Origin of the sequence: Rhizobium sp. PDO1-076 (assembly GCF_000247475.1) — a bacterium.
Lineage (GTDB): Bacteria > Pseudomonadota > Alphaproteobacteria > Rhizobiales > Rhizobiaceae > Allorhizobium.
This window is the reverse complement of record NZ_AHZC01000099.1, coordinates 1-54,223: the sequence shown is the minus strand read 5'-3', so window position 1 is coordinate 54,223 and position 54,223 is coordinate 1. Positions and strand designations below refer to the sequence as shown.

The following is a 54,223-nucleotide window of genomic DNA, read 5'->3' as shown; positions in this document are numbered from 1 at the left end:
CAAGAATCGGCACGATCGAGGAGCTGCAGGCAAAGTTCCCTGCCTTCCTGAAGAGCGACGCGGCAACCGCTCCCTGGATCCCGGCCGTTACCCAGTAATCCTGGCTCGCAGGACCCAATCCGGACGCACCGCACCAACAGGCGCGTCCCATTCCATTTCGCATGAGGACGATGATGACGAGCCCCGACCTGCCCAAGCCGCAATATGCCCGCAACATGAAACTGATCGGCCACAGCGACATTGGCGGCCGGGGCGACGGGCTGCAACTGATGGTGCATCGCGGCCATGCCTATGTCGCGCATCCCTGGTCGCAAGGCTTTTCGATCATTGACGTGCGCGACCCGAAACATCCGCAGACCGTCAACTACGTCGCCGCGCCCGCAAACACCTGGAACATTCATCTCCAGACACATGACGACCTTCTGCTGGTCATCAACGCGCTTGATCTCTTCGCCGATGTCGAGACCTTCGCCGACGAGAAGACCTACTACACCCATTCCGTCGGCGAGACGGTCGCCGCGCGCAAGCGCGAACGGGCCTGGACAGCCGGCATGACGGTCTACGACGTCTCGTCGCCGGCAAGCCCGCGCAAGATCGGCCAGCTCGATATCGACGGCATCGGCTTCCACCGGCTCTGGTATGTCGGTGGCCGCTACGCCTATGCCTCGGCGCTGACGGAGGGATTCACCGACTATATCTTCGTGACCATCGATCTCATCGATCCGACGAAACCCGAAATCGTTGGCCGCTGGTGGCTGCCGGGCATGAACAAGGCGGCGGGTGAAGAACCGAGCTGGGGTACGGGGCGACGCTTTGCCCTGCATCATGCGCTTGTCCACGGCGACACCGCCTATGCCTGCTGGCGCGATGGCGGGCTGACACTTCTCGACATCAAGGATCATTCGGCGCCGAAGCTGATCAAGCATCACAACTGGTCGCCACCTTATGGCGGCGGCACGCATTCGCCATTGCCGCTTCCCGGCCGAGATCTGCTGGTGGTGGCCGACGAAGCTGTGCTCGACAACGAGGAAGACGGGCGCAAGCACACCTGGATCTTCGACATCCGCGTGCCGGAAAACCCGGTCAGCATCTCGACCTTCCCGATCCCCGCCGAGGCAGACTACGCCAACAAGGGTGGTCACTTCGGGCCGCACAATCTGCATGAAAATCGCCCCGGCTCCTTCGTGTCGGAAACGCTGATCTTCGCGACCTGGCAGAATGCCGGCATCCGCGCTTTCGACATATCCGACCCCTATCATCCGGTCGAAACCGGCGCGCTGGTGCCCGCCGATCCCGTCACCATGACCGACCGCAGAGCGGGCCGGCCGAAGGTGATCCAGTCGGCGGATGTTTTCGTCGATATCAAGGGCCTCATCTACGCCACCGACTACAATGCTGGCCTCGAAATCATCGAGTATGGTGGCTGATCCGGGCGCGACAAAGCCATCCACAAAGCGGGGAATCATGCCGAAACAGATCCTCTTCAATGCCTTCAGCATGAACTGCGTCGGCCACATAAATCATGGGCTGTGGACGCATCCCCGCGACCAATCGACCGAATTCAACACGCTGCGCTACTGGACCGATCTTGCCCGCACGCTGGAGCGGGGCCTGTTCGACGGGATCTTCCTCGCCGACATTCTCGGTGTCTACGATGTCTATGGCGGTTCGGTGGACCTGACCCTGCGCGAAAGCATCCAGCTGCCGGTCCACGATCCGATGATGCTGGTCTCGGCCATGTCCGCAGTTACCGAACATCTCGGCTTCGGCGTAACGGTGAATGCCAATGCCGAACCGCCCTACCTCTTCGCCCGCCGCATGTCGACGCTCGACCATCTGACGGGCGGACGCATGGGCTGGAACATCGTCACCGGCTATCTCGACAGCGCCGCGCGCGCCATCGGCAACAGCGCCATGACCGCACATGACGACCGTTACGACCAGGCGGAAGAAGCGCTCGAACTGCTCTACAAGCTCTGGGAAGGAAGTTGGGACGATGATGCCGTTCGGAAGGACAAGACGAACCGGGTCTATGCCGATCCCGCCAAGGTCCACGCGATCCATCATGCCGGCCGCTTTTACCGATCCGAAGGTTATCACCTTACGGCCCCCTCCCCGCAACGCACGCCGGTGCTCTACCAGGCCGGCACGTCGGAGCGCGGCCGCCGCTTTGCCGCACGCCATGCCGAATGCATCTTCATATCTGCGCCCGATGCGGCCACGGCTCGGAAAACCTCACGTTTGCTGCGGGCCGATGCCGTCGAGGCAGGTCGCAAGCCAGAGGACATCAAGATCTTTGTCGGCATTTCGATCGTACCTAGCGCGACCGAAGCGGAGGCGCAGGAGAAACACGTCGACTACTGCCGATATGCGAGCCCGGAAGCAGGTATGGCGCATTTCTCTGCCGGTTCCGGTATTGACCTCGCAAAACTCGATCTGGATGACCCGATCGTAAAAGACAGCGCACCCGGTAATGCGATCCAATCGGGTATCGAGGCCGCGCGCAAACGCGGGCTGACCAAGCGGCAATTGCTGGACGGCCTGGGGATTGGAGGTCGTTATCCGACCTTTGTCGGTACAGGGTCGCAGATCGCCGACAGTCTGGCACGCTTTGTTGAAGAGGGCGAGATCGACGGCTTCAACCTGACGCGGACAGTCGTTCCGGAAAGCTACGAGGATTTCGTGACTTTCGTCGTGCCCGAGCTACAGGCACGCGGGCTCTACAAGACGGCTTACAGTGGTAGCACGCTGCGTCACCAGCTTTTCGGGGCCGGTCCGCGGCTCTCAAGCCCTCATCCGGCCGCCGACGCACGTCGCCGGAAGATCCAGCTTCAGACTGACCCGCAATAGAATTCGCCCGGTCATCTGACCGGGCGTTTGATGTTCGAGCCTATGCGATCAAACGACGGCGTCGTGCGACGGCTTTTCCCAGAGATTGATGCCGCCCTCGACCGCGTAACGATCGATTTCTGCCAGTTCCTCCGCCGTAAAGTCGAGATTCTTCAAGGCTTCGACATTTTCGGCTACCTGCTTGGCGGAGCTGGCACCGATCAACGCCGAGGTGACGCGCGGGTCACGAAGCACCCAGGCGATGGCGAACTGGGCGAGCGACTGGCCGCGGCGATTGGCAATCTCGTTGAGCGCGCGGGCCCGCACGATATTCTCATCCTTCAGATGTTCCGACCGCAGGAAATCGCCGCCCGGACGGTTGACGCGGGCGTCCTCCGGAATGCCGTTCAGATATTTGTTGGTGAGCAGTCCCTGAGCCAGTGGGGTAAAGGCGATCACCCCTGCCCCCACCTCATCAGAGGCGGCGAACAGATCCTTCTCCGGCCAGCGGTTGAAGAGATTGTAGGCAGGCTGGTTGATCAGCAGCGGCACGTTGCGTTCCTTTAGCAGGGCTGCGATCTCGCGAGTCTTGTTGCCGGAATAGGAGGAAATCCCGACATAGAGCGCCTTCCCCTGCCTTACGGCCTGGGCCAGCGCATCAGCAGTTTCCTCGAGCGGTGTCTCGGCGTCGAAGCGATGCGAGTAGAAGACGTCGACATAGTCGATCGCAAGCCGCTTCAAGCTCTGGTCAAGACTGGAGAGCAGTGCCTTCTTCGAGCCGCCGCCGCGACCGTATGGACCCGGCCACATGTCCCAACCCGCCTTGGTCGAGATGATCAGTTCATCGCGATAGCCGGCAAAATCCTCTCGTAGGATACGGCCGAAATTGATTTCGGCGCTGCCGGCAGGCGGGCCGTAGTTGTTGGCGAGGTCGAAATGCGTGATGCCGACATCGAAAGCCTTAAACAGGATCGAGCGCTGGGTCTCGATCGGTGTGGTGTCACCAAAATTGTGCCAGAGGCCGAGGGAGATGGCCGGTAGCTTGAGGCCGCTTCGACCGACACGGCGAAACTTGGCATCGTCGTAGCGGTTTGGATCAGGGAGATAGGTCATTTCAAAGGTCCTATTGTCAAAGAAAAGGCCGGCACGTGACAGAGCCACGCACCGGCAAGTTGGCATGCCAGGGATCAGAGTGCGCCATGCCGGGGCGGCAGGGTACCGTTGAGATAGAAGTTGCCGATATGGTGATACTTCCAGCGCACCGGATCATGCAGTGAATGTGTCCTTGCATTGCGCCAGTAGCGATCGAGGCCATAGCTCTCCAGCGTCGATCGGGCACCGCCAAACTCGATGAGCTTGGTCGCCGCGAGCTGCGCGACTTCGGTTCCAAGCGCCTTCACTTCAGCGACCGCAATCGAGGCCTCGGCAACCGTCGTGGCATTGGGCTCAGCCGTGGCGCGATCAAGGATGCGCCCTGCACGGGCAAGCAGCGCATCGGCCGCATGAACCCGAATGGCGACATCACCGACGCCGTGAATCGTGTGCGGATCCTCGTAGCCGTGTTCGATGCTCAGCTCGAAGAACGGCCGCGCATGGGCGCGGACATAGGAGATCGTTTCGGCAAGCGCCCCACGCGCGATCCCGACCTGGACCGCCGCATGGATGATCTGCGCAAAGGGGCCCATCGGCGTCGGGGTCTCAAAGCTCTTGTCGTGATCGACGATCTGGAAGTGGGTCACCTCGATTTCGTCGAAAGTCACCGTGCCGCTGCCCGTCGACCGCTGGCCGAAGGACGACCAGTCATCGACGAAATCGAGGCCGGGCGTCGCTCGGTCGACGAAGACCAGATAGACCCGATCGCCGGGACCCTTGGCAACGGCAACGACGATGTGTGCAAACAGCGACCCGGTGGCGTAGAACTTCTGACCGCTGAGGTAGAGCTTCCCATCGCGCTCGGCAAAGTGCGTCTTATAGTCGACAGGCGTCTTCGTACCGATCTCGGTGAAGGCATTGCCGAGGCGATCACCGTCCAGAACGCGGCGGAAATAATGCCGCTTCTGTTCCTCAGTTCCGTTCAACCGCAGCGCCTCAACCATGTAGAAATGGTTCTGCGGGATCTGCCCGATCGAAGAATCCGCCGCCGAGATGATGGCGGTGACTTCGGCCAGCGTGACGGCCGAAACACCGGCCCCGCCATATTCCTTCGGGATGCTGATCGCCCAGAGACCGCTTTGCGAAAAGCGGTCGATCTCGCCGAGCGGCAGACGCCGCTCGCGGTCACGCTGGGCAGCACCGACGGCGAATTCCCGTGCCAGATCCTTGGCCACCTGGATGGCCTCGGCATCGTCGCGGATGACATGCGCAAGCGTCCTGCGCGGAGCGATATGCGGAGCCGGACGGCCGGCAGTGAGTGCTGCCTCCCGGTGCAGTTTGCGATCATTCGTGCTCATCGCGGGGCTCAATTCCAGGCATGACGCGGCGGGTGAACGCCATTCAGGTAATAATTGCCGACATGGTAGAACTTCCAGCGGACCGGATCATGCAGCGTATGAACGCGGGCATTGCGCCAGTGACGGTCGAGACCATGCTCGGCAAGCGTCGAGCGCGTTCCAGCAAGCTCGAACAGCTTATTGGTCGAGAGGATCGCGATTTCGGTGGTCAGTACCTTGGACTCGCCCGTCTTGATGGTCGCTTCGGATACCGTTTCCAGCGTCGGATTGGCGCGCGCCACGTCGATGCTGCGTCCGGCGATTTCCAGCAGGGCTTCGGCCGCATGCAGCTTGATCTTCAGGTCACCGATCTGGGCGATGGTGAAGAGGTCTTCACCGGCCGTCGCCTTGCCACTGTCGATCCAGGGACGGCTGAACTTGCTGACGAATTCGATCGTGTCGTCGATCGTTCCGCGCGCAATGCCGACATCGATCGCCGACTGAATGATCTGCGAAACCGGGCCGCCGACGGTCGGGTGATCGAAGGAGGTGACCTTCAAGGCACGGCCCTTCGGCACACGCACATTCTCGATCTTGACCGAACCGGAAGCGGTGGTCCGCTGACCGAAGCTCGACCAGTTGTTGGTGACCGTGAGGCCCGGCGCTTCGCGGTCGGCGAAAACCAGATAACCCTGCCCTGTCTCGTCGACACCGACAATCGGGACGATATGGGCAAGCAGCGCGCCGGTCGTGTAGAACTTCTCGCCGTTGACGATGACGTCATCGCCGTCATGCACGACCTTGGTTTCGAAATCGGCGACGGTCTTGCTCTTTGCCTCGGAGAAGGCGTTGCCGTAACGGATGCCTTCCAGCGCCCAGCCGAAGAACAGCTTCTTTTGCTCTTCCGTACCGTCAAGGTCCACAGTCGCAACGATCGCCAGATGGTTCTGAGTGATCTGGGCAATGGCCGGATCGGCGGCGGCAATCGTGGCGATTACCTTGGCCAGCGTCGCATAGGAGACCTCAGGGCCGCCATAGGCCTTGGGCACATTGATGCTCCAGAGGCCGCTCTGCGAGTATTCGTCAAGCTCGGCGATCGGCAGCAGACCCTCGCGGTCGCGGAGCGCCGCACCGGACTTGAAGCTCGCTGCCAGTTTCTCGGCGATCTCGATTGCCTCTTCGTCGGTCTTGATCACATGCGCCGGCTTGGCGGGGCGCGGTCGCGCCGTGAACGGGTCGGTGGAATTGACCCGCGGATGGACGCTGTAATCGATCTTGGTTTCGCTAATGTTTCCCATGGGAAAGCCCCTTGATGGTTGAGCCGTCGATCTCAGCTGGCATTGGCCAGCACGGTCGCCTGGTTGCGTTTGTAGGTTTCGATGTCGCGGTAACGATTGGCCGGATGCGCCTTGGGCAGATAGGGCCCCTCGCCGAACAGTTTTTCGCGCAGGGTGCCGGGCTTGTAGCCGGTCGGGTAGACGCCACGTTTCTGAAGCTCGGGCACGAGATAACCGACGATGTCCTCGAAGCTTTCGGGGGTGACGGCATAGGCAAGGTTGAAGCCGTCGACATCGGTCTCCTCGACCCAGGCCTGCAACTCATCCGCCACGGTCGAAGGCGAGCCGACAATCACGGGTCCCATGCCGCCGATGCCGCCCCATTCAGCGAGTTCCTTGATCGTCCAGCGCTTGTTCGGATCGCCTTCCGACAGGCTCTCGATCGCCGAATGGATGGCGTTGGTCTCCACCTTGCGGACGAGATCGTCGGGCGCGTAGTGGGAGAAGTCGACACCGGTCCAGCCGGACATGAAGACCAGCGAGCCGTCATAGGAAACGTAGTCGAGGTAGTCGCGGAACTTCGCACGCGCTTTATCGTCGGTCTCGTCAACGATCACCGTGAGGAGATTATAGATGCGGAATTTGGAGGCGTCGCGGCCAACGGCGGCTGCACGGGAGCGTACGTCACGGACATAGTTCTTTAGGATCGTCTTGGTCTGGGCTGCGACGAAAACGCATTCGGCGTGCTCGGCGGCAAACTGCTTGCCCGGACCCGAGGCCCCGGCTTGGTAGAGAACAGGTGTGCGTTGCGGCGACGGTTCGGTCAGCGCATAGCCCGGCACGTCGAAGAAGCGACCCTTATGGCCGATCTCATGCACCCTAGAGGGATCAGTGAAGATCCGTTTCTCGCGGTCGCGCAGCACAGCGCCCTCCTCCCAGGAACCTTCGAGCAGCTTATAGATGACCTCCAGATACTCATGAGCCACCTCGTAGCGGTTATCATGCGAGCGCAGACCGCCCTGCCCGATATTCTTCGCACCGCTCTCCAGATAGGAGGTGACGATGTTCCAGCCGACGCGGCCCTTCGTGAGGTGGTCAGCCGTCGCAAGGCGTCGGGCAAAGGGATAGGGATGCTCGAATGATATTGACGCCGTGATGCCGATACCCAGGTGCTCGGTAGCCAGCGCAATGGGCGCTGCAAGCTGGATCGGGTCATTGACCGGGATCTGCGCCGCCTGGTGAATGGCGTGGTAGTTGTTTGACTTGTAGACATCGTAGTAGCCGATCACATCGGCGATAAAGATGCCGTCAAAGATGCCTTTTTCCAGTGTCCGGGCGAGATCCTGCCAATAGTCGAGATCTTTGTATTTCCAAGACCTATCGCGTGGATGCGCCCATAGTCCGGGCGACTGATGGCCAACGCAATTCATGTCGAAAGCGTTGAAATGTATCTGCTTGCTCATTCCTATATCCCATCCGGATTTCAGGCTGCCATGGCATTAGCATCGCCAATCACATCCGAATGAACAGTTATTATATATTTTTTATAGACTGTTTGTTGGAAATTTTTTTCTGATGGTTGGGGCACTCCTGGGCTCGTGCACATCCAGAGTGAGGCTCAGCGTCCAGGTCCCCCACCATTGGAAAGAATTTATCGTCCGACACCGGATTTCGCAAAAATCTACTTTGTCTACCAACTTTATAGTCAATAAGCTATGCCCTTCAGATGCGGGAGCAGTGCAGCATGACGGCCATCAATCCGATTTTTGCCTCATCGGGTACATCGATCTTCGAAGCGATGTCACGACTGGCCACCGATACCGGAGCCATCAATCTCGGCCAAGGCTTTCCCGAAGGGTTTGAACCGCAGGAATTGATCGAGGCGGCTGTGATCGCGTTGCGGACGGGATCGCACCAATATCCACCCATGATGGGCCTTCCGGCTCTGCGACAAGCCGTTGCAGACAATGCGCGGCGGTTTCTGGGTCTATCGGTGGATTGGGAACGCGAGGTGCTGGTCACATCTGGTGCGACGGAAGCACTCGCCGACACGTTCCTTGCGCTCCTTCAGCCGGACGACGAGGTCATTCTCATTGAACCTGTCTACGACGCCTATGCGACCCTCATCCGTCGAGCCGGCGGACGTGTCGTACCCGTTCGCCTCGCTCCGCCCGACTGGGCGATCGATACCGAGCGTCTACGCGCGGCGATCACCGACCGCACCCGCCTCATTGTCGTCAACACGCCGATGAACCCGATCGGCAAGATTTTCACGCCCGAGGAGCGGCAACTGATTGCCGATATCGCCATCGAGCAAGACCTGGTGATCGTTGCGGACGAAGTCTACGAGCATCTCGTCTTTGACGACCGCCCGTTTCACTCGTTCTTCGCGCTGCCGTCCATCCGCGATCGCGTGGTCCGCATCGGCTCGGCAGGCAAGAGCTTTTCTCTGACAGGGTGGAAGGTCGGTTACGTGACGGCAGAGTCCCACCTGCTGCAGCCGATCGCCCGGGCGCACCAATATGTCACATTCACCACGCCCCCGGCACTGCAGTCTGCGGTCGCGGTTGGACTGAATCTGCCGGATGCTTATTTCCTAAATCTGCGCAAGGCGCTTGCCGGCCGCCGCGACGTGCTGGTCTCCGGGCTGCGTCAGGCGGGTTTCAACGTGGCGGATGTTCCAGCCACCTATTTCGCCGTCGCCGACATTTCCCCCCTCGACCGAAAGGCCGATGATCTCGCCTTTGCCCGGCATCTGACTCTTTCCTCCGGCGTCACGCCCGTACCGGTATCCTCGTTTTACGGCGCGCGCGACGTGACCTCCCATATCCGCTTCTGTTTCGCCAAAAGCGAATCCACGCTGAAGGAAGCCGTGGAGCGGCTGGCCCGCTGGCGCGCCGGCGAGGCGCTAGAGGTCGCGTCGTGAACCTGCACTCCCGGCGCTCCGATTGGAGCCTCGCCATTGCCGAACTCAAAGATCGGTACGGTGCAGATGCCCAAACGGGACAATCCGCGCTTTCGCTGCATGCCGGCGACGAAAGCCATCATGACAGGCAATCGCCCGGCGTGGTCGTCTATCCCGCAAGCACACAGGATGTAGCCGACATCGTACAGATCGCCATACGCTACGGCATACCGGTAACACCGTTCGGCGCCGGATCTGGGCTGGAAGGCGGTGCGGTTCCGGAAGTCGGCGCGATCTCGCTCGACACCAGCCGGCTGAACTCGATCATCGAGATCCGCCCAGACGACATGATCGCCCGGGTCGGCGCGGGCGTGCGCCGCCTGGATCTCAACAAGCACCTGCGCGACACCGGCCTCTTCTTTCCCGTCGACCCCGGTGCCAATGCCTCTATCGGTGGCATGGCGTCGACCGGTGCCAGCGGCACCAATGCCGTGCGCTATGGCGTGATGCGGGAAAACGTTCTCGGACTGACCGTCGTGACCGGCACCGGCGAGATCGTCAAAACAGGTACGCTTGCCCGTAAATCCTCCTCCGGCTACGACCTCACCCGTCTGTTCGTCGGCTCGGAAGGTACGCTCGGCATCGTCACCGAAGTGACGCTGCGCCTGCATCCCCTCCCCGATGCCAAGTCGGCCCATGCGAGCTTCGAAACACTGGCAGGCGCCGTCGAAGCAGTAACCGCGATCAAGAAGGCAGGCCTTGCCATCGGTCGCGTCGAACTCATCGATCAGCCGCTGGTCGAGGTAATCAACCGTCGTGGCGCGCTTTCGCTGCCGCCCCTGCCAGCTCTCTTCTTCGAATTTCACGGCTATGCGAGCGAAATCGAAGGCCTTGCCTCGACGATTGGCGGGCTGATCGAAGACTGCGGCGGCACGCCCCTGATCTGGGCAGAGACCCAAGCCGCGGCCAACCTGCTCTGGACCATCCGGCGCGACTGCCTCGCCTGGGCCAAGGCCGAACGCCCCGGTGCCCATTCCTGGCCGAGTGATGTCTGCGTGCCGATCTCGAAGCTGGCAGACGTGATCCTCGAAACGCGCAACGACGTCGCAACATCTGCCATCCCAGCCTACATCGTCGGCCATGTCGGCGACGGCAATTTCCACTGCGTCTTTATGCTGCGCGACGACGAGGAAGACGAGGTCGCCCTTTACGCCGACCGCATCGTACGCCGGGCGCTTGCAGTTGGCGGAACCGCCAGCGGCGAACACGGCGTCGGCCTCGGCAAGCGCGATTTCCAGCTTGAAGAACATGGGATCGAAGCGGTGCGCATGATGCACGCCATCAAGGCCACTCTCGACCCCCACAACATCCTCAACCCCGGCAAGGTCCTCCCGGACCTTTAAGGCTGAGACCCATCAAACGAAAAGGACAAACCTGCATGCGCCTGTCTTCTGTCTTCCTCAATGCCCTCGCGGCAACCTCGGTGCTGATCGCCAGCCATACGCTGGCACTGGCCGAAACGATCAAGTTCGGCGTCACCGCCGGTCCGCACGCGCAGATCGCCGAAGCCATCGTGCCGATTGCCAAGGCCAAGGGTCTCGACATCCAGATCGTCGAATTCTCCGACGGCGCCCTGATCGACCCTGCCACCAACGATGGCGACCTGGATGCCAATGGCTTCCAGCATACGCCCTATCTCGACCGCCAGAACGCCGATCGTGGCCTCAACCTCGTCGCCGTCGGCGGCAAAACTGTCCTCCTGCCAATGGCCGGCTATTCCCGCAAGTACAAGACCATCGCCGAACTGCCCGAAGGCGCCCAAGTCACGATCCCGAACGATCCGAGTAACCTCGGCCGCGCTCTGAAGCTTCTCGAAGCCGGTGGCCTGATCAAGCTCACGCCAGGTCTCACCTTCAACGCCACCGAACTCGACATCATCGACAATCCAAAGAACATCAAGATCCTGCCTCTCGAAACGGCGCAGCTTCCCCGCTCGCTCGAAGACGTGGATTTCTCGGTCATCACCTCGCACTTCGCCCTCTCGGCGGGCCTCAATCCGAGCAAGGACGGCATCCTCATCGAAGACGAGCTGTCGGAATACTTCTGCCTGATCGCGGTCGCCGAGAAAAACAAGGATGCGGCCTGGGTGAAGACGCTGGTTGAGTCCTACAAGTCGCCGGAAGTGAAGGCCTTCATCGAAAAGACCTTCGCCGGCAACATCGTCGCAGGTTGGTGAGATGAGCATCCTCGCCCTCGATCTCGCGAAGGAAGCAAGGGAGGCGCCGAAGCCGGCGCTAACCGAGGCCCAAGCGAGATCCGTCATCGAAATCGAAGACCTCCGCAAGGTCTATGATCCGGCAGCCCCCGCGGTGCTCGACGGGATAAACCTGTCAGTCGCGGAAGGCTCGATTCATGGGATTATCGGCCGATCGGGGGCGGGGAAAAGCACGCTGGTGCGCTGCCTGAACGGCCTGGTCAAGCCGACCAGCGGCCGCATTCGGGTATCCGATCAGGAGATCACCGGTCTCAATATCGCGGCACTGCGCTCCGCCCGCCGGCGGATCGGCATGATCTTCCAGCATTTCAGCCTGCTCTCGTCGCGGACGGCAGCCGGCAATGTGGCGCTGCCGCTCGAAATTGCCGGCATCGCGAAGAGCGAGATCGACCGGCGCGTGTCGGAACTGCTCGACCTCGTCGGCCTGTCCGCCAAGGCCAATGCCTATCCGGCGGAACTCTCTGGTGGGCAGAAGCAGCGTATCGGGATCGCCCGCGCGCTTGCGCTGAAACCCGACGTGCTGCTGTCCGACGAGGCGACGTCGGCGCTCGATCCGGAGACAACCGAACAGATCCTCGACCTCTTGCGGGACATCAACCGGCGCATGGGCCTGACCATCGTGCTCATCACCCACGAGATGGATGTGGTGCGTCGGATCGCCGACCATGTGACCGTCATCGAGGCCGGTCGCATTATCGAAGGCGGCCCGACCTTCGACGTCTTCGCCTTCCCGGAGACCGTGACGGCCAAATCCTTCCTGTCCAGCATCGTTGCCCATGAACTCCCCCAGGAAGTGACGCGAACGCTTCTGGCTGTGCCCACCGAGGCGACGGATCCGGTCTTGCGGATCATCTTTACCGGAGATGCGGCCCATGCCCCTGTCCTTTCGGACCTGGTCACCCGCTTCGGCATCCGGCCCAACATCCTCCACGGTCGCGTCGACTATATCGGCGGAAAGCCGCTTGGCATCCTCACCATCGTGGCAGAAGCTATCGGCGACAAGCAGCCTGCCGTCATCACCTATCTTTCCGCACTCGGTTTACATTGCGAGGTCATCGGACATGCTGTTCGATCTGTTTCCGCCGGCTCTCATCGCGCTACTGCTTGAATCGCTCAAGCAGACGCTGACCATGGTGGCGGTCGCCGCCCTTCTGTCCACGGTGATCGGCCTGCCGCTCGGCATCCTGCTCGTCGTCACGGCGCCTGGCCAGTTTCTCGAGCGTCCCCTTCTCAACCGGGTCATCGGCACGGTCGTCAACCTCGTGCGCTCGACACCCTTCATCATCCTGATGGTTGCCATCATCCCCTTCACCCGACTGATTGCCGGCACGACCGTCGGCACCTTTGCTGCAATCGTGCCGCTGACGGTCGCCATCACGCCGCTCTTTTCGCGGCTCGCGGAAGCGGCCATGCGGGAAGTCGACCAGAGCCTGATCGAGGCGGCGCTCAGCATGGGCGCGACCCCGCTGCAGGTCATCCTGAAGGTCATTCTGCCGGAGGCCCTGCCCGGTATCGTCGCCGGACAGACCGTCACCCTCGTCAGCCTGATCGGTTACTCCGCCATGGCGGGCACTGTCGGCGGCGGCGGCTTGGGCGATCTCGGCATCCGCTTCGGCTACCAGCGCTTCATGCCTGAGGTCATGATCGCGGTCGTGGTCGTTCTCGTGGTGATCGTGCAATCGGTGCAGATGGCCGGCGACTACGCAGCCCGCCTTGTCAATCACCGCATCGCTCGCAGTCGCAGCGCGGCCTGACTTCAAACAGCTCACATTCGACCAAGGAGTATTCCATGACGATCCAGAACATCACCGCGCAACTGCCCTTCGTGGACATCTCGCGCTTTCACGGGTCTGCGGACGAGCGCAAGGCCTTCATCGAGGAACTGAAGACGATCCTCCACGATCACGGCTTCTTCTATCTTACAGGACACGGCGTCGATCCCAAGCTGATCACCGATGTGGTTGCCACTGCGAAGCGCTTCTTCGCCCTGCCGCTGGACGAGAAACTGAAGATCGAGATGGTCAAGTCGCCGCATTTCCGCGGCTATAACCGCGCAGGCTACGAGCGGACGCGAGGACAGCAGGACTGGCGCGAACAGTTGGACGTGAACACCGAAGGCGAACCGGTCGAAATCGGCCCGGATACCCCCGCCTGGAAACGTCTGTTCGGTCCCAACCAGTGGCCGGAGGCGATCCCGGAGCTGAAGCCCCTGCTGCTCGCCTATCAGGCCGAAGTCACACGCATCGGCATCGAAGTGTTGCAGGCGATCGCGGTTGCACTCGGCCAGCCGGAGGATGTCTTTGCTGAAATCTACGAGCCGCAGCCTTCGCAGCTTCTGAAGATCATCCGTTATCCCGGCCGCGAAGTGGCCGAGACCGACCAGGGCGTGGGCGCCCACAAGGATGGCGGATTCGTTACCGTGCTTCTGCAGGACACCGTTCCCGGCCTGCGCGTCCAGACAGAGGACGGCGTCTGGCTCCAGGCCCCGCCCGTACCCGGCACCTTTGTCATCAACACCGGCGAATTGCTGGAGCTGGCGACCAATGGCTTCGTCCGCGCAGATGTTCATGACGTGGTGGCACCGCCGGCCGGCACAGAACGCTTCTCTGTCGCCTTCTTCCTCGGCTCACGGTATGACGCCACAATTCCTGTCATCGAGCTTCCGGAAAACCTCAAGCGCAAGGAACGCGGCGTATCGGTTGATCCGCTCAACCCGATCTTCCGCGAAGTCGGGCAGAACCACCTGAAAAGCCGCCTGCGCTCGCATCCGGACGTCGCACGCGCCCATCACGCAGATCTTCTGACGCCCGAAGATCGCAATGCGGTGCCCTCGGCCTATTGAGAGCCCTGTCCCGAAGGCGCCAAATCGTTGGCGCCTTCGGGACATGTTTGTATAGTATTTTTATGGATTATATTTTCGCAGGCGGTCTCGATGGCCAAAATGTTTTTCGTCTGAGCCCGAAACAAAAGTCGACCGTACTTGGTCAAACCACCTCGATTTCGACATCCTGCGTGCTGTCTTCCCAAATTGGACAACATCAGGAAAAACAGATGAAAAACACTCTCGGAAACACCTTCTCGTTCACCCGCCGCCTGACGCTTGGAGCAGCGCTCGCAGCAGCCGTCGCGACCTTTGCCGCACCGCTTCCCTCCTTTGCCGAGGACAATGAAATCAAGGTCGGCATCATCAGCGGCGAGGACGAGGACGTCTGGCGCGCTGTACAGGAAGAGGGCGCCAAGCACGGTCTGAAGATCGAGACCGTCGTCTTCAACGATTATACCCAGCCGAACGAAGCGCTTGAGCGCGGCGATATCGACGCCAACGCATTCCAGCACCAGCCCTATCTCGACAATCAGATCAAGCAGCATGGCTACAAGATCAAAGCCGTCGGCTTCACCGGCGTCTGGCCGATCGGCCTTTATTCCAAGAAGGCCAAGTCCGTCGCCGAGATTGCTGAAGGCGCAACGATCGGCGTTCCCAACGATCCATCGAACGAAGGCCGTGCCCTGCGCGTGCTGCAGAACGAAGGCCTGATCAAGTTGAAGGACGGAACCGGCATTCTGGCCACCATTGCAGACATCGCGGAAAACCCGAAGAATATCGAGATCAAGGAACTTGACGCTGGCATCGTCGGCCGTTCGATCGACGACCTCGACGCCGCCGTGGTCAATACCGACTGGGCATTGAAGGCAGGCCTGTCGCCGGCCGAGCGCATCGCTCAGGAACCCACCGCCGACAACCCTTACCGCAACTTCATCGCGGTCAAGGAAGGCACAGAGAACGACGAATGGGTGAAGACGCTCGTCGCATCTTACCAGAACGAGAACGTCCGCGCGGTCTTCGAGAAGGTCTACAAAGGCACGGGCCTCGTTGCCTACTAACCCTGACAGAACATTCCTTCACGAGGCGGCTGGTCTTTCCTGCCGCCTCGTCGCTGTTTTCGGAGCGAAGCATGAGCATTCATACACGGGGGCCGAGGCCCGCCCCAGACACGACAACAAATCCTGATGTCATCGAACTCGTCGACATCAGCCGTCGCTTTGGCGACGTCCAGGCTCTCGACGGCATTTCGCTGACCGTCGCCAAGGGCGAAGTCCTTGGTATCATCGGCCGCAGCGGCGCAGGAAAATCGACGTTGATCCGGTGCCTCAACGGCCTTGAGAGACCGGATCGTGGCTCGATCCGGATCGAGGGCACGGATATTGCGGCACTCTCCGAGGCTGATCTCCAGCCACTCCGGCGTCGAATCGGAATGATCTTTCAGCATTTCAACCTGTTGTCCGCCAAGACGGTCGAAGAGAACGTCGCGCTGCCACTCAAGATCGCGGGCGTCTCCAGGGTGGAGCGCCTCGCCCGGGCACGCGAGTTGCTTGACCTCGTGGGCCTGACGGACAAGGCAAGGGCCTATCCCGCCTCGCTGTCCGGCGGCCAGAAACAGCGCGTCGGCATTGCACGGGCGCTCGCCGCCAAACCCGCCCTGCTGCTTTCGGACGAAGCAACATCGGCACTCGATCCCGAGACGACCCGATCGATCCTGGCCCTGTTGCGCGACATCAATCGCAAGCTCGGCCTGACCATCGTGCTCATTACGCATGAAATGGATGTCGTGCGTGAAGTGGCCGACCGTGTCGCGGTCATCGAAGACGGCCGTATCGTCGAAGAGGATGCGGTCTGGCGGGTGTTTTCCAACCCCCGCGCCGAGATCACCCAGAGCCTCCTCCAGGGAAGCCGTCCGCAACTGCCGCAATTCATTGCGGAACAACTCGAGCCGGTGCAGGCGGGGAGCGATGCGATTCTCAGCCTCGACGTCGCAGGCACCGCTGTTGAGCCGACCCTCTCCGCAATCGCCTCTCTGGCTGCAGACGGTGTCCGTGTCGTCCACGGAGGTATCGACCACATCCAGTCGAACCCGGTTGCCCGCTACTTCCTCGCCGTGCCGGCACAGGCGGGCCTGGTCTCGCGCGTAACAACAACACTGACGGCGCAAGGTGCGCGCCTGGAGGGCCTCGGCCATGTCACCAATCCTGTTTGAACTGCTGATCAAATCGCTATGGGAAACCGTCCTGATGACACTGGCATCCGGCGCGATCTCCTTCGTCGCCGGTCTGCCACTCGGGCTGGCACTGGTTGCAACAGCGAAAGGGGGGATTGCGGAAAACCTGTGGATCAACCGAACTCTCGGCTCGGTCGTCAACGGTTTCCGGTCGGTCCCCTTCATTATTCTTCTGGTGGCCCTGATCCCGGTAACGCGGTTGATCGTCGGCACGGCACTCGGAACCTGGGCGGCGATCGTGCCGCTCGCGATCGCGGCAACCCCCTACTATGCCCGGATTGCCGAAGTGTCCTTGCGTGAGGTGGACCGGGGGCTCATCGATGCGGTCCGCGCCATGGGCGGCAATCGGTGGACGATCCTGCGTGAAGTCCTTGTGCCCGAAGCGCTGCCAGGCCTCGTCGCGGGTTTCACGGTGACCCTGGTCACGCTGGTTGGCGCCTCGGCCATGTCAGGCGCGATTGGCGCGGGCGGCCTCGGCGACCTTGCCATCCGATATGGCTATCAACGCTTTGAAACGACCGTGATGATTGCCGTAGTCATCGTCCTCATTGTGTTGGTGAGCCTAATCCAGTGGGCTGGCGACCGGATCGTCACAGCGCTTGAACGGCGCTGACAGGTTTGCCCGTCGCTCACGCAGGCGGCGGGCCTGCAGGTTGAGGGCACAGAGGAGATTCTGATGCTCCGATTGGCGTGCAAATTAGAAAGGACTCTCGCCCGGGTGATCCGATTTGATCGACCGTATCTCTACTAAATTTATAAACTCAATAAATTGAATGTCATGAGATCAACCTGTCGAGGAGAGGACATCATGACAAGCATTTCACGCCGCAACTTCACCATTCTGGCCGCAGCTTCCGCTCTGACGGCATCGTTTGCCGTTACCAGTGCCTGGAGCTCGGATGTGACGATCAATATCGGCTACCAGCCGATCGTCGAACCCTCTCGCGTTCCCCAGGCTGATGGCACGTATGAGGCCGCCACGAAAGCGAAGATCAACTGGCAGAAATTCGACGGTGGAGCCGATGTCATCGCCGCGATCGCCTCCGGCGCGCTCGATATCGGCTATGTCGGCTCGTCGCCACTCGCAGCCGCAGCCAGCCGTGAGCTGCCGATCGAAACCATCGCGCTGGTTGGGCTGATCAGCGAAGCCGAAGCACTCGCAGTCCGCGACATCTCCAAGCCGGAAGAACTCGCCGGCAAGAAAATCGCCACGCCCTTCGTATCGACGGCCCATTACAGCCTTCTCACGGCTCTGAAGCACTGGAACATCGATCCGAAGTCGGTGGAGATCCTCAACCTGCGTCCGCCGGAAATTGCAGCAGCATGGTCGCGCGGTGACATCGACGGCGCCTATGTCTGGGATCCGGTTCTGGCCGAAATCAAGAAGTCCGGCACCGTTCTCGCGACCTCTGCCGACGTGGCAAACTGGGGTGGCCCGACCTTCGACGCCTGGATCGTCAGCAAGTCCTTCGCCGAAGCACATCCCGATCTGGTCGCGACCTTCGTCAAGGTCACAGGCGATGCGACGGCAGCCTATCGCGCCAACCCTGACGCCTGGAACGCCACCTCAGCGGAAGCAGAGAAGATTGCCCGATTGACAGGCGCGAAGCAGGACGAGGTACCGGCTCTCCTGAAGGGTTATGTCTTCCCGACACTGGAGGAACAGGCCGGTGCAGACTTGCTGGGCGGTGGCACGGTCAAGGCTGTGGCTGCGACGGCGGCATTCCTCAAGGAGCAGGGCAAGATCCCCGGCACGCTCGCAGACTATAGCGGCTATGTCTCCCCCCGTTGGGTAAACGACGCCTCCAAGCTGTCCTTCTGACATCCAATAACAACCGGGTCGGCGCAGCAGAGTGCATGCGCCGGCCCGTTTTGTCTTCCACAAAGGTAATTCCGATGACCAGCCAACTTGCGTTCGACAACACCAGCCTCGCCTATCCGGGACGTCGCGGTTCTGACCCCGAACTGCTCGTGCTCGACCGGATCAGCCTCTCGGTATCGAGCGGCGAGTTTGTCGTCATCATCGGACGCTCCGGCTCTGGCAAGACAAGCCTCCTCAATCTGGCTGCGGGCTTCCAGCGCCCGACGTCAGGCGCAGTGCTTGTCGACGGGCAGCCGATAACAGGCCCGGGCGCCGAACGCGCCGTCGTCTTCCAGGACGATGCGCTCTATCCGTGGCTGAACGCCCGCGACAACGTGGCCTTCCCTTTGGCCCTGAAGGGTGTCGGGCAGAAGGAACGGCGGCAGATTGCAAACGACCTGCTGAACCGCGTCGGCTTGTCCGATGCTGGTGACCGCCAGATATGGGAACTGTCAGGAGGCATGCGCCAGCGTGTCGGCATTGCCAGGGCATTGGCAGCCAATCCCCGCTTCCTTTTGCTGGACGAACCGCTGGGCGCACTCGATGCGTTGACGCGCTCGAAGCTGCAGCTTTTCCTCCTGAACATCTGGCAGGAGAGCAAAGCCGGCACCTTGTTGATCACGCACAGCATCGACGAAGCCCTTCTGCTTGCCACCCGCATCGTCGTTCTTCATCCCGATCCAGGCCGGATCGGAACCATCCTGGAGAGCGGTTTCGGAGCGGAAATCCTCGCTGGTGCGGATGCACGCCGGGTGCGGCAATCACCGCTGTTCCGCAGCATGCATGATGGCCTGACAACGTTGATCCATGAGACGTCGCCCAAGGAGTTGGCAGCATGACACTGATTTCCGAGATCGAGCAGCCTGGCCGCGATGTTGACGGGCACACCGCGTCAGCGAGAACCAACGAGATGAAGCAGCCGGCCGAACGGCCCGCCTATCGGATACCGACGTTTGTTTACTCGCTGATCACAGGCCTCAGTCTGCTTGCAGGCTGGTGGCTTGCCTCTGCCTATGGAGCGGTCTCGCCTGTCTTCCTACCCTCCCCCGTTGTCGTCGCAACGTCATTCTGGTCTCTCATTTCAGTCGGCTTCGTCGACTCCACACTGCTGGAACACCTCGTGGCCAGCCTCACACGTGTGCTGGGCGGCCTTGGGATCTCGGTTCTGATCGGTGTTCCGGCCGGCCTGGTGATAGCCACGAGCCGGATCGGGCGCGGCGTGCTGGATCCCATCGTCGAATTCCTTCGCCCGCTCCCGCCGCTTGCCTATCTGCCATTGATCATCATCTGGGTCGGCATTGGTGAAGCATCCAAGATCACCGTCATCGCCCTGTCGATGCTTCCGCCGATCATTCTCTCGACCAGTGCCGGCGTACGGTCAGTGCCAGTCGATTTCATCAATGCCGCCCGCTCGTTTGGAGCAAGTAGATCGCAAGTCCTGGGTCGTGTCGTCGTCCCGGCCACGATCCCGTCCATCCTGACCGGGCTGCGGATTGCGCTTGGAACCGGGTGGTCGACCTTGGTTGCGGCAGAGCTCGTGGCAGCCTCACAAGGACTTGGCTTCATGATCCAGTCCGCAGCCCAATTTCTCGTAACGGATATCGTGATCGCCGGCATCGTGGTGATCGCAATCGTCGCCTTTGCTCTGGAATGGGTGGCGCGCTGGGCTGAACGTCGCTTCGTTCCATGGGCAAATCTGTCGCCGCGCGACTAAGGTAATCGTCCTGCTCGTGGCAGATGGTTAAGGTGGAAGATCAGGCCCACCCGAAAGTTTCGGACGAAGACGAGACTGGACCAGTATCTCCGCGAAAAGGGCCGTAGCTCTTTGTCGCCATTCAAGCCGCCAGACCGGACCCGTTCACGACATGCCTGCCAATGGCCGCCCGCAACTCCGCGGGACTTTCGTAGAGCCGATTGTCCAGCTCGATCACATGGAACTTCACCGCGATGAAACGCAGACGGTTCTCATGGGGCACTGCGATACCGACGGGGACCCCGCCGTATTCCACCACCTGCAGCTCCATCACACCGATCTCCATTTTCTACAAATTTAATGTACTATGATCGGGGTATGAGGCCAAAGAAATGCGCACTTTTGCAGAATTAAATTCTAATATTGCTGCTTATGCGCCGTAGAACGAACGGAATGTTTCCAAAGATGGCTTTGGCAGCATCGTTTCGCCTGAGATCACTGGATTGTGGAATATGACCACCGCCGCAAGCTGAGCTGCTGGCTGCCCCATCTGGAAATAATATCTACTATTTTTATAGACAATAGGTTCTTGTTTCTTCGCAACGCGGCGAATCTGCACGATATTCGACCCGTAGCGTTGGAGCCTGAGCGATGTCGCAAGATCGTAGTCACGTGGATACCTTCATTCTTCCCGGCCTCAACGGCTCTGGCGACGGTCACTGGCAGTCGCACTGGACCCGCGACAACCCAAGCGCGCACGCGATAGAACAGGATGACTGGACCTGTCCGCGCCTGACCGTCTGGCAGGACAGACTGGATCAGGCGCTGACCTCTTCCGACGGCGTCTGGATCGTCGCGCACAGCCTCGGCTGTATCCTCGCCGCGAACCTCGCTGACCGCCCATCGGCCAGCAAGGTTCGCGGTGCGCTCTTGGTAGCTCCATGCGATCTTGATCGTGTCGAGGAACTGCATCCCTGTATTGTCAACTTCGGCGACATGCCGACCAGACATCTGCCATTCCCGTCCATGGTCGTTGCCAGCCGCAACGATCCTTACATGAGTTTTGAGACAGCAAGGCGCTATGCCAACCTGTGGGGCAGCGAACTGGCGGATATGGGGAACGCAGGGCACATCAACATCCTCAGCGGCCACGGACGTTGGCCACTCGGCTATCAGCTCCTGAACAGTGTCAAGGCACGCGAGATCGACGCTAGAAAGTCAAGGGAACGAAAACTCGCCTCTGTTCCCAGCCCTGCCCCATCGCAGACAGGTGCCCGCCTTTGAGTTTCGAGCAGCACACCTTAATAGAAAACAAATTCTACCAAATTTATGTATTTTGAAATCCTGTTGGTTCCCGATGCAGGTTTTTACCGAGATGATGACGTCACATCGGCTCGGACGTGGACTAAGGAGTGCGCCTCCGGACACGGAGCCGATCCCCTATCACTTGAGGATCTTACGATGTCCAAATCCATTATCGAACAAGCCTATCGCCGCCGCTCCGTCCTGAAGACGATGCTCGCAACCGGGGCGCTTCCCCTTCTCTCTCCGAACATCTTCACCTCCGCCTTCGCCGCAGGCAACCAATTTGCAGGACGCTCGATCAACCTGCTGATCATCCAGCCGCATGTCGTCACCGGCAAGAAGATAGCCGAGGACTTCGAGAAGTTGACCGGCGCGAAGGTCAACGTGACTTCGGTACCCTATGATCAGGTGAGCGTGAAGGCGACCCTCGACTTCCAGTCGGGTGTAGGTGAATTCGACGTCATCGACTATTTCTACACCTATAAGGGCCAGCTCGCCGAAGACGGCGTGATCGAGGACGTCACCGATCTGATCGAGCGCGACAAGGCTGAGATCCAGCCGGACGACTATATCCAGACCATCTACGACCAGTACACCCTGCATGAAGGTCGCCGCTACGGCCTGCCCTATGACGGCGATAGCCACGTGCTGTTCTACAACAAGGAACTCTTCGACCGGTACGGTCTGAAGCCGCCGACGACCTGGGACGAATACAACGAAAACGCCAAGGTCATTACCGAAGCGGAATCGAAGAACGGCATCTATGGTGCCGCCGTGCTCGGCGCCAAGATCCCGGTCATCATCCTCTCCACCTATGCAAACCGCCTGACCGGCTTCGGCGGCAACTTCCTGAAGGACGATGGCACCTCTGCCCTCGACAGCGCGGAAGCGGTCGAAGCGCTGAAATCGCTTCTGGCCAGTGCGCCGCATGCGCTGCCGACACCGCTCGAGACCCGCTTCGAGGAAGGTCTCCCGGCCTTTCTCAACGGCAAGGCAGCACAGATCGACTTCTGGACGGACCTCGGCGGCTATGCCCAGGATCCGAAGGGCTCGAAAATCGTCGACAAATGGGGTGTGACCCGCATCCCGGTCGGCGGCGCCAACAAGACGCCGCGGCTTGCGTTCAATGCCGGTTTCGGTTTCGCCATCACCTCCGGCTCAAAGAACAAGGATGTCGCCTGGGAACTGATCAAGCTGGCCACCGGCAAGGACTATCACGAAGAACTGCTGACACTGACCGGCTCCGGCATCGACCCCGCACGCCAATCGGGCCTGAAGTCGGAGAAGTTCAAGGCCTTCCAGCCGCTCGTCCAGCCGCTGCTTGACGACGGCGCGCTCGAAAGCAGCCTCGCCTGGCCGACCGCCGTCTACGCGCCAAAGCTCGAAAATACGCTGACGGACGAACTGGCTCTTGCGCTCGCCGGGACAAAGAGCGCCGAGCAGGCGATCGCCGATGCTCACAAGGCCTGGACAGACATCATCGGGGCCAATGGCTGACCTTTGGAGCCGCACAAGGCTGGCGAAGCGGCGTTGAAGGATCGACAGGTGTGCCCCCGCTCCGGCGCGGGGCACACTTTCCCATGATGTGGCGACACAATTGCAAGGCATGACGCGATGACAGCGATAGACCTATCTCTCGGCCAGAGACCGGCGGACTTGGCATTTAAGGATGGACGACTGGCTTTCCAGCGCCTCGGCCGCTGGCTGTGGATCTCACCGATCCTGCTCGGACTTGCGGTCACCCTGGTTTATCCGACACTGTTCCTGATCGCGCTTGCGCTCAGCAAAAGCACGCTCGGCAAGCCCTTCCGCGACTTCGTCGGGCTGAAACCCATACTCGCCGTGCTGCAGGACCCGCTGTTCCTGACCTCCATGGCCAAGAGCATCACTTACGCCTTTGTGACAGCGAGCATCCAACTGGTGCTCGGCTTCCTGATCGCGCTCCTGTTCACCCAGCTCTTGAAGGCTGGCCGATTTCTGGTGAGCCTGATCCTGCTGCCCCTAATGACACCGCCCGTGATGGTCGGGATTGCATGGAAACTCATCCTCGCTCCGGCCGGCGGCCTCCTGAACGGCGTCCTGCTTGATTTGGGCCTCATCTCCGCCCCCATCAGCATTCTCGGAGATCCCGTGCTCGCCTGGATCGCAATCGCCGTTGCCGACATCTGGCAATGGACTCCCTTCATCGTCATCCTGAGCTTCGCAGCCCTCTCGACCATACCTGAGGGCGTCCATGAAGCCGCGATCGTAGACGGCGCCTCGCCGCTGCAACGCCTCTGGCACATCACCCTGCCCCTGGTTGCAGCCCCCCTCTCCTCGATCTATCTCTTGAAGCTGATCCTGTCGTTTAAGCTCTTCGACCTCGTCTATGTTCTTACCTTCGGCGGTCCAGGCTTTGCCACCACGACGACGGGATTCTCCATCTATCGGAGAGCGCTCGAGCAGTTCGACGTCGCGCACGCCGCAGCCGAGACGCTCATCTACAGCCTCGTCATCGGCCTCGTGCTCTGGCCCGTCATCCGCCTGCACCAGCATCTGGAAAGGAAGGATGCATGAGCATCTCGTCCGCCAATATCCGCCTCGCGGCAGCAACCGCACCGATCTTGATCTTCTTCACCCTGCCGATCGCCTACCTCGTCTCGGTTTCGTTCAAGACGCAGGACGACATACTCAGCGGTCAGTTCCTGCCGACGAGCCCGACACTCGACAACTGGCCGGCAGCCTTCGAAGCGGCGCATCTGTCAACCTTCATCGTCAACTCGGTCGCGATCTCCCTGCTGGCAGGTGCGCTGACACTGCTCCTGACGCTGCCGGCGGCCTATGCGGTGCTGCGTCTCGGGATTGGCGGCAAATGGCTGGCTGACCTGACGCTCTCAAGCTACATGGCGCCACCGATCGTCGCCCTCATTCCGTTGTTCTATCTGCTCAAGACGATCGGCCTCCTCAATACCCATGCCGGCCTCGTGCTCCTCTATGGCTTTGCCAACATCCCCGTTGCCTTCTGGCTGCTCACGCCCTTCCTCAGAAGGATGCCACTTGAGATCGAACAGGCGGCAGCCCTCGATGGCGCCGGGCCGCTTCGCATTCTGATCCACATCGTCATACCGATCATCGCGCCCGGGATCGTCGCCACGCTCATTATCGTCTCGGTGCTCGCCTATAATGAATTCCTCTTCGCCTCCGCGTTCACCTTCTCGGACGAGACCCGCACGCTTCCGGTCGGCATCTCCCTCTTCCAGGGCGATCGCCTGGTGAACTTCGGCCAGATGGCAGCAGCGTCACTCGCCGGCATTGCGCCAGTCTATGTGGTCGCCCTTTTCCTGCAACGTTATCTCGTGGCGGGCCTCGCCCATGGCGGCCTCAAATAGTCGGCTGAAATGGTCCGTTCGTTTCGCCGCAGCAAAGGGTAGGATTTTTCCCGGAAGCTTCCTCTTTCGCAATGATTAATGTCTATAGAAATTATCATCTACCTTATCGTGTATCTATCGGATCTGAATCTCGGCATGGCCGGATACAGATCCATCACATGCTGCCTTCCAGAAGGAATTGCGACGGCAGCCAACACGAGGAGTGAGGACAATGACCAAAAGCACCAACAGCGAAACGCTGGCGCTGCATGCCGGCTGGCGTGCCGATCCGACAACGGGCGCGGTCCAGCCGCCGATCTATCAGACGACCTCCTTCCAGTTCCAGAACGCCGACCATGCAACGCGGCTCTTCGCGCTTGAGGAACTCGGCCCCATCTATACCCGCATCGGCAACCCGACCAATGACGTGTTGGAGCAGCGTCTCGCGGCCCTCGAAGGCGGTGCCGCAGCCCTCGTGCTCGCCTCCGGCCAGGCGGCCTCGGCCTTCGCAGTCCAGAACCTCGCCAAGGCCGGCGACAACATCGTCAGCTCGACCGATCTCTACGGCGGCACCTGGAACCTCTTCGCCAACACGCTGAAGGACCAGGGCATTGAGGTCCGGTTCGTCGATCCCCAGGACCCTGAAGCCTTTGCCCGCGCCACGGATGATCGCACGCGCGCTTACTATGCAGAGACATTGCCCAATCCGAAGCTACAGGTGTTCCCGATCGCGGAAGTGGCCGCCATCGGCCGCAAGCTGGGCATCCCGCTGATTGTCGACAATACGGCAGCGCCGCTGCTCGCCCGCCCATTCGACCACGGGGCAGCCGTGGTGGTCTACTCGACCACGAAATATATCGGCGGCCATGGCTCTTCGATCGGTGGCGCTATCATCGATGGCGGCAATTTCGACTGGGAAGCGGCCGGAAGCCGTCAGCCGGCGCTCAATTCGCCCGATCCGAGCTATCACGGCGCCGTCTGGGTAGAGGCCACCAAGGCAATCGGCCCCGTTGCTTACATCATCAAGGCACGAACGACGCTGCTGCGAGACCTCGGCGCATCCCAGTCGCCGTTCAATTCTTTCCTGACGCTGCAGGGCATCGAAACCCTGCCGCTGCGCATCGAGCGCCACAGCAGCAATGCGCAGAAGGTCGCCGAATTTCTTCAAAAGCGCCCCGAAGTCAGCCGCGTCATCTATCCGGGCCTGCAGTCCGGAACCGCGCGCGAACGGGCGGACAAATATCTGACCGGCGGTTATGGCGGTCTGGTCGGTTTCGAACTGAAGGCCGGCCGTGACGCCGGTCGCCGTTTCATCGATGCGCTGGAACTGCACTACCACGTCGCCAATATCGGCGATGCCCGCAGCCTCGCCATCCACCCGGCCTCGACCACCCATTCGCAGCTAACCGCCGAAGATCAGCTGAAGACGGGCGTCACGCCGGGCTACGTCCGCCTCTCGGTGGGCATCGAGCACATCGATGACATCCTGGCAGATCTCGAACGCGGCCTCGCCGCCACCGAAGCCTTCAAGGCGGCGGCTGAATAACAAAAGCGGCGCATCACTCTCGGTTTCAGGCGGGGCGGTCCAGTCGGACTGTCCCGCTTTTTTTGTGTCCGGAGGCCGGTGGCCGCATTGTCCCAGACGTCCGGTCGCAGAACAGCGCGGCATCTGGCTGACGACAACCGGTTTCTCATGAGCGGAAACCACTCATGACGGCGTGCCATTGGCGGCCGGCCTGTGAAGGCGACGACGCATGCCGGCCAAAGGGCTCCACGCGCAGGCGACAAGCATGTCCCAAACCCTGCAGCGAATTCAGGAATAAATTCTACCAAATTACTAGACAAAGAATAACCAGTCTTTCTCTTTGGACGACTGGACCGCTACCTTGAGCATGATCATTGCCAATCATCCGAACGAGGGATCCATGACCGCTCACACCCACCATCGAGTTTGTCGCCGCGACTGAAGTCGGCATTGCCGTCACGAAAACGACGGCCATTGGCACTCAGGCACCGAGTACAGCGTTCTCGGCATGGCGCTCCCCTTCAACACTCCACATTGACAGTAACCAAGCCCTAGGACCTATCACATGACATTTCGTCAACGCGTGTTCTCGATTTCCCGACGCCATCTCCTGCTCGCGGGTTCAGCCCTCATCGCCGCCAATATGATGGCATCTGCAGCGGCCGTCCCTGTTTTCGCCGATGACGCGCAAGATGGTGGAGATATCGTCTTCCTGATCGATTCCCTGGGCAACACCTGGATCCCGAACAACAGCGCGATTTCCAGCTTCCAGGGGCACATCTGGGGGCATGTCGCGGACAAGCTCGTTTATGTCGACGCAGAGGGCAAGGTCAGCCCCTGGTTGGCCGAAAGCTGGGAGCAGAACGCCGAGGCAACTCAATTTACCCTTCACCTCAAGGAGGGCGTGACCTTTTCCGATGGTACCCCGCTCGACGCGACGGCGGTCGTCGCCAACCTCGACATCTGGTATGCCGGTCGCAAAGCCGAGGGCATCAATCCGATCGGCCTGTTCCCTAAGACCTATGACCATGCAGAAGTCGTTGATGCGAAGACTGTGAAGGTCTCCTTCAAGAAGCCGACCCTCGGCTTCATCCCGACCCTTGGCTATCACGGGTCCATTCTGATTTCCCCCAAGACGCTGGCACAGCCTGCATCGGAGCAGGCAGACCTGAGCAAGACCTCAGGCAGCGGCCCCTATGTCGTCGAGGCCTGGAAAGAAGGCGACTACGTCAAGCTGGTCAAGCGGAAGGATTATAACTGGGGTCCGGCGGCTGTGGGACAAACAGGCCCGGCCCACCTCGACAGCATCACCTATAAGCTGGTCACAGAGCCATCCCTGCGCGTCTCCGCCGTCCAGTCCGGCCAGGCGGACGTCGCATACAATGCCTCGCCCCAGGAGCTGAAGTCGATCAAGGAAGAGGGCTTCACCGTCGCCACGCCGCGTTATCTCGGCTTCGTCAATGGCTGGGCCGTCAACACCAAGCTAGAGCCCTACAACGACGTGAAGGTGCGCCAGGCGCTGCAGGCCGGCATCAACCGACAGGAAATCATCGATACAGTCTATACCCCCGACTGGAAGCTGCCGACCTCCTTCATCCAGGCCAATGTCCCCGGTGCGACCGACCAGAGCGCACTTCTCGCCTATGATCCGGCCAAGGCCGAAAAGCTTCTTGACCAGGCAGGCTGGACCAAGGGCGCCGACGGCATCCGCGTGAAGGATGGCAAGCCGCTGCAACTGACCTTGCACTCCAATCCCTACCTGGCCACCGCCAAGGCCGTCGACGAGCTGATCTCCCAGCAACTCGGCAAGATCGGTTGGAAAGTCGATATCCGCGCCTATGACGTTGTTACCTTCACCGAGAAGGTTAAGTTTGGCGGTCCGGCAGTCCCAGCTTACGAAGTCACCCGCAGCTTCATCGACGCCGGCACCGTCGCTGGCATCCTGACCGATGCCAACAATGGTGAGAACTGGTTCGCTCTTGGTCAGAGCGACGAGAAGATCAATGAGCTGCGCGACAAGATTGCCGGCGCGCCCTCAATCGAGCAGCGCAACCCCCTGCTCGAAGAGTTGCAGCATTACGTCCTGGATCAGGGCTATTTCATTCCCCGCACGCAGATCGTCCAGCGCATCTACGTCCAGTCCCCGAAGCTCACGGGCGAGACTTACAATGGGGTCGCCTATGCCAGCTTCTATACCGCCAAGCTCGCTCAGTAACGCAGCAAGTCACGCAGTCCGAACGCAAGCAATGTGAGGGGCACCCGGCATGAGAAATGCCTATCTGACATACGCAGCAAAGCGTCTGGCCCAGGCCGTGGTCGTCATTCTGATGGCCTATGTCTTCACCTTCGTGGTGGTCAGTATCCTGCCGGGCGACCCCGTCACATCCGTCCTCCGAGACCCGCAAAACGGGTTCACGGAGGCGGAGATCGCCGAGATCATTGCAGCACAAGGCCTGGACCAACCGATCTACGTGCAGCTCTGGAACTCGCTCTCGCATTTTGTGACAGGAGACTTCGGCCTGTCCATGCGCTCCAGCAGACCGGTGTCTACCTTGATTGCCGAAGTCCTGCCGTCCACCCTGATCCTCGCAAGCTCGGCGCTTGCGGTGGCGCTGGCCCTGGCACTTCTGATCGCCTACGGCACCCAGTTCCTGCCAAAACGCTATGGACAAGGCGCGCTGCGCGCCTTTCCGTCCCTCTTCCTTTCAGTGCCGAGCTTCGTCATAGGCCTGACGCTCATTCACCTCTTCGGCTTCCAGCTAGGGCTGTTCCGCGTCATTGAACCAGACAGTTTCTGGGCAACTTTCTTTGCCGCCGTCGCCCTCGGCATTCCGGTCTCGGCCAAGATCGCCGAAGTTTTGATCGCCAATCTAGACCACGAATCGCGCCAGGAATATGCCGCTGTGGCGCGCGGGCGGGGACTTGGACAGACGCGGCTATTCTTCAAGCATCTCTTCAAGCCCTCCTCGCTTCCGGTGGTGACCGTGATTGCGCTTGCCGTCGGCGACCTGCTCGGTGACACACTGATCACGGAAGCCGTCTTCGGCCGCAATGGCGTCGGCAGCCTGGTGCAGCGCTCGGTGGTGACACAGGACCTGCCCGTCCTGCAGGCCGTGGTCTCGCTCGCCGCCGTCGTCTTCGTGCTCGTGAACCTCATCGCCGACCTCGTCTACCCGCTGCTCGATCCGCGCGTGAAGCTGGTCGGTGGGCGCAAGCGCCAGGTCGTGGACAGTGAGACAGAAGCCACCAATACGCCGAAGGAAGTGACCGCATGACCATCCTGTCTGCCCCCGGCCCCATCGTTCGCACGAGGAGTGCAGCGCGCTTTTCCGCCCTGCGCATCCCCGTGCCGGTGCTGGTCTCCTTCATCATCGTCGCCGTGGTCATTGGCTGGTCGGCCTTTCCCGGCCTCTTTACCAACTACGACCCGGTCTCCGGCGTACCGGCCGACAAGCTGCAGGCTCCCAGTCTGACCCATTGGTTCGGCACCGACCATCTCGGACGCGACCTCTATACGCGCGTCGTCTATGGCGCGGCCTCCTCCGTCACCAGCGCCTTCCTCGCTGTCAGCATCGGCCTCTTCACGGGTGGCTTCATCGGTCTGCTCGCGGGCTTCCTGGGCGGCTGGGTCGATATCGTGCTCGCCCGTCTCGTGGATTTCCTGCTCTCCATTCCCCGCTTCCTGCTCGCGGTCATCATCGTCACGGCTCTCGGCTTCGACACGATGAACGCCGCAATCGCGACAGGGGTCTGGGAAGTGGCCGTCTTTGCCCGTGTGATGCGTGCCGAAGTCATCAAGACGCGCCAGGCGACCTTTGTCGAGGCCGCCTTCCTATCGGGCGGATCGAACTGGCACATCCTGACACGCCACGTACTGCCCAATGCCTCGCGCTCCATTCTGCCGCTGGCCGTCCTGCAGTTTGGCCTGTCGATCCTCGTCATCGCCGGCCTTGCCTTCCTTGGCTACGGCGATCCGCCACCCGCTTCCGACTGGGGCCTGCTGATCTCGATCGGCAAGGATTACTTGAAATGGCCCTGGCTGGTTTACGCCCCTGCGCTCGTCACGATCGCGACCGTCCTCTCCGTCAATAGGATCAGCCGATGGCTCCGCAAGACAGACTGACCCCCGCCCTTTCCCGCATCAACACGGCCTCTTCCGTCCTCAAGCCGCAAGCGCCTCTGCTGCGGGTGAATGACCTCCGCGTGTCCTATGGCACACAGGAAGTCGTGACCGGCGTCGGCTTCGAACTCGGCCGAGGCAAAAGCCTCGCGCTGATCGGTGAATCGGGCTCCGGCAAGTCGACGATCGCCCGTGCTGTGCTCAGGCTCCTTCCCCATGGCGGCAGCGCCTCTGGCCGGATCGAGTTCCAGGGCCAGGAGATCCTGGGACTGTCCGAACGCCAGTTTCGGCCGCTGAGAGGACGGGCCATCGGCTTTGTCCCGCAGGATCCCGGCCACTCACTCAATCCGGTCCGCACGATCGGCGCCCAGGCGCAGGAGGCAGCAGCCCTTCTCGACGAGCCGGACAAGGCGGTGCGCACGGCACTGATCCTCGACACCTTCGCCCAGGTCGGCCTCGACAATCCGCAGCGTGTCTATGATTCCTATCCGCACCAGCTCTCGGGTGGCATGCTCCAGCGTGTCCTGATCGGGCTCGCGGTGTTGCCGCGCCCTGCCCTTCTCGTCGCCGACGAACCGACATCCGCTCTCGACGTGACGATCCAGAAGCGCATCCTCGACCTCCTCTCGAAGCTTCAGGCAGATCTGGATATCAGCCTGATTTTGATTACCCATGACCTGGCCATCGCCTCGGAACGGGCAGACACGCTGGTCGTGCTGAAAGACGGCCTGGTGCAGGAGAGCGGCAAGACACAGGCCGTCTTCTCGGCGCCTGCTTCGGCTTATGCCCGCAAGCTGCATGCGGATGTGCCGGCGCTCAATCCCGAGCGTTACGCCACTCTGCGTGATCCTGGCCTTAGATATCTCGATCCGGCAGCCGGCATCGCAGCCAAGATCGACGTCAAGGCCGTGTCAAAGACCTTCACGGTCGACGGCAAGGTGCTGACCGCCGTCGACGGGGTGACTTTTTCCGTCAAGGCCGGCACCACCCATGCACTGGTCGGCGAATCCGGCTCAGGCAAGACGACCACGATCCGGCTGCTGCTTGGCCTTGAGGAACCGGATGCCGGCAGCATTGCGGTCGCCGGCGAGCAGTTCTCAGGCCGAAGCGCATCCGCCCGACGCACCGCCTGGCGCCACCTGCAACTGGTCTACCAGAACCCCTTCACCTCGCTTGATCCAACCTGGAAGATCGAGCATCTCGTGCGCGAACCGCTCGACCGCTTCAAGATCGGCACCAGCCGGGCGCGCAGCGAACGGGTCCGCGAGGCGTTGCGCAATGTCGGCCTCGGTGAAGCCTTCCTTCAGCGCAAGCCTGGCGCGCTGTCCGGTGGACAGCGACAGCGTGTGGCGATTGCCCGCGCCCTGGTGCTCAAACCCGATGTGATCGTGCTCGATGAGCCGACATCGGCGCTCGATGTGAGCGTCCAGGCCGATATCGTCGAGGTACTGCTGTCGCTGCAGGCCAATCTGGGCCTCACCTATGTCTTCGTGTCGCACGACCTCGCTCTGGTTCGTCAACTCGCACACACGGTATCCGTCATGCGCCATGGCCGGATCGTCGAACACGGCACGGTGTCTGCGATCTTCGACCACCCACAGCAGTCCTACACACGCACCCTGCTCGACAGCATTCCGGCTGGCGTCTCGCCATCTTCGAACGCGCAATCACTGACGAGCTTGCGCAAGGAGAAAATCGCATGACCCTTGCCCTGCAAACGACGGCCACCGACCAAGCCTTTCGCGCCAAGACCAGATTGGGGTTCAATACCCGCGTCTCGTTCAACGAGATCGACGGCCCGGCAAAAGGCCTGCGCGAAGGTATCGCACTCTACCAGGCGGCGGAAGCGCTGGGTTACCAGTCCGGCTGGTCCTACCAGCGCCATTTCGACAACTATCTGTCCTCGCCACTGCCCTTCTTTGCAGCGGTCGGGCAGCACACCAGCCACATCAGCCTCGGCTCGGCCGTCATCCCGATGCGTTACCAGGAACCTATTCTGCTGGCTGAAGCCGCCGGAACGACTGACCTACTTATCGGCGAACGTCTGGAACTGGCCATTTCCACCGGTGAGAACTCGGCCTTCGACGCGGTCTTCGGCGCCGTCGACACGGATGCTCGCACAGAGGCGAAACGACGACAGGCTCGTTTTCTCTCAGCCATTCGCGGCGAAGTTCTGCACATCGTCGACGGCCCCGGCCAGGGCGCGCCGGAAGGCACGCCGCTGCGCGTGACGCCGCACAGCCCGACGCTGCGGTCGCGAATCCGCCAGGGCGTCGCGAGCCTCCCCTCGGCCATCCAGGCTGCCGAACTCGGCATCGGCCTGATCACCGGGACCGTTCAACACGGCCAGGCAGAAGGCGAAAGCTTCGGCGCCTATCAGGCCCGCATCATCGAGGCCTACCGCTCGACATGGCGCAGGCTCTGGGGCACCGAGCCGCCACCGGTGGCGGTCGCCGCCTCGATCCTGGTCGGCACCACGGCGGACCTGCGCGAGAAATATGCGACCTATGATCTTGAACGCCGCACCCTCGGAATCGCTGCCTCGCGTCCGAAAGGCGCCCTGCCGGCACTCGGCCCGACCCAACTGCCCTCCGGCCGGCAGATATCCCCGGTCTTCCAGGGAACGCCGGACAAGGTGCTGGAAGCCGTGCTCGATGATCCCGGTCTGGCCGCTGCCAACGAAATCATCCTCTTCCTGCCGCCGGCCTTCGGGCTCGACGAGAACATCCGGCTGCTGACCGATCTCGCCGAGACCGTGGCGCCGCATCTGGGTTGGTCTCCCACATCCTGACGAAACGCATTCCAGAACGCGCCCAAGCCAGCACGTTCGCGAATAAATTTTCTACAAAATCCATAGAAAGAGAATGACCTGTCTTCCTGCCGCTCTGATCGCCCTTTAAGTTAGCTCAACAAGTCAGCAATCCTGGAGAACTCCTGAAATGGCCGCCGAATTCATCAGCGTCACATTCCCCAACGGATCCAACGATATCAGTCCCATTCCGGACGCCCCCGTCGATCCGGCTTTCCTGCAGCGTTATGCCCGCGCGCTCGACGACTATGGCTTCAACTATACGCTGATCCCATACTCATCAGCGTCCTTCGATCCGTTCACGCTCGGCGCGACCATTCTCGCCCATACAAAGCAGATCAAGATCATCGTCGCCCTGCGCCCCAACACCGTCTATCCGACGGTCGCGGCGAAATCGCTAGCGACGCTGGACCAGTTGAGCGGCGGGCGCGTCGTCGTCCACTTCATCGCCGGCGGCAGTGACGACGAGCAGGCCCGCGAAGGCGACTTCCTCAACAAGGAAGAACGTTACGAGCGCCAGGAAGAGTATATCCGCATTCTGCGCCTCGCCTGGACTTCGACGGAGCCTTTCGATTTCGACGGCAAATATTACCAGTTCAAGCAGTTTCGCAGCGCCGTGCGCCCGACCAAGTGCCTGATCCCTATCTCGCTCGGCGGTTCCTCCGATACGGCCTATCGCATCGGCGGCGCGCTCTGCGATATTTTTGGCCTTTGGGGCGAACCCTTGGCGGAAACCAAGCAGCAGATCGAACGCATCTACGCGGAAGCGGCCAAGGCCGGCCGCACCGACAGGCCGCGCATCTGGGTGACCTTCCGTCCGATCGTCGCGGAAACAGACGAATTGGCCTGGGCCAAAGCCCATCGCATTCTCGATGCCCTGAACGAAAACCGCGCCAAGGGTCTCGGACGGACACCTCCGGCCGCAGCAGCGCCGGCCAATGTCGGCTCGCAGCGCCTGCTCGACATCGCCAAGCGCGGCGACGTGCATGACCGCGCCCTATGGTATCCGACAGTGACGGCAACGAACGCCAGCGGTGCCACCACCGCGCTGGTCGGTTCTCCGCGCACCATCGCCGATTCCATCCTCGACTATATCGACCTTGGGGCCGACCTGATCTCCATCCGCGGCTATGACAACTACAACGACGCCGTCGATTACGGCCGTTACGTCCTGCCGCTGGTGCGTGAAGGCATCCGCGAACGCGAGGAAGCCGCCAAGAAGGCAGCAGCCTGACACCTGTGAATCGGCACGAACGAGACATCGTCATGCCGTGCTCCGCTCTTGCCTGGCAGCCGGACATCATAGCCGGCGGCCATCTCTTTGCAGGCTTCGAAAGGCATTCGTGATGGCCCATGACCACATCCTCCTTGATGCGACCGTGCGCAGCGTCGCAGCTGCCGCACCGGATGCGGACCGCGAAAACCGGTTTCCCTGGGAGGGTATCCGCGCCGTGCATGCGGCGGGACTGCTCGAAAGCACGGTCGCAACCCGCTTTGGCGGCCAGGGCGCCTCGCTTTACGACGCGGCCCAGATCCTTGCCTCGATTGGACGCGGAGACCCGTCGGTCGCGCTGATCAGTGCCATGACACTGTTCAATCATCTGGGCCAGGCAGCGCGCAACCACTGGCCGGAAGCGCTCTATGCGCGCCTCCTTGACGAAGCCAAGCAGCGCCCGCTGCTGCTCAACGCCGCACGTGTCGAACCAGAACTGGGGTCGCCAGCGCGCGGCGGCCTGCCGGCGACGCGTGCCCGCCGCACGCCAAGCGGCTGGTCGATCAGCGGTCGCAAGCGCTTCGTCACCGGCGCTCGCGGTCTCACCCATTTTCTCGTCTGGGCACATACGGATGAAACGCCCACCCGTGTCGGCACCTTTGTCGTGCCTGCAGGAACGCCGGGCATCCATATCATCGAGAACTGGAACAGCCTCGGCATGCGTGCCTCCGGCTCCCATGACGTCGAATTCACCGATGTCGTTGTGCCACTGGACGATGTGCTCGACCTGACCGGTACCGACGCAGCCCCACAGGACAATCGGGGCCACGCGTCGATCACCCTCGCGCTGACCGCAATCTATGTGGGCGTGGCCGAAGCCGCGCAAGCGGCTTTCAACGCCTTCGCCCATGAGCGTGTGCCGACCAATCTCGGCTACCCGATTGCCAAGACCGAACGCCTGATCACACTGTCCGGCGAGATCGACCTACTGGTCGGAAGCGCCCGCCAGATCATCTTTGATGCGCTGCATCACGGCCTGGGCGATGCCGAACGGCTGATCAGGGCGCGCCTGGTCGCCGGCCGGCAGCTACGCGACGCGGTGCAACTGGCCGTGCGCGGCATCGGTAATCCCGGCCTCAATGTCGATGTCGGGCTGGAGCGCCACTACCGCGACATACAGGCGGTGCTCGTGCATGCCCCGCAGGAGGATACCGCTATTTCCATTCTCGGCCGTTCCGCCTTCGATCACTGGGCCCGGGAAACCGCCACAGAGCGGGAACCCTCATCCATCCTCAAGACGGCCTGAAGCAGTGCTGCAGAGCCCTCAGGCTTTCCCTCTCCCACCTTGTCCGAGACAATCCTCATGACACGCTACATCATCATCGGCGCAGGTGCGGTCGGCGCAAGCCTCGCGGCCGAATTCGAATACCGGGGCATCCCTTACGCGCTCGTCGGTCGCGGCGCACAACTCGCCCATATCGTCAGCGAAGGGCTGACCTATCGCCGACCAGGCGGAACCCGCGTCGTGAGGTTGAACGCCTTCGACACGGCCAATCCACCAGCGCTCTTGCCTGACGACATCCTGTTGCTGACAGTCAAAAGCCAGGACGTCGAAACGGCTACACAATTTTGGGCCTCGCGGGAACTCCAAGGCTCGGGACTGGCCGCAGATCTGCCCCTGGTAACATTCCAGAACGGCCTGGCCGCGGAAGACCTGGCGCTGCGGCGATTCTCCCGCGTCTATGCAGCCAGCATCATGGTCCCGGCCCGCTTCACCGAGATCGGCGAAGTCGTCGTTGCGGGCGAGCCGCAGCTTGGCATTGTCACGCTCGGCCGCTATCCGCAGGGACTGGATGATACTGCACAGCGGATCGCGGTCGACCTGGCCGCCGCCGGTTATCTCGTCGAAACCCGACACGACATCCGCCGCTGGAAGGCCGCGAAGCTGGAGCACAACGTCACCAACGCGGTCGAACTTTTCAAGGGAACGGACGAGGCCCGCGCAAAGGCAGCCCAAGCCCTTGCCACCGAAGCCAGGCAAGTTCTGTTGGCGGCCGGCTACGATCCGGCGGCACGCTCGGAACGAACCATCGACATTTCGGATTGGCGCATAGCCGAAGACAGCGGTATCGAACGGGGCCAGCAATCCACCTGGCAAAGCTTCACACGCGGCACGTCGAGCGAGGTGGATTACCTCAACGGCGAAATCGTCAGGCTCGCCCGCCTGCATGGAGTCGATGCGCCCCTGAACACGGCGATCCAGCAAGCGGCGGCCAGGCTGGCGCGTGATGGCGGAAAGCCCGGTATGATCGACATCGGCGACATCCTCAGGCACATCTGATCCACGATTATCCCACCTGCACGCGGTCCAGTCTTCGTCACCGACGGCCGCCAAATTTCGGAAACACAAGAGCAAACCATGGCAGTCCCCATATCGGAGCAAATCCTCACGGTCGCAGGATCTCTCTTCTACAAGGAAGGTATCCGTGCCGTCGGCATCGACCGGATCATCGAGGAAGCCAGCGTCGCCAAGGCGACGCTGTACCGGCATTTTCCCTCAAAGGATCATCTGGTTGCCGCTTATCTTTTGCAACGACATGAGAGGGTTCTCGCCTCGCTCGAGGACGTCGAGCAATCGAAGGACGCGCCGCGAGAGCAGATCGCCACCATCTTCCAACGACTGTTCGAAAAGGCAGAGAGCCCCGAGTTTCGCGGCTGCGCATTCGCGCTCGCCGTTGCCGAACATGGCGACTCTGAGCGGGTCGTCACGGTCGCACGCAGGCACAAGCAGGCCGTCCTCGACATCTTCCGCAAGATCCTGTCGCACCCCCAGGGGGCGCCTGCGGAAACCGCACGACACCTCACGCTCCTTTACGAAGGGGCGCTCGCCACGATCGCCGTCAGCCGCGACGCCAATGCCGCCCTGATCGCTCGTGATTGCGCCCTGACCGTCTTCGACAACGCCCAGAGAACCTGACCATGACCAAATCAATCGACTATTTCTTCAGCGTAGGCTCGCCCTGGGCCTATATCGGCTTCGATGCCTTCCTCGATCTTGCCGCCCGCCACAAGGCGGAGGTGCGCCCGCACATCATTCAGCTGATCGAGGAAAACGGGGCAATCTACTCCCGCAACCGCCCCGATGCGCGCCGTGCCTACTGGCTCCGCGACCTCGCCCGCTGGGCGGCGCTCCGCAACAAGCCGCTGGCGCTCGAAAATCGCGCGGGTCTATCCGATCCAAGCCCTGCCGGTCGGCTGGTGGTTGCCGCGCAGATCGACGGTCTCGACTGGAGCAGCCTGACCAAGGCTTTGCAGGCAGCCCTGTGGGGTCGGGCCGAAGATATCGGCAAAGCTGATCTCCGTACGGCAATCGTCACAAAAGCCGGGTTCGATGCCGAGGCCCTCGAAGACCGCATCGGGGATGCCGATGTGCAGGCCGTGCTCGACGCCAATTTCCAGCGCGCCAAAGAGGCCGGCGTCTTCGGCATCCCGACCTTCCGCTACGAGGGCGAACTCTATTGGGGCCAGGATAGCCTGCCATTCCTGGAGCGCCATTTGGCCGGCGAACCGATCCTCGCCTGACATCGCCATGATACACATTATTTCGGAGGCAGACGCATGACCGCCTTGCCAAACTCTGTCACCGACACCTTGCTGGAGCGCTTTGGCGACCGCTTCTCGCAGGCGCTCGCCTTACGCCAGCAGCATGGACAGGGTGAATCCTATCATGCCGCAGCCCTCCCGGATGCCGTCGTCTTCGCCGAAACGACCGAGGAGGTCTCGGTGATCGTACGGCTTTGCGCGGCACACCAGGTGCCGGTCATAGCCTTCGGCGCTGGCACCTCGCTCGAAGGCCATTTGTCGGCGGTGCGTGGCGGCATCTCGATCGACCTTTCCCGCATGGAAAAGGTCCTGCGGGTGAGCGCCGAGGACCTCGACTGCACGGTCGAGGCTGGCGTCACGCGTGAACAGTTGAACACCTGGCTGCGCGATCATGGTCTTTTCTTTCCCATTGATCCCGGCGCCAATGCCACGCTCGGCGGCATGGCGTCGACCCGGGCCTCGGGCACGAATGCCGTCCGTTATGGGACGATGCGGGAGAATGTCCTGTCGTTGAAGGTGGTGCTGCCCAGTGGCCAGATCATCCAGACCGGCGGCCGGGCGCGCAAATCCTCCGCCGGTTACGACCTGACGCGGCTGTTCGTTGGCGCAGAAGGCACGCTCGGCATTATCACCGAGGTGACCCTGCGCCTGCACGGCATCCCAGAAACAACGGCGGCGGCCCTCTGCTCCTTCCCCACCATCGACCGGGCAATAGACACGGCAATTGCAGTCATCCAGCTCGGCATCCCCGTTGCCCGCATGGAATTCATGGATCGCGGTCTGATCGCTGCGGTCAATCGCTATGCCGGGCTGTCTTTGAAGGTCGAAGACACCCTCGCCTTCGAATTCCACGGCTCACCCGCCTATACCCGCGAGCAGATCGATCAGGTCGCGGCGCTCGCGGCAGACAACGGTGGCCAGGACTTCGACTGGGCAACCTCACCCGAAGAGCGCAACCGGCTGTGGAAGGCGCGCCACAACGCCTTTTATGCCGTCGTCTCGCAGCGTCCGAACGCCCGAGGCTGGTCGTCCGATGTCTGCGTGCCGGTCTCGGCGCTTGGCGAATGCATTCTCTTCACCCGCGAACTGCTGGTCGATTGCCCCGTACCCGCCGCCATTCTCGGCCATGTTGGCGACGGGAACTACCACGTGGTTTTCGCCATTGATCCTGACAATCCTGACGAACTGGCCAAGGTCGCCGCGATCAACAAGAAGATGGTGGAGAAGGCGCTGCAGCTCGGCGGCACCTCGACCGGTGAACACGGTATCGGCACCGGCAAGATCGACTATCTGCGCCAAGAACACGGCGATGCCGTCGACCTGATGCAGGTGATCAAGCAAGCGATCGATCCGCTCGACATCATGAATCCAGGCAAGATCCTGCCCGCCTGACCAAGGCAGGGCTCAGACAACTGGCACGCTCTGGACGGGCCGACACGGGACTTGACGCGCATTGCCGAGAAAAACACGAGCAGAAATCGCGTGACACCGACGGCTTCCGGCCGCACTCCTTCCATTGTGGCTGGTTCTCGGCACGCATGCACGACAGGCAAGTTGCGGTCAAACCGAACCCTGACGACCCGCCCCCGATCGTATCATCGCCGACTTTCCGGCAGACTCAGACACAGTGCAAGGGTGAACCATGGTATGATCCGCAAGGCTGGCTGGCGGACCGTGTCCCGACGACCTGCCGACCGCGGAACGCCGCTCGGCAACGCGGACCGAGACCTGGACGCGGTGCACTCGTCCAGCGGCGCTCGCACCTAGCATGCAATACTAAACCTATAGGAAATATTGACAAAGGAGCAGGGCAGCAGCATTTTTCGGTGCAGGTCGCGCCGACTGTGCTGGAGGCAGGCCCGTTTTCTCGGCAAGCAATCCAGGTTTGGAAGCAGGAGAGCAGCTGAAATGACAAGAGTGAAGCCCGGTAGTCAGGTGTCCCCTCCTCCTTTCGGTTTAAAAATATTGCTTTATCTTACGACGTCTGCATGGCGTCCATCAGAAGCGCTAAGTCCCCATCTAGCGCTCTGGATAGCGGATATGGCGCAAAGGGGATGGATGATACGCCTCGCTACGCCCAGAAACTATTTTCTCTGGCAACGAGTCCGGAACAGGAACTGCGGAAAAGTTGCTGTGGTTGTACTGGCACACCCAGTGCAGGGATTGACGGTGGCCGAGTTGCACGTCCTTTTTGCCACCGATCTGTTTAACGCGCAGCGGGACCACACGCGAGACGACCCACGGTCTCCACAATGTCACATGGATGCCCTGGATGACCTTTGCCGAGGAATTGTTACCGGAATGACTGGACTGGCGATTGTCTCCAGAGCACATATCTTCGCGGCAGCGCAAAGGAAGCTCGTCGAAGCTTTGCCGGGTTACTAAGGTTGGCAGATATTGCATTGCTCGGGCCAACACATATTGGGCTGGCTGGACGGTAGTCCCAACGATGACCGCCGACACTACCTCCGTCCAAATCAATCTGAGTATGTCGCAACATAGAACGGGTTTTCGCCCATATGGATGGATGGGTTTTCTCCCATCCGGATCAGTCCTGGATCCTCGTTTCTATCCAACAGGATGTATCGTTTGGGGTCGCCGAGTGGAAGAGACGAAATTATGATTTCGTCATCGGATAGAACCTTGCAAACCATACGCCGGACAATTTCCTCAACCTGGGGTTCTGTAAGCTCGCCGGGAAGCTCCCATTGACAAACTTCAATACTGCCTTCGTTCTTGACCAACGTCCATTTCGCCATGCGTCGCTCCTGTTTTCTCAGCTCTTTAAGTCCTGAAGTGAAGATTGGTTTCACGCGGAGTGCGACGCGATGATCCAGAGCTGATCCATTTTGATATTGATCATATGTATCACCACTGAGAAAATGGCATCTTCCTGTGAGAGCCTCTCACAATGTCCGCCGAACCACCAGTTCCCCCATCCATTCTGATACCCGCTATGCCGCCGAAATACGGAAGTCGTGCCCATCTGGTCGGGCAAATCACCGTTGTGAAGGCAAAGTGAAGCTAGACAATCTCAATAATCTACTTAATATATAGATATTGATTGATGGAGGAAGATCATGCTGCGCATCACCATGCCCGATCCACAGCAGTCCAGGTCGCGCCATTCAGCACAGACGCGGGTAGCGATTATCGGCGGTGGATACACTGGCGCTATCATTGCGTTTCATCTCGCGAATCGCAGCCATGAGAGCGTCGATCAAATCGCGATTTTTGAACCGAGGGCTAGCCTTGGCGCTGGCCTTGCGTACTCAACCGATGACGCCAGCCTTAGACTTAACGTTGCGGCGCATCGCATGCGCGCGGTACCTGGAGACCCTGGAGCGTTTTCGTCCTGGCTTGAGGCAACGGGTCGCCTCTCTATTGATGTCGCATCAATCACCAGCGGCGGCACGTTTGCCAGACGCCGTGACTTTGGTGCGTTCATGGACAGCCTGCTCCAGCCTAAAGTTGAAACTGGGCAAATCCGCCATGTTCGTGAGCAGCTTGTTCGACTGGATCGCAAATCAAACGAATGGATCCTGACAGGTGACAAGGGAACGGTCGTTACCGCCGATGTGGTTGTCATTGCGACCGGACATGCACCCTCAAAAATTCCCGATCAGGTTCCCGCACGACTCGTGGGAACGAAACGTTGTATCGGGGCGGCAGAAATTGCTGAAAGCCAAATCGATGCGAACGAGCACGTCCTGATCGTCGGCGCCGGACTGACATCGCTTGACGCTTTAGCGTCGCTCAGATCAAGACACCATAAGGGCCAAATATCGATACTGTCACGTACCGGTCTTTTGCCGCGCAAGCAGGCAGGTGGCGATTTCACTCCCTTTGGTGATTTTGATCTCGAAAGGCCGACGGCCCGAGAGGTGCTAAAGCGAATCCGTCACTTGGTCCAGCAAGTGACGGACCAGGGAATGCCGTGGCAGAGTGTCATGGATGCACTGCGGCACCAGGGGCAGCCGCTATGGATGCGTATGCAGGCATCAGAGCAGGCGCGTGTCCTGCGCCACCTACGCCGATGGTACGAAGTGCATCGGTTTCGGATGCCTCCGCAGATAGAAGCGCTCCTGAGGGAAGAAAATAATCTGCCGACTCTGTCATTTATAACCGGCCATCTTAAATCAGTGCGGATGCCTGAGGACAAAATCTGCGTGGAAATAAAAGGCGCGAAGCCCTCCGCCGTGCAGAAGCTCCAGGTTGATCGCATTGTCGTGGCGACAGGTCCAGACCAGAAGAATGTCCTGGACTACCAGGGTTTCTTGAAAGACCTGGCAACCAGCGGCACCCTCCAGCCCGATTCACTTGGTCTCGGCATCGCATGTGACAAGCACTGCCGCGCCATATCACGTGGTGGAAGGCCTCAGGCATCACTGATGATTGCAGGCCCTCTCACACGCGGTACGTTTGGGGAAATCACCGGTGTTCCCGAGATAGCGGCTCAGGCCACGTGTATCGTCGAGACTATTCTTAGAACCACAGTGCGCCCCGTTCGCATCATCGAAATTAGCACACATGATTGATGTGAAATTGCCGGAACATACAAAGATCAACCAGCCGGTCGGATGGAATCTGAGTCGACCACCGACGACGACACAGGCTTGGAGCGCAACCTCGATCTCGAGGTGATGGGCTTCACCGCTGCGGGAAATGTCGATGCAGCAGCGGTGTCGAGGACGGCCAGTTGAGCCCAAGATGTCCGCGTATCTGTCTCGTCGGCGAGTCTGTCCTTTTCAGCCGGGGGCTGCTGCCGCATTGCCCCGCCCCTTCTGCCATCCTCGGCCATGTCGGCGATAGAAATTATAACCTTGTCTTTGCAATCGATCAGGGCAAAGGCGAGTAACTGGCCAAGGTCGCCGCGATCAAAAAGAAGATGGCGCAAGAGGCCTTGTCGCTCCGCGAAATCTCGACCGCGAGCATGGCATCGGAACTAGATCGATGATCGGCACGAGGAGTTTGCGAGCTGTGGAATTGATGATGGTGATCAATCACGCCATCGATTCAATCGACATCATGACACCGGGCAAGATCATCATGCCCACCTGAAACATACAGGGTCCAGACAGGCCACTCGCTCTTGTCGACCCGATCCGGGATGGACGCATTTGGCAGGAAACGACACGACAAGAGAAGAGCGAGACACCGACGGCTTCAGGCCGCACTCCTCCCATTGGGGGGTGTTTTCGGCACGGATGGTCGACGGCCGCCTCGAGGTCAAACCGCACCCTGACGACCCAGACCCCAACCAGATCATCGACAACTTTCCGGCAGCACTCAGGCACCGGGCGAGGATCACCCATCCGATGGTCCGCAAGGGCTGGCTGGAAAACGGCCCAGGTCCGGACCAGATGCGTGGACGCGACGAGTTTGTTTCAGTGTCTTGGGAGACGGCGCTGGACCTGCTGGCGGCGGAACTTCGCCGCGTCCGCGACGTCGCTGGCCCCGGCGGCATCTTCGGCGGTTCCTATGGATGGGCGAGTGCCGGTCGTTTTCACCATGCCCAGAGCCAGATCCATCGTTTTCTGACTATCGCCTGCGGCGGCTATGTAGGCTCGGTCACGAGCTATTCCTCCGGTGCCTCACAAGTACTGATCCCGCACATCATGGGTGATTATGAAGGGCTGACGAAGCGCAACGTAACCTGGGAGCAAGTCGCTGAACACACCGACATCGTACTCGCCTTCGGCGGCATGGCGCTGAAAAATGCCATGGTCGCCGGCGGTGGCGTCAGCCGGCATGTCGAGCGGGGTGCAATGCAACAAGCGGCCGATCGAGGCTGCGAATTCGTCCTCGCCAGCCCCTTGCGCGCGGATCTCCCGGACGAAGTCGGCGCGACATGGCTGCCTTGCGTGCCCGGCAGCGACACGGCACTGATGATGGCGCTTGTCCATACGCTTGTTGTCGAGGAAAGACACGACCGCGCCTTCCTCGATCGCTACACCACGGGCTGGCCGATCTTCGAGCGTTATCTGCTGGGAGAAACGGATGGGCTGCCGAAGGATGCTGAATGGGCCGCTCCGATCACCGGAATCGCAGCCGCGGATATCGTGTCACTCGCCAGACGCCTTGCTGGAAAACGCTCACTGATGGTCGTCGCCCACGCGCTTCAACGCGCAGAACATGGCGAACAGCCCGTCTGGATGGGCATGGTGCTCAGTGCCGCCCTCGGCCAGATCGGCTTGCCCGGCGGCGGTTATGCCTATGCGCTCGGCGCCATCGCCTATTACGGGCGTCGCACCAACGACGTGCCAATCCCGACCTTTCCGCAGTGCCGGAACCCAATCCGCGACTACATCCCGGTCGCACGCATCGCCGACATGCTTCTCCATCCGGGAGAGACCTATCGCTTCAACGGCGAAACCCGGACCTACCCGACAATCAAGTTGGTCTACTGGGCCGGCGGAAACCCCTTCCATCATCATCAGGACCTCAACCGCCTGCGCCAGGCCCTTGCGAAACTCGATACAATGGTCGTCCATGAAAGTGCCTGGACAGCAACCGCCCGCCATGCCGACATCGTTTTGCCCGCGACCATGACGCTGGAGCGGCAAGACATCGGCGCCAGTTCAAACGATCCGCTGCTGATCCCCATGCATGCCGTCGCCAACCCACACGGGCAGGCACGAGACGACTACGCGATCTTCGCCGACCTCAGCGAACGTCTCGGCGCGGGCCAAGCCTTCACCGAGGGCCGCACAGTCCGCGAATGGCTCGTCCATCTCTACGAACCAACCCGGCAGGCACTTGCCGAAAACGGCCTGCCTGCCCCGAACTTCGATGCCTTCTTTGAAAGCGAGGGGCTCGTCCTGCCGCAGAAGCCGGATGACGGCGGCTATTTGCGCGCCTTCCGCGAAGCTCCAGACACCCATCCGCTGACAACACCGAGCGGCCGGCTCGAGATCTATTCACAGACAATCGCCAGCTTCGGCGAAGCCGATTGCCCGGGCCATCCAACCTGGCTCGGCCAGCCTTATGTGCCGAGTGCCGAGACGCCCTATGTCCTAATCTCCAACCAGCCGCGCACCCGGCTTCACAGCCAGCTCGATTTCGGCGACCACAGCGCGGCGGCCAAGCATCATGGACGGGAAGTCCTCACCATGAACCCGCAGGATGCGGCAAAAGACGGGATCTCCGAAGGCGACATCTTGAAGCTTTCGAACGCCCGCGGCGCCTGCCTCGCCACCGTCCGCCTCTCCGAGGGCATCCGGGGAGGCGTCGTGCAACTGCCGACCGGCGCGTGGTATGATCCGGAAGATCCCCGCGAGGAAAAACCGCTCTGCGTGCACGGCAATCCGAATGTGCTCACCCGCGACATCGGCACATCCGCCTTGGCGCAGGGTTGCACCGGCCAATTGACAACGGTCAGGATCGAACGCTTCAATAATCCCCTGCCAAAGTTGCGGGCATTTGAACCGCCGGAGGAATTCCTCACACCCTCTGAGCGCTAGGAAATAGTCACCCATCCTGTCAATACCACCGAATGGTACGAACCTGAGCGTGCAACGTCACGGTTGAACGCTTTGAATGAATCGGAGCCACCGGCACAGAATCGAGATGAAAGAAGTGCGATCTCGACAATCCTTGCCCTCTTGTGGGCGCACCATTTCCAACGCCGGTTTGCCTCCGGCGAGCTCGACACGGTGCACAAGCGCAAGAAGCTCCTGGTGGCATACGCGGGAGAGCATTGTAGACCGCTTAAATTTGGTCATGTCGGATCCCTCGCCGCTCCATAGAGCTTCATGACCAGGTCGCGGTTGACGATAACGCGAACCGGATAACCCGGCCGGATCGTCAGCGTTGGCTGAACGTTGAGCTGGCGACGAACGATCTGCTGGCCGATGTCGGAGGCGCTGTCCTGAGCGCTCTCTCGAATGGCGCGGGCAATGTCGCTTTCGTCGTCGGAAGATAATTCCGTGCCGATCCCAAGCAGTGTCGAAAGTGCTGCGGCCTTCAAGAGTTGCCCCCAATGATGATCGACTTCATCCTCGAGCCCGGAGAACCCTTGCGTATCCGCACCTTGCAGACGCTCCAGCACGATGGATGAGCCGTCCGGCATGATGAGTCTGTTCCAGACCAGCAGCACGCGTGACTGCCCAAAGGCAACCTGGCTGTCGTACTGGCCGATCAGACGCGCGCCTTGTGGAATGAGCAGATGCGAGCCAGTCGGGCTGTCGTAGACATGCTCAGTCACCTGCGCCGTGATCTGGCCAGGCAGATCGGATTTGATGCCGGTAATCAGGGCCGCCGGAATGACTGTACCCGCCTGCACGACATAGGGAGACACCTTCTCCTGCACCCGGTCGCCACTGACGGTGCGCCGGTCAGTCTCGCCGTTGAGAAAGGCGAGCTTGCGGTCCTGCATGTTCTGCGCGGACCCGCCGTCCAGCGGCGGCGTCTCGGACACAATGGGCATGCCGGTGGCGGGATCGACGGCAGTCGTGGGTGCACTTGCCGATGCGATTGTCTGGCCTCCCATCGCTCGCTCCCCACGACTGTCGGTGAACAGCTTTGCTAGGCGGGCAGCTTCGATCTCGGCAAGACGGCGTTGTTCTTCTGGACCGACACGCGGCGTCTGGACGCTGGGTGTTACGATAGGCTTTCCTGCCTCCTGCGCTCGCAGGATCGGCCGGCCGAGGTCCCCCGGTAGCGCCGGGCCCAGTTTCGGAATGTTGGTGTAGTCTCTCGGCAGGCTGGCCAGGCCATCGGCCGGCGTCGTGTTGTCGGTGTTGTAGAGTTCCGTCGCTGTCTGGTTGCCGCGCCGGTTCGTATCGAGCGCCCAGAACAGCGCCGCCGCAATGGCGATACTGGCCACGCCGCCAAGACCGATCAGCACCTTGCGTGACAGGCGCGTGACGCGCTGTGGTTCGGGCCGCAAGCGCAGTTCAGCCTTGAGGCCCATATCCGATGAGTTTGCAGACCCCGTCATCGGCTGCGCTCCGAGGAGAACAGTGTGGTCCGCTTCGCCACTGTTCGACCATCGGTGCGGACGATCCGAACACGCTTTGCGCTGTCCCCGTCGCCAAGCCGCAATTCGGCCGCAGCAAACAGCCGATCGACGACATAATAGTTCTGACGGGCGCGGTAGTTGACCAGCTCGGAATTGCCGGAGGGTCCGATGACGAACAGCGGCGGCATTTCGCCCTGCCCGATGCCGGAGGGAAATTCGATGTAGACTTTTGCGCCATCGTCAAAGGCACGCATCGGCCGCCAGGGTGCTGGATCGCCTTCGATGCGGTACCGGAAGTTCAGCTTCGAGATGTCGATGCCGGTGGCAACGGCTTGTGTCTCTGCCGCCCTCACATTCTGCCGTCGCAGTGCGATCAACTGGTCCTGCGGATATTGCCATGAGACCGATGCCATGTAGGTCGAAGGGGTGGACCGCAGTTCCAGATGGTAGGTCCGCCGGTCGGTATTGATGACCAGATTGGTCTGAAGATCGGGGCGCGTCGGCTTCACCAGGATATGTACTTGCTTTGAAGCTGCCGTACCGCTTTCAGTATCGCCGATGATCCAGCGCACGGTGTCACCGGCCGCCACCGGACCGGAGCCGACCAGTTGCTCGCCGGGCTGAAGGGCGATATCCGTCACCTGTCCCGGCGCCGCATAAACCTGGTAGAGCGCGCCAGCCGAAAAGGGATAGACCTGCACGGCGTTGATAAAGCCATCACGAACCGGCTGGATGCGGGCAGCTTCGTTAGCCAGCGAGATCCGAGTCTTCGGATCGACAGCCTCCGTCTTAGCCTTCTCCCCATTGATTGGCTTCAACTGGCCGGGCAGCGGCAGGGGCTTCGGCAGTTCGACCACCTTCACCGGACCGACCGGATCGGCAGTCAGCACGGCGGGCGCCGCATCGTCGTAGTCGATCTCCGGCGGGATGTATTTTTTCGCACAGCCGGCAAGTGCCGAGGCGGATAGTAGCGTTGCCAGCAGCAGTGATGCACTTTTCCTGCATACCTCCTTCATTGCGAAAGCTCCTTCGACCAGTTGATTGCGTTGACATAGACACCGAGTGGATTGGCGCGCAGCTTTTCAGCGGTGCGCGGTGTCTGGATCACGACGGTCAGGATGGCAGTCCAGCGTTCGGTGGCCGAAAGCTGGCCATTCTCGAACTGCCGTTCGGTCCAGGCGATGCGGAAACTGTCTGGTGATGCCCGGATGACGCTGGAGATCTCAACGGCGATCTGGTTCTTGCCGACCTTCGTGAACGGATCGTTGGCACGCGCATAATCGTTCAGCGCAATCGCCCCGCGATCGGTGGTGTATTCGTAGGCGCGAAGCCAGTTCTGCCGCACGATCACGGGATCGGCCGGAATACTGCGAACCTGCTCGATGAAACGGGCGAGATGCCAAGCAATCTGCGGATCAGTCGGCCGATAGTCGGTCACCGCCGAGGCAACGGCCTGCGCCTCCCCGAACTTATTGACCTGCACCACCCATGGCACCACGGTCCCACGTGTCGACTGCCAGACCAGGGCGGACGCAAAACCGCCAGCCAGAAACAGAGAACTGAAGGCCATCACCCGCCAGTTTTTCGCCTGCACGCGAGCGGAGCCTATGCGCTCGTCCCAGACCTGCGCTGCCTTCTGGTAGGGGGTTTCGGGTTCCGGGGTGCGTGCGTAGCGCACGGAAGGTCGCCTAAAAATGGTCATCAACGGTCATCCTGATTGAGAGAGACGGACATGGAGCCGCCGCTGTGATCGGCGGAGCGGACCGTATGGGCAGCCGTGCTGACACCGTGACTGACGGTGCTGCTCCGCTTCATGCGCTGCGCCCAATCGGGCGGCGTCGAGAGCGAAACGTCGGAGCCGGACACATCAGCGCGACTTGGAGACCACGAACCGGCAAAGGAGGGATCGTTGGCGGCATCTGACATGCCGACGCCGACCTCGTTCTTGCCACCTGTCGCCTTCCATGCGCCGGCCTGTCCGGAGCGATAGCTGGAGCTCATGGATTGGGATGCGCCGGAGACCATGGCCCTGCCCTTGTACATGGCGAGACCTGCGGCTGCTTTTGCGACACTGGCAAAACCGGCAGCTCCACCGCCAGTCCCTGTTGATCCCACGGTTGCGTCACCAAGACCGTAGGCGGTCCTGGCACCGCCCACGAGAGTTGCCCCACCCCTCGCCGCCCCGCCGAAAACACTTGTTGCAGCTCCCAGTCCAGCCCTGGCACCCATATAGCCGGCGGCCCCGAGACCGGCCGCGGCAAGACCGGTTCCGACGGCGGCACCGGCGCCGAGTTGCGGAGCGCCGGACACCAGGCCCGAGGCGATACCGGGACCGAAGATTGACAGGCCCATCAGCGAAAGAGCGCCGAGTACCAGCGACAGCGCCTCGGTGATGGTCGGCTGTTGGGAAAAGCCGGACGTGAACTCGTCGAACAATCCGGAGCCGATGCCGACGATCACGGCCAGCACCAGTATCTTGACGCCGGAGGCGACGATGTTTCCAAGCACCTTTTCGGCAAGGAAGGAGGTTTTATTGAACAGTGCGAAGGGGATCAGGACGAAGCCTGCGAGCGTCGTCAGCTTGAACTCGATCAGCGTGACAAAGATCTGAATGGCGAGGATGAAAAAGGCGACGAGAACGATGACCCAGGCGACCATCAGCACGAAGATCTGCACGAAATTCTCGAAGAAGGCGATGTAGCCCATCAACTCGCCGGCGGCCTGAAGTATGGGATTGCCGGCATCGATGCCCACCTGCGCGACGCGGCCGGGCTGCAACAGTTCCGAAGCAGAGAGGCTTGAGCCGCCGGCCTTGAGTCCGAGCCCGGAAAAGCTTTCGAAGACGATTCCGGCGAGCCGGTTGAAGTTGCCGATGATGAAGGCAAAGAAGCCGATATAGAGGGTCTTCTTCACAAGCCGCTGCAGCACATCCTCATCCGCGCCCCATGCCCAGAATAGACCGGCGAGAACGATATCGATGACGATCAGGGTCGAGGTGAGAAAGGCGACTTCGCCGCCGAGCAGGCCGAAGCCGCTATCAATATAAGCAGTGAAGGTCTCGAGAAAACGGTCGATGATGCCGGTATTGTTCATGGCGACGGCACCTCGCCGGTCTTTGGCGCGACCGGTCGATCGGTTGCGAAGAACCGGCGGCGATTTTCCGCCCAGGCCTTGCGGCAGGCAGCGTCAACGGCCGCGGCCATGCCAAGGTCGCGGCAGCGCGCGAGCCAAGTGTTGACGGGCTCGCCGCCCGGACGCCCGATACTGGAGCCTTTTGCATCGTTTGCGTCTTCTTCTTGCAGGGCCACGATTGTGGCGGTCAGCCCTGCACCAAGTGCGAAGACGGCAAGCATCCGGGCGGCGATCTTCAGGTCCATTGTCTCCACCCTCTTCAATCGTGGAACATACGGACGCTGGACGGACTGTAGGCCGAGCCGGTCATGAAGCGGCCGAACTGAGCGCGAGCCTGCTCCTGTGCTGCCGCAGCCCTCGCCTGTTCCAGCGCACTGGCCCTGCCCTGTGCAGCCAGCATGGCGGTCAGATCAGCGAGCTGTTTCGCCTGCACGGCCATGAGCTGATTGCCGGCCTGGGTCGCCTGCAGCACGCCGACCGCCGACTGGCTGGCATCGACCAGTTCGCTGGTCTGCGCCTGCGTGCCTTCGATGTTGTCGACAGCCACGGCTCCCGCCTTCAACGAATGCTCGAAAGCGGATACCGATTGCTGCCAGCGCTGTTGCGCGGCGGATGCAAGCTGAGAGGCCGACCGATCGCCAGCCGCGAAATCACGATAAGTGGCGTTAAATTGCTCTTCGATATTCTGGACCTCATAGGCAAGCTGGTCTGCTTCCCCGAGCAGGTCTTTCATCTCGGAAAAATTCCCCTCGATCTGCGAGAGCATCGAGGTCGGAAGGCTGGTGAGGTTCTTCGCCTGATTAATCAGCATCTGCGCTTCGTTCTGAAGCGACGTGATCTGGTTCTGGATCTGCTCCAGCGCCCTGGCAGCCGATAGCAGGTTCTGGCTGTAGTTCGTCGGATCGTAGACGATCAGCGCCGATGCGGGTGAGGACGCCAGTGTGACACCAAGGACGCTGGTTGCAAGGGCACGGCGCCAGCGAACGCCCAGGGATAAATGCTTCATGGGGCAATCTCCTCTTCGGGTGACAGGGGGATGGAGGCCGGACCGCTCGTCCTTTCGACCGACTGATCGATGACGTTGGTGAGGTCGGGAACAAGATCTGCGGCCCAACGCAGGCTGCTGGCCTCAAGCCAGGCTTCAAGGAAGTAAGGGCGCGCGCCATCGCGGATCAGCGCGTCGATCAGCGCATGGTCGGCCTTGGTCGATGCGGCGCAAAGCGTCAGTGCTACGGATCCAAGGCCAAGTTCGAACAGCCGATTTCCTCTGCGGCTCTGGCAGTAATAGTCCCGTTTCGGGGTCGCCCTTGCGATGATCTCGATCTGGCGGGCATTGAGCCCAAATCGTTCGTAGATAGAGGTTATCTGCGGCTCTATAGCCCGCTCGTTGGCGAGGAAGATGCGTGTCGGGCAGCTTTCGACGATGGCGGGCGCGATCGGCGAGGCCTCGATGTCGGCGAGCGACTGTGAGGAGAAGACAACGCTGACATTCTTCTTGCGCAGCGTCTTCAGCCATTCCTTGATTTTCTGGGCGAAGCCGCCGTCATCAAGTGCCCGCCAGCCTTCGTCGATGATCAGCAGGCTCGGCCGTCCGTCGAAGCGGGATTCGATCCGGTGGAACAGGTAGGAGAGAACGGCGGGTGCTGCTCCCGTGCCGATAAGTCCTTCGGTCTCGAACGCCTGCACCTGTGCGTCGCCAAGCCATTCCATTTCTGCATCGAGCAGGCGACCGTATGGGCCACCGATGCAGTAAGGCCGCAAAGCCTGCTTGAGCGCCGATGATTGCAACAGCACCGTCAGGCCGGTGATGGTCCGCTCCCCGATCGGCGCGGAAGCCAGGGACGTCAGTGCCGTCCAGAGATGTTCCTTGATATCAGGCGTGATGGTCACGCCCTCGCGGATCAGGATATCGACGAGCCAGTCGGCGGCCCAGGCCCGTTCCGGCGTATCACGGATCCCGGCAAGCGGCTGGAGTGACACGGTGTCGATAGGCGATGCATCGTCGGAGAGTGAACCGCCCAAATCCTGCCAGTCGCCATTCATGGCGAGCGTTGCGGCGCGTATGCTCCCGCCGAAGTCGAAGGCGAAAACCTGGGAGCGGAGATAGCGGCGGAACTGCAGGGCCATCATCGCCAGCAGCACGGATTTCCCGGCGCCGGTCGGACCGACGATCATGGTGTGGCCGACATCGCCGACATGCAGCGAAAACCGGAACGGCGTCGATCCCTCGGTGCGCGCATAAAACAGCGGCGGCGCGTCGAAATGTTCGTCCTTAGCCGGTCCCGCCCAGACTGCGGACAGCGGGATCATGTGGGCGAGGTTCAGCGTCGAGATCGGCGGCTGGCGGACATTGGCATAGGTCTGGCCGGGAATGCTGCCGAGCCATGCCTCGATGGCATTGACGCTTTCGATGATTGCCGTGAAATCCCGTGACTGGATGACTTTTTCCGTCAGCCGCAGTTTCTCGTCGGCAATCGCCGGATCGGTGTCCCAGACGGTGACCGTGGCAGTGACATAGGCTTCCCCGACCTGGTCGGAGCCGAGATCCTGCAGAGCTGCATCCGCATCGGCCGCCTTGTTGGCGGCATCGCTATCGACCAACACCGATTGCTCGTTGGTGAGCACTTCCTTCAGGATCGCGGCAATGGATTTGCGTTTGGCGAACCACTGCCGCCTGATCTTCGCAACGAGCCGGGTCGCGTCGGTTTTGTCGAGCATAATCGCCCGGGTGCTCCACCGATAGGGAAAGGCAAGCCGGTTGAGATCGTCGAAGATGCCAGGAAAGGTGACCGTCGGAAACCCGATCACCGTCAGCGTCCGCAGATGGAAATCGCCAAGCCTCGGCTCCAGGCCGCCGGCCAAAGGCTGATCGGCCAGCAGCGCGTCAAGGTAGACAGGTGTTTCCGGAACACGAACACGATGGCGTTTGGTGGAAATGGTCGAATGCAGATAGGTGAGCGTCTCTGCATCATCCAGCCATCCGGCTTCGGGCACGAAGCCTTCCACGAGATGGAGGATACGATCCGTTCTGTCGACGAAACTGTTCAGCAGTTCCCATGGATCGACGCCGCCTTTCTCCCGCCCCTCGTAAAGCCAGCTCTCGATCCGCGAGGCTTCTTCGGCGGGTGGCAGCCACACGAAGCTCAGGAAATAGCTGCTCTCGTAGAGAAGGCCGGATTCCTCGAATTGTTCGCGCCGCTCTATGTCGAGAAGCGCAGATGCCGAATCCGGAAACAGGCTTTCTGGATAGTCGGTGGCGGGGTTTCTCTGAGCTTCGACGAAGACCGCCCAGCCGGAGCCGAGGCGACGCAGCGCGTTGTTGAGCCGCGCTGTGGTGCCGACCAGCTCGGCCGGCGTGGCGCTGTCGAGATCGGGTCCGCGAAACCGGGCGGTGCGCTGGAACGAGCCGTCCTTGTTGAGGACAACGCCCGGGGCGACCAGCGCCGCCCATGGCAGGAAGTCGGCCAGCTGTGAGGAGCGTTTGCGGTATTCGGCAAGGTTCATCATCTGCAAACCCTCACACGCCCATGTGCGCCGGATAGCGCAGGTGCCTGCGCCCGACATCGACGAATTGGGCATCGCGTTTGGCTGCCCAGACGGCCACGAAATGGCCGATGGCCCAGATCACCAGCCCGGCGATCCAGAGGCGAAGGCCGAGGCTGACGGCAGCAGCAAGCGTGCCGTTGGCAATGGCCACGGCACGGGGAGCGCCGCCGAGCAGAATCGGCTCGGCGAGCGACCGATGCACGGTGGCGAAGAAACCACGCACCTCGTCTTCCTGCTGAAAACCGCCGACCATCAGACCAGTGCTCCGCCGCCGAAGGAAAAGAACGACAGGAAGAAGGAACTGGCCGCAAATGCGATGCTCAACCCGAAGACGATCT

General features: G+C 61.1%; 48 protein-coding genes and 1 pseudogene. 33 read left to right on the top strand and 16 right to left on the bottom strand.

The window, feature by feature from the left end:
- Positions 1-173 precede the first annotated feature (173 nt).
- Together PDO_RS07590 and PDO_RS07585 are read left to right on the top strand one after the other, a co-directional pair.
- Entirely contained in the window at positions 174-1,427 is a 1,254-nt protein-coding gene (locus tag PDO_RS07590; RefSeq protein WP_007599945.1) for an LVIVD repeat-containing protein, read from the top strand.
- 37 nt (positions 1,428-1,464) lie between these two features.
- Complete coding sequence (locus PDO_RS07585) at positions 1,465-2,850, top strand: LLM class flavin-dependent oxidoreductase (protein ID WP_007599943.1); 1,386 nt, start codon at positions 1,465-1,467, stop codon at positions 2,848-2,850.
- A gap of 48 nt (positions 2,851-2,898) precedes the next feature.
- On the opposite strand, the gene mgrA is transcribed toward PDO_RS07585, so the two are convergent.
- The 4 genes from mgrA to PDO_RS07565 all read right to left on the bottom strand — a co-directional run bounded on the left by mgrA (position 2,899) and on the right by PDO_RS07565 (position 7,998).
- A complete protein-coding gene (gene mgrA / locus PDO_RS07580) occupies positions 2,899-3,942 on the bottom strand; it encodes an L-glyceraldehyde 3-phosphate reductase (RefSeq protein WP_007599941.1) in 1,044 nt (347 codons plus the stop codon).
- A 74-nt stretch (positions 3,943-4,016) separates the two neighbouring features.
- On the bottom strand, positions 4,017-5,279 hold the full coding sequence (locus tag PDO_RS07575) for an SfnB family sulfur acquisition oxidoreductase (protein ID WP_007599940.1): 1,263 nt from the start codon (positions 5,277-5,279) through the stop codon (positions 4,017-4,019).
- Positions 5,280-5,287: 8 nt separating this feature from the next.
- Entirely contained in the window at positions 5,288-6,556 is a 1,269-nt protein-coding gene (locus PDO_RS07570) for an SfnB family sulfur acquisition oxidoreductase (protein ID WP_007599939.1), read from the bottom strand.
- Between the two features lie 32 nt (positions 6,557-6,588).
- On the bottom strand, positions 6,589-7,998 hold the full coding sequence (locus PDO_RS07565; RefSeq protein WP_007599938.1) for an LLM class flavin-dependent oxidoreductase: 1,410 nt from the start codon (positions 7,996-7,998) through the stop codon (positions 6,589-6,591).
- A 281-nt stretch (positions 7,999-8,279) separates the two neighbouring features.
- Here PDO_RS07565 and PDO_RS07560 point away from each other — a divergent pair, with 281 nt between their 5' ends.
- From PDO_RS07560 to PDO_RS07505, 12 genes are all read left to right on the top strand, one after another.
- Positions 8,280-9,461 carry an aminotransferase gene (locus PDO_RS07560; protein WP_007599937.1) on the top strand — a complete coding sequence of 394 codons (1,182 nt, stop codon included), beginning with the start codon at positions 8,280-8,282 and terminating at the stop codon, positions 9,459-9,461.
- Positions 9,458-10,843: an FAD-binding oxidoreductase gene (locus PDO_RS07555; protein WP_007599936.1), complete on the top strand. Its 1,386-nt coding sequence runs from the start codon at positions 9,458-9,460 to the stop codon at positions 10,841-10,843. Before PDO_RS07560 ends, PDO_RS07555 begins: the two co-directional genes overlap by 4 nt.
- A gap of 35 nt (positions 10,844-10,878) precedes the next feature.
- Positions 10,879-11,676, top strand: a complete 798-nt coding sequence (locus tag PDO_RS07550; RefSeq protein WP_007599935.1) for a MetQ/NlpA family ABC transporter substrate-binding protein — start codon at positions 10,879-10,881, stop codon at positions 11,674-11,676.
- A gap of 1 nt (position 11,677) precedes the next feature.
- Positions 11,678-12,823 (top strand): methionine ABC transporter ATP-binding protein, encoded by a 1,146-nt coding sequence (locus PDO_RS07545; RefSeq protein ID WP_007599934.1) that lies wholly within the window; start codon positions 11,678-11,680, stop codon positions 12,821-12,823.
- A complete protein-coding gene (locus PDO_RS07540) occupies positions 12,777-13,469 on the top strand; it encodes a methionine ABC transporter permease (RefSeq protein ID WP_007599933.1) in 693 nt (230 codons plus the stop codon). Before PDO_RS07545 ends, PDO_RS07540 begins: the two co-directional genes overlap by 47 nt.
- Before the next feature lie 35 nt (positions 13,470-13,504).
- Positions 13,505-14,557: an isopenicillin N synthase family dioxygenase gene (locus PDO_RS07535; RefSeq protein ID WP_007599926.1), complete on the top strand. Its 1,053-nt coding sequence runs from the start codon at positions 13,505-13,507 to the stop codon at positions 14,555-14,557.
- A 209-nt stretch (positions 14,558-14,766) separates the two neighbouring features.
- Positions 14,767-15,597: a MetQ/NlpA family lipoprotein gene (locus PDO_RS07530; RefSeq protein ID WP_007599925.1), complete on the top strand. Its 831-nt coding sequence runs from the start codon at positions 14,767-14,769 to the stop codon at positions 15,595-15,597.
- A 71-nt stretch (positions 15,598-15,668) separates the two neighbouring features.
- A complete protein-coding gene (locus PDO_RS07525; RefSeq protein ID WP_007599924.1) occupies positions 15,669-16,748 on the top strand; it encodes a methionine ABC transporter ATP-binding protein in 1,080 nt (359 codons plus the stop codon).
- Complete coding sequence (locus PDO_RS07520; RefSeq protein ID WP_007599923.1) at positions 16,729-17,382, top strand: methionine ABC transporter permease; 654 nt, start codon at positions 16,729-16,731, stop codon at positions 17,380-17,382. The genes PDO_RS07525 and PDO_RS07520 overlap by 20 nt, the downstream gene beginning before the upstream one ends.
- Before the next feature lie 195 nt (positions 17,383-17,577).
- Positions 17,578-18,591 (top strand): taurine ABC transporter substrate-binding protein, encoded by a 1,014-nt coding sequence (gene tauA, locus PDO_RS07515; protein WP_007599922.1) that lies wholly within the window; start codon positions 17,578-17,580, stop codon positions 18,589-18,591.
- Positions 18,592-18,665: 74 nt separating this feature from the next.
- On the top strand, positions 18,666-19,469 hold the full coding sequence (locus PDO_RS07510; protein WP_007599921.1) for a taurine ABC transporter ATP-binding protein: 804 nt from the start codon (positions 18,666-18,668) through the stop codon (positions 19,467-19,469).
- Positions 19,466-20,344: an ABC transporter permease subunit gene (locus PDO_RS07505; protein ID WP_007599920.1), complete on the top strand. Its 879-nt coding sequence runs from the start codon at positions 19,466-19,468 to the stop codon at positions 20,342-20,344. Before PDO_RS07510 ends, PDO_RS07505 begins: the two co-directional genes overlap by 4 nt.
- A gap of 121 nt (positions 20,345-20,465) precedes the next feature.
- On the opposite strand, the gene PDO_RS07500 is transcribed toward PDO_RS07505, so the two are convergent.
- Positions 20,466-20,654 (bottom strand): hypothetical protein, encoded by a 189-nt coding sequence (locus tag PDO_RS07500; protein WP_007599919.1) that lies wholly within the window; start codon positions 20,652-20,654, stop codon positions 20,466-20,468.
- A gap of 99 nt (positions 20,655-20,753) precedes the next feature.
- The gene (locus PDO_RS27800; protein WP_141649845.1) at positions 20,754-20,942 is read right to left on the bottom strand and encodes a hypothetical protein; all 189 of its coding nucleotides are present in this window, start codon (positions 20,940-20,942) and stop codon (positions 20,754-20,756) included.
- A gap of 32 nt (positions 20,943-20,974) precedes the next feature.
- Between PDO_RS27800 and PDO_RS07495 the strand changes: the two genes are divergently transcribed.
- From PDO_RS07495 to PDO_RS07420, 16 genes are all read left to right on the top strand, one after another.
- The gene (locus PDO_RS07495; RefSeq protein ID WP_007599918.1) at positions 20,975-21,607 is read left to right on the top strand and encodes an RBBP9/YdeN family alpha/beta hydrolase; all 633 of its coding nucleotides are present in this window, start codon (positions 20,975-20,977) and stop codon (positions 21,605-21,607) included.
- A gap of 177 nt (positions 21,608-21,784) precedes the next feature.
- A complete protein-coding gene (locus PDO_RS07490; protein ID WP_007599911.1) occupies positions 21,785-23,125 on the top strand; it encodes an ABC transporter substrate-binding protein in 1,341 nt (446 codons plus the stop codon).
- 159 nt (positions 23,126-23,284) lie between these two features.
- Positions 23,285-24,184 carry a carbohydrate ABC transporter permease gene (locus PDO_RS07485; RefSeq protein WP_244426378.1) on the top strand — a complete coding sequence of 300 codons (900 nt, stop codon included), beginning with the start codon at positions 23,285-23,287 and terminating at the stop codon, positions 24,182-24,184.
- A complete protein-coding gene (locus PDO_RS07480) occupies positions 24,181-24,996 on the top strand; it encodes a carbohydrate ABC transporter permease (protein WP_007599909.1) in 816 nt (271 codons plus the stop codon). Before PDO_RS07485 ends, PDO_RS07480 begins: the two co-directional genes overlap by 4 nt.
- Before the next feature lie 211 nt (positions 24,997-25,207).
- Positions 25,208-26,521, top strand: coding sequence for an O-acetylhomoserine aminocarboxypropyltransferase/cysteine synthase family protein (locus PDO_RS07475; protein ID WP_007599908.1), 1,314 nt, complete (start codon positions 25,208-25,210; stop codon positions 26,519-26,521).
- A gap of 544 nt (positions 26,522-27,065) precedes the next feature.
- Complete coding sequence (locus PDO_RS07470) at positions 27,066-28,715, top strand: ABC transporter substrate-binding protein (protein ID WP_007599907.1); 1,650 nt, start codon at positions 27,066-27,068, stop codon at positions 28,713-28,715.
- Positions 28,716-28,764: 49 nt separating this feature from the next.
- The gene (locus PDO_RS07465) at positions 28,765-29,775 is read left to right on the top strand and encodes an ABC transporter permease (protein ID WP_007599906.1); all 1,011 of its coding nucleotides are present in this window, start codon (positions 28,765-28,767) and stop codon (positions 29,773-29,775) included.
- A complete protein-coding gene (locus PDO_RS07460) occupies positions 29,772-30,623 on the top strand; it encodes an ABC transporter permease (RefSeq protein WP_007599905.1) in 852 nt (283 codons plus the stop codon). Before PDO_RS07465 ends, PDO_RS07460 begins: the two co-directional genes overlap by 4 nt.
- Positions 30,602-32,323, top strand: a complete 1,722-nt coding sequence (locus PDO_RS07455) for a dipeptide ABC transporter ATP-binding protein (RefSeq protein ID WP_007599904.1) — start codon at positions 30,602-30,604, stop codon at positions 32,321-32,323. The genes PDO_RS07460 and PDO_RS07455 overlap by 22 nt, the downstream gene beginning before the upstream one ends.
- Positions 32,320-33,411, top strand: coding sequence for an LLM class flavin-dependent oxidoreductase (locus tag PDO_RS07450; RefSeq protein WP_007599902.1), 1,092 nt, complete (start codon positions 32,320-32,322; stop codon positions 33,409-33,411). The genes PDO_RS07455 and PDO_RS07450 overlap by 4 nt, the downstream gene beginning before the upstream one ends.
- 148 nt (positions 33,412-33,559) lie before the next feature.
- Positions 33,560-34,663: an LLM class flavin-dependent oxidoreductase gene (locus tag PDO_RS07445; RefSeq protein WP_007599900.1), complete on the top strand. Its 1,104-nt coding sequence runs from the start codon at positions 33,560-33,562 to the stop codon at positions 34,661-34,663.
- A gap of 112 nt (positions 34,664-34,775) precedes the next feature.
- A complete protein-coding gene (locus PDO_RS07440) occupies positions 34,776-35,948 on the top strand; it encodes an acyl-CoA dehydrogenase family protein (protein WP_007599898.1) in 1,173 nt (390 codons plus the stop codon).
- Between the two features lie 57 nt (positions 35,949-36,005).
- A complete protein-coding gene (locus PDO_RS07435; RefSeq protein ID WP_007599896.1) occupies positions 36,006-36,983 on the top strand; it encodes a ketopantoate reductase family protein in 978 nt (325 codons plus the stop codon).
- Between the two features lie 78 nt (positions 36,984-37,061).
- A complete protein-coding gene (locus PDO_RS07430) occupies positions 37,062-37,619 on the top strand; it encodes a TetR/AcrR family transcriptional regulator (RefSeq protein ID WP_007599894.1) in 558 nt (185 codons plus the stop codon).
- A 2-nt stretch (positions 37,620-37,621) separates the two neighbouring features.
- Positions 37,622-38,224: a 2-hydroxychromene-2-carboxylate isomerase gene (locus tag PDO_RS07425; RefSeq protein ID WP_007599891.1), complete on the top strand. Its 603-nt coding sequence runs from the start codon at positions 37,622-37,624 to the stop codon at positions 38,222-38,224.
- A 36-nt stretch (positions 38,225-38,260) separates the two neighbouring features.
- Positions 38,261-39,637, top strand: coding sequence for an FAD-binding oxidoreductase (locus PDO_RS07420; protein ID WP_007599889.1), 1,377 nt, complete (start codon positions 38,261-38,263; stop codon positions 39,635-39,637).
- A 1,085-nt stretch (positions 39,638-40,722) separates the two neighbouring features.
- Here PDO_RS07420 and PDO_RS07410 read toward each other — a convergent pair.
- On the bottom strand, positions 40,723-41,004 hold the full coding sequence (locus PDO_RS07410) for a hypothetical protein (RefSeq protein WP_007599882.1): 282 nt from the start codon (positions 41,002-41,004) through the stop codon (positions 40,723-40,725).
- A gap of 321 nt (positions 41,005-41,325) precedes the next feature.
- Here PDO_RS07410 and PDO_RS07405 point away from each other — a divergent pair, with 321 nt between their 5' ends.
- From PDO_RS07405 to PDO_RS07400, 3 genes are all read left to right on the top strand, one after another.
- The gene (locus PDO_RS07405; protein WP_007599881.1) at positions 41,326-42,783 is read left to right on the top strand and encodes an FAD/NAD(P)-binding protein; all 1,458 of its coding nucleotides are present in this window, start codon (positions 41,326-41,328) and stop codon (positions 42,781-42,783) included.
- A gap of 42 nt (positions 42,784-42,825) precedes the next feature.
- Positions 42,826-42,948: a hypothetical protein gene (locus tag PDO_RS29250; RefSeq protein WP_280113363.1), complete on the top strand. Its 123-nt coding sequence runs from the start codon at positions 42,826-42,828 to the stop codon at positions 42,946-42,948.
- Positions 42,949-43,365: 417 nt separating this feature from the next.
- A complete protein-coding gene (locus tag PDO_RS07400; RefSeq protein ID WP_037072927.1) occupies positions 43,366-45,708 on the top strand; it encodes a molybdopterin guanine dinucleotide-containing S/N-oxide reductase in 2,343 nt (780 codons plus the stop codon).
- 257 nt (positions 45,709-45,965) lie between these two features.
- On the opposite strand, the gene PDO_RS07395 is transcribed toward PDO_RS07400, so the two are convergent.
- The 9 genes and pseudogenes from PDO_RS07395 to PDO_RS07355 form a co-directional block, all read right to left on the bottom strand.
- Positions 45,966-47,186 (bottom strand): TraB/TrbI/VirB10 family type IV secretion system protein, encoded by a 1,221-nt coding sequence (locus PDO_RS07395; RefSeq protein WP_007599875.1) that lies wholly within the window; start codon positions 47,184-47,186, stop codon positions 45,966-45,968.
- Complete coding sequence (gene trbG, locus PDO_RS07390; RefSeq protein ID WP_007599874.1) at positions 47,183-48,223, bottom strand: P-type conjugative transfer protein TrbG; 1,041 nt, start codon at positions 48,221-48,223, stop codon at positions 47,183-47,185. Before trbG ends, PDO_RS07395 begins: the two co-directional genes overlap by 4 nt.
- Complete coding sequence (trbF, locus tag PDO_RS07385) at positions 48,220-48,909, bottom strand: conjugal transfer protein TrbF (RefSeq protein WP_007599873.1); 690 nt, start codon at positions 48,907-48,909, stop codon at positions 48,220-48,222. Before trbF ends, trbG begins: the two co-directional genes overlap by 4 nt.
- A complete protein-coding gene (gene trbL / locus PDO_RS07380) occupies positions 48,909-50,300 on the bottom strand; it encodes a P-type conjugative transfer protein TrbL (protein ID WP_007599872.1) in 1,392 nt (463 codons plus the stop codon). The genes trbF and trbL overlap by 1 nt, the downstream gene beginning before the upstream one ends.
- A complete protein-coding gene (gene trbK-alt / locus PDO_RS07375; RefSeq protein ID WP_007599871.1) occupies positions 50,297-50,584 on the bottom strand; it encodes a putative entry exclusion protein TrbK-alt in 288 nt (95 codons plus the stop codon). The genes trbL and trbK-alt overlap by 4 nt, the downstream gene beginning before the upstream one ends.
- 14 nt (positions 50,585-50,598) lie before the next feature.
- Positions 50,599-51,345, bottom strand: a complete 747-nt coding sequence (gene trbJ, locus PDO_RS07370) for a P-type conjugative transfer protein TrbJ (RefSeq protein ID WP_007599870.1) — start codon at positions 51,343-51,345, stop codon at positions 50,599-50,601.
- Entirely contained in the window at positions 51,342-53,846 is a 2,505-nt protein-coding gene (gene trbE / locus PDO_RS07365) for a conjugal transfer protein TrbE (RefSeq protein ID WP_007599869.1), read from the bottom strand. Before trbE ends, trbJ begins: the two co-directional genes overlap by 4 nt.
- 10 nt (positions 53,847-53,856) lie before the next feature.
- Positions 53,857-54,138 (bottom strand): VirB3 family type IV secretion system protein, encoded by a 282-nt coding sequence (locus PDO_RS07360; RefSeq protein WP_007599868.1) that lies wholly within the window; start codon positions 54,136-54,138, stop codon positions 53,857-53,859.
- Positions 54,138-54,223: pseudogene (locus tag PDO_RS07355) on the bottom strand (TrbC/VirB2 family protein); the annotation flags it as partial. The pseudogene PDO_RS07355 and the gene PDO_RS07360, both read right to left, overlap by 1 nt.

Coding starts and splice junctions, on each gene's coding strand:
- tauA (WP_007599922.1), top strand. CDS start 17,578: ATGACAAGCATTTCACGCCGCAACTTCACCATTCTGGCCGCAGCTTCC.
- PDO_RS07360 (WP_007599868.1), bottom strand. CDS start 54,138: ATGGTCGGCGGTTTTCAGCAGGAAGACGAGGTGCGTGGTTTCTTCGCC.
- trbE (WP_007599869.1), bottom strand. CDS start 53,846: ATGATGAACCTTGCCGAATACCGCAAACGCTCCTCACAGCTGGCCGAC.
- trbG (WP_007599874.1), bottom strand. CDS start 48,223: ATGAAGGAGGTATGCAGGAAAAGTGCATCACTGCTGCTGGCAACGCTA.
- PDO_RS07435 (WP_007599896.1), top strand. CDS start 36,006: ATGACACGCTACATCATCATCGGCGCAGGTGCGGTCGGCGCAAGCCTC.
- PDO_RS07445 (WP_007599900.1), top strand. CDS start 33,560: ATGGCCGCCGAATTCATCAGCGTCACATTCCCCAACGGATCCAACGAT.
- PDO_RS07480 (WP_007599909.1), top strand. CDS start 24,181: ATGAGCATCTCGTCCGCCAATATCCGCCTCGCGGCAGCAACCGCACCG.
- PDO_RS07460 (WP_007599905.1), top strand. CDS start 29,772: ATGACCATCCTGTCTGCCCCCGGCCCCATCGTTCGCACGAGGAGTGCA.
- PDO_RS07535 (WP_007599926.1), top strand. CDS start 13,505: ATGACGATCCAGAACATCACCGCGCAACTGCCCTTCGTGGACATCTCG.
- trbL (WP_007599872.1), bottom strand. CDS start 50,300: ATGAACAATACCGGCATCATCGACCGTTTTCTCGAGACCTTCACTGCT.
- PDO_RS07525 (WP_007599924.1), top strand. CDS start 15,669: ATGAGCATTCATACACGGGGGCCGAGGCCCGCCCCAGACACGACAACA.
- PDO_RS07565 (WP_007599938.1), bottom strand. CDS start 7,998: ATGAGCAAGCAGATACATTTCAACGCTTTCGACATGAATTGCGTTGGC.
- PDO_RS07465 (WP_007599906.1), top strand. CDS start 28,765: ATGAGAAATGCCTATCTGACATACGCAGCAAAGCGTCTGGCCCAGGCC.
- PDO_RS07570 (WP_007599939.1), bottom strand. CDS start 6,556: ATGGGAAACATTAGCGAAACCAAGATCGATTACAGCGTCCATCCGCGG.
- PDO_RS07500 (WP_007599919.1), bottom strand. CDS start 20,654: ATGGAGCTGCAGGTGGTGGAATACGGCGGGGTCCCCGTCGGTATCGCA.
- PDO_RS07560 (WP_007599937.1), top strand. CDS start 8,280: ATGACGGCCATCAATCCGATTTTTGCCTCATCGGGTACATCGATCTTC.
- PDO_RS07590 (WP_007599945.1), top strand. CDS start 174: ATGACGAGCCCCGACCTGCCCAAGCCGCAATATGCCCGCAACATGAAA.
- PDO_RS07395 (WP_007599875.1), bottom strand. CDS start 47,186: ATGACGGGGTCTGCAAACTCATCGGATATGGGCCTCAAGGCTGAACTG.
- PDO_RS07470 (WP_007599907.1), top strand. CDS start 27,066: ATGACATTTCGTCAACGCGTGTTCTCGATTTCCCGACGCCATCTCCTG.
- PDO_RS07420 (WP_007599889.1), top strand. CDS start 38,261: ATGACCGCCTTGCCAAACTCTGTCACCGACACCTTGCTGGAGCGCTTT.
- PDO_RS07455 (WP_007599904.1), top strand. CDS start 30,602: ATGGCTCCGCAAGACAGACTGACCCCCGCCCTTTCCCGCATCAACACG.
- PDO_RS07430 (WP_007599894.1), top strand. CDS start 37,062: ATGGCAGTCCCCATATCGGAGCAAATCCTCACGGTCGCAGGATCTCTC.
- PDO_RS07530 (WP_007599925.1), top strand. CDS start 14,767: ATGAAAAACACTCTCGGAAACACCTTCTCGTTCACCCGCCGCCTGACG.
- PDO_RS07425 (WP_007599891.1), top strand. CDS start 37,622: ATGACCAAATCAATCGACTATTTCTTCAGCGTAGGCTCGCCCTGGGCC.
- PDO_RS07585 (WP_007599943.1), top strand. CDS start 1,465: ATGCCGAAACAGATCCTCTTCAATGCCTTCAGCATGAACTGCGTCGGC.
- PDO_RS07575 (WP_007599940.1), bottom strand. CDS start 5,279: ATGAGCACGAATGATCGCAAACTGCACCGGGAGGCAGCACTCACTGCC.
- PDO_RS07520 (WP_007599923.1), top strand. CDS start 16,729: ATGTCACCAATCCTGTTTGAACTGCTGATCAAATCGCTATGGGAAACC.
- PDO_RS07545 (WP_007599934.1), top strand. CDS start 11,678: ATGAGCATCCTCGCCCTCGATCTCGCGAAGGAAGCAAGGGAGGCGCCG.
- PDO_RS07540 (WP_007599933.1), top strand. CDS start 12,777: ATGCTGTTCGATCTGTTTCCGCCGGCTCTCATCGCGCTACTGCTTGAA.
- PDO_RS29250 (WP_280113363.1), top strand. CDS start 42,826: ATGGAATCTGAGTCGACCACCGACGACGACACAGGCTTGGAGCGCAAC.
- trbJ (WP_007599870.1), bottom strand. CDS start 51,345: ATGAAGCATTTATCCCTGGGCGTTCGCTGGCGCCGTGCCCTTGCAACC.
- PDO_RS07495 (WP_007599918.1), top strand. CDS start 20,975: ATGTCGCAAGATCGTAGTCACGTGGATACCTTCATTCTTCCCGGCCTC.
- PDO_RS07510 (WP_007599921.1), top strand. CDS start 18,666: ATGACCAGCCAACTTGCGTTCGACAACACCAGCCTCGCCTATCCGGGA.
- PDO_RS07405 (WP_007599881.1), top strand. CDS start 41,326: ATGCTGCGCATCACCATGCCCGATCCACAGCAGTCCAGGTCGCGCCAT.
- PDO_RS07410 (WP_007599882.1), bottom strand. CDS start 41,004: ATGGCGAAATGGACGTTGGTCAAGAACGAAGGCAGTATTGAAGTTTGT.
- PDO_RS07475 (WP_007599908.1), top strand. CDS start 25,208: ATGACCAAAAGCACCAACAGCGAAACGCTGGCGCTGCATGCCGGCTGG.
- PDO_RS07505 (WP_007599920.1), top strand. CDS start 19,466: ATGACACTGATTTCCGAGATCGAGCAGCCTGGCCGCGATGTTGACGGG.
- mgrA (WP_007599941.1), bottom strand. CDS start 3,942: ATGACCTATCTCCCTGATCCAAACCGCTACGACGATGCCAAGTTTCGC.
- trbK-alt (WP_007599871.1), bottom strand. CDS start 50,584: ATGGACCTGAAGATCGCCGCCCGGATGCTTGCCGTCTTCGCACTTGGT.
- PDO_RS07490 (WP_007599911.1), top strand. CDS start 21,785: ATGTCCAAATCCATTATCGAACAAGCCTATCGCCGCCGCTCCGTCCTG.
- PDO_RS07440 (WP_007599898.1), top strand. CDS start 34,776: ATGGCCCATGACCACATCCTCCTTGATGCGACCGTGCGCAGCGTCGCA.
- PDO_RS07550 (WP_007599935.1), top strand. CDS start 10,879: ATGCGCCTGTCTTCTGTCTTCCTCAATGCCCTCGCGGCAACCTCGGTG.
- trbF (WP_007599873.1), bottom strand. CDS start 48,909: ATGACCATTTTTAGGCGACCTTCCGTGCGCTACGCACGCACCCCGGAA.
- PDO_RS07450 (WP_007599902.1), top strand. CDS start 32,320: ATGACCCTTGCCCTGCAAACGACGGCCACCGACCAAGCCTTTCGCGCC.